The sequence below is a fragment of the Paenibacillus nitricinens genome (assembly GCF_052056485.1).
GTDB lineage: Bacteria > Bacillota > Bacilli > Paenibacillales > Paenibacillaceae > Paenibacillus_AQ > Paenibacillus_AQ nitricinens.
On the sequence record NZ_CP183948.1, the window covers coordinates 5,536,468 to 5,594,138 of the forward strand.

General features: G+C 42.7%; 55 protein-coding genes and 1 pseudogene (2 of these 56 only partly in view). 14 read left to right on the forward strand and 42 right to left on the reverse strand.

What is annotated here, in order from left to right:
- A protein-coding gene (locus tag ACN6KS_RS24680; RefSeq protein ID WP_341135604.1) for an amidohydrolase/deacetylase family metallohydrolase crosses the window boundary here: on the reverse strand, window positions 1–122 show its 5' portion. The gene continues 991 nt to the left of window position 1, outside the view; only the first 122 of its 1,113 coding nucleotides appear in the window; the start codon lies at window positions 120–122; its stop codon lies off the left edge, out of view.
- A gap of 375 nt (window positions 123–497) precedes the next feature.
- Here ACN6KS_RS24680 and ACN6KS_RS24685 point away from each other — a divergent pair, with 375 nt between their 5' ends.
- Both ACN6KS_RS24685 and ACN6KS_RS24690 read left to right on the forward strand, forming a co-directional pair.
- Window positions 498–815 (forward strand): transposase, encoded by a 318-nt coding sequence (locus ACN6KS_RS24685; RefSeq protein WP_440960679.1) that lies wholly within the window; start codon window positions 498–500, stop codon window positions 813–815.
- 11 nt (window positions 816–826) lie between these two features.
- Complete coding sequence (locus ACN6KS_RS24690) at window positions 827–1,690, forward strand: IS3 family transposase (protein ID WP_440962363.1); 864 nt, start codon at window positions 827–829, stop codon at window positions 1,688–1,690.
- Between the two features lie 301 nt (window positions 1,691–1,991).
- Here the strand turns inward: ACN6KS_RS24690 and ACN6KS_RS24695 are convergent, their stop codons facing one another.
- From ACN6KS_RS24695 to ACN6KS_RS24735, 9 genes are all read right to left on the reverse strand, one after another.
- Window positions 1,992–2,465, reverse strand: coding sequence for a YhcH/YjgK/YiaL family protein (locus tag ACN6KS_RS24695; RefSeq protein WP_440960703.1), 474 nt, complete (start codon window positions 2,463–2,465; stop codon window positions 1,992–1,994).
- A gap of 215 nt (window positions 2,466–2,680) precedes the next feature.
- Window positions 2,681–3,535 (reverse strand): MurR/RpiR family transcriptional regulator, encoded by an 855-nt coding sequence (locus ACN6KS_RS24700; protein ID WP_094872738.1) that lies wholly within the window; start codon window positions 3,533–3,535, stop codon window positions 2,681–2,683.
- 23 nt (window positions 3,536–3,558) lie between these two features.
- A complete protein-coding gene (locus tag ACN6KS_RS24705; protein WP_094872741.1) occupies window positions 3,559–4,431 on the reverse strand; it encodes an ROK family protein in 873 nt (290 codons plus the stop codon).
- A 23-nt stretch (window positions 4,432–4,454) separates the two neighbouring features.
- The gene (locus ACN6KS_RS24710) at window positions 4,455–5,144 is read right to left on the reverse strand and encodes an N-acetylmannosamine-6-phosphate 2-epimerase (protein WP_094878533.1); all 690 of its coding nucleotides are present in this window, start codon (window positions 5,142–5,144) and stop codon (window positions 4,455–4,457) included.
- 24 nt (window positions 5,145–5,168) lie between these two features.
- Window positions 5,169–6,011, reverse strand: coding sequence for a carbohydrate ABC transporter permease (locus ACN6KS_RS24715; protein WP_081390001.1), 843 nt, complete (start codon window positions 6,009–6,011; stop codon window positions 5,169–5,171).
- Window positions 6,012–6,024: 13 nt separating this feature from the next.
- The gene (locus tag ACN6KS_RS24720; RefSeq protein WP_094872745.1) at window positions 6,025–6,900 is read right to left on the reverse strand and encodes a carbohydrate ABC transporter permease; all 876 of its coding nucleotides are present in this window, start codon (window positions 6,898–6,900) and stop codon (window positions 6,025–6,027) included.
- An 85-nt stretch (window positions 6,901–6,985) separates the two neighbouring features.
- Entirely contained in the window at window positions 6,986–8,392 is a 1,407-nt protein-coding gene (locus ACN6KS_RS24725) for an ABC transporter substrate-binding protein (protein ID WP_440960704.1), read from the reverse strand.
- A gap of 13 nt (window positions 8,393–8,405) precedes the next feature.
- Entirely contained in the window at window positions 8,406–9,047 is a 642-nt protein-coding gene (locus ACN6KS_RS24730; RefSeq protein WP_440960705.1) for an SGNH/GDSL hydrolase family protein, read from the reverse strand.
- Between the two features lie 4 nt (window positions 9,048–9,051).
- Window positions 9,052–9,963: a dihydrodipicolinate synthase family protein gene (locus tag ACN6KS_RS24735; RefSeq protein WP_440960706.1), complete on the reverse strand. Its 912-nt coding sequence runs from the start codon at window positions 9,961–9,963 to the stop codon at window positions 9,052–9,054.
- Between the two features lie 524 nt (window positions 9,964–10,487).
- Between ACN6KS_RS24735 and ACN6KS_RS24740 the strand changes: the two genes are divergently transcribed.
- Window positions 10,488–10,673: a hypothetical protein gene (locus ACN6KS_RS24740; RefSeq protein WP_042130754.1), complete on the forward strand. Its 186-nt coding sequence runs from the start codon at window positions 10,488–10,490 to the stop codon at window positions 10,671–10,673.
- Window positions 10,674–10,871: 198 nt separating this feature from the next.
- Here ACN6KS_RS24740 and ACN6KS_RS24745 read toward each other — a convergent pair whose 3' ends face one another.
- The 16 genes from ACN6KS_RS24745 to ACN6KS_RS24820 all read right to left on the reverse strand — a co-directional run bounded on the left by ACN6KS_RS24745 (window position 10,872) and on the right by ACN6KS_RS24820 (window position 31,663).
- Window positions 10,872–12,149, reverse strand: a complete 1,278-nt coding sequence (locus tag ACN6KS_RS24745; protein ID WP_280787822.1) for a Gfo/Idh/MocA family protein — start codon at window positions 12,147–12,149, stop codon at window positions 10,872–10,874.
- Between the two features lie 92 nt (window positions 12,150–12,241).
- On the reverse strand, window positions 12,242–13,924 hold the full coding sequence (locus tag ACN6KS_RS24750; RefSeq protein ID WP_341135609.1) for a response regulator: 1,683 nt from the start codon (window positions 13,922–13,924) through the stop codon (window positions 12,242–12,244).
- Between the two features lie 13 nt (window positions 13,925–13,937).
- Window positions 13,938–15,671, reverse strand: coding sequence for a sensor histidine kinase (locus tag ACN6KS_RS24755; RefSeq protein ID WP_440960707.1), 1,734 nt, complete (start codon window positions 15,669–15,671; stop codon window positions 13,938–13,940).
- A gap of 45 nt (window positions 15,672–15,716) precedes the next feature.
- Window positions 15,717–16,601, reverse strand: a complete 885-nt coding sequence (locus tag ACN6KS_RS24760; RefSeq protein WP_094872759.1) for a carbohydrate ABC transporter permease — start codon at window positions 16,599–16,601, stop codon at window positions 15,717–15,719.
- 34 nt (window positions 16,602–16,635) lie between these two features.
- Complete coding sequence (locus tag ACN6KS_RS24765) at window positions 16,636–17,541, reverse strand: ABC transporter permease (protein WP_440960708.1); 906 nt, start codon at window positions 17,539–17,541, stop codon at window positions 16,636–16,638.
- Between the two features lie 90 nt (window positions 17,542–17,631).
- Complete coding sequence (locus ACN6KS_RS24770; protein WP_440960709.1) at window positions 17,632–19,293, reverse strand: extracellular solute-binding protein; 1,662 nt, start codon at window positions 19,291–19,293, stop codon at window positions 17,632–17,634.
- A gap of 266 nt (window positions 19,294–19,559) precedes the next feature.
- Window positions 19,560–20,489 carry a phosphotransferase family protein gene (locus ACN6KS_RS24775; RefSeq protein ID WP_440962443.1) on the reverse strand — a complete coding sequence of 310 codons (930 nt, stop codon included), beginning with the start codon at window positions 20,487–20,489 and terminating at the stop codon, window positions 19,560–19,562.
- 807 nt (window positions 20,490–21,296) lie between these two features.
- Complete coding sequence (locus ACN6KS_RS24780) at window positions 21,297–22,178, reverse strand: AraC family transcriptional regulator (protein ID WP_440960710.1); 882 nt, start codon at window positions 22,176–22,178, stop codon at window positions 21,297–21,299.
- A gap of 194 nt (window positions 22,179–22,372) precedes the next feature.
- Window positions 22,373–25,039: an S-layer homology domain-containing protein gene (locus ACN6KS_RS24785; RefSeq protein WP_440960711.1), complete on the reverse strand. Its 2,667-nt coding sequence runs from the start codon at window positions 25,037–25,039 to the stop codon at window positions 22,373–22,375.
- Between the two features lie 135 nt (window positions 25,040–25,174).
- Window positions 25,175–25,723, reverse strand: coding sequence for a cupin domain-containing protein (locus ACN6KS_RS24790; RefSeq protein WP_440960712.1), 549 nt, complete (start codon window positions 25,721–25,723; stop codon window positions 25,175–25,177).
- Between the two features lie 242 nt (window positions 25,724–25,965).
- On the reverse strand, window positions 25,966–26,145 hold the full coding sequence (locus ACN6KS_RS24795; RefSeq protein WP_440960713.1) for an S-layer homology domain-containing protein: 180 nt from the start codon (window positions 26,143–26,145) through the stop codon (window positions 25,966–25,968).
- Window positions 26,123–26,644, reverse strand: a complete 522-nt coding sequence (locus tag ACN6KS_RS24800) for an S-layer homology domain-containing protein (protein WP_440960714.1) — start codon at window positions 26,642–26,644, stop codon at window positions 26,123–26,125. Before ACN6KS_RS24800 ends, ACN6KS_RS24795 begins: the two co-directional genes overlap by 23 nt.
- Window positions 26,645–26,871: 227 nt before the next feature.
- The gene (locus tag ACN6KS_RS24805) at window positions 26,872–27,309 is read right to left on the reverse strand and encodes a GNAT family N-acetyltransferase (protein ID WP_280787833.1); all 438 of its coding nucleotides are present in this window, start codon (window positions 27,307–27,309) and stop codon (window positions 26,872–26,874) included.
- Window positions 27,310–27,429: 120 nt separating this feature from the next.
- A complete protein-coding gene (locus ACN6KS_RS24810) occupies window positions 27,430–28,638 on the reverse strand; it encodes a hypothetical protein (protein ID WP_440960715.1) in 1,209 nt (402 codons plus the stop codon).
- 34 nt (window positions 28,639–28,672) lie between these two features.
- On the reverse strand, window positions 28,673–30,079 hold the full coding sequence (locus ACN6KS_RS24815; RefSeq protein WP_440960716.1) for a hypothetical protein: 1,407 nt from the start codon (window positions 30,077–30,079) through the stop codon (window positions 28,673–28,675).
- Between the two features lie 189 nt (window positions 30,080–30,268).
- Window positions 30,269–31,663 (reverse strand): SMI1/KNR4 family protein, encoded by a 1,395-nt coding sequence (locus ACN6KS_RS24820; protein WP_440960717.1) that lies wholly within the window; start codon window positions 31,661–31,663, stop codon window positions 30,269–30,271.
- A gap of 270 nt (window positions 31,664–31,933) precedes the next feature.
- Between ACN6KS_RS24820 and ACN6KS_RS24825 the strand changes: the two genes are divergently transcribed.
- The 3 genes from ACN6KS_RS24825 (at window position 31,934) to ACN6KS_RS24835 (ending at window position 34,913) form a co-directional block, all read left to right on the forward strand.
- Entirely contained in the window at window positions 31,934–32,596 is a 663-nt protein-coding gene (locus tag ACN6KS_RS24825; protein WP_440960718.1) for a phosphotransferase, read from the forward strand.
- A gap of 357 nt (window positions 32,597–32,953) precedes the next feature.
- A complete protein-coding gene (locus tag ACN6KS_RS24830) occupies window positions 32,954–33,283 on the forward strand; it encodes an ArsR/SmtB family transcription factor (RefSeq protein WP_094872771.1) in 330 nt (109 codons plus the stop codon).
- Window positions 33,284–33,350: 67 nt separating this feature from the next.
- On the forward strand, window positions 33,351–34,913 hold the full coding sequence (locus ACN6KS_RS24835) for an MFS transporter (RefSeq protein ID WP_440960719.1): 1,563 nt from the start codon (window positions 33,351–33,353) through the stop codon (window positions 34,911–34,913).
- Window positions 34,914–35,074: 161 nt separating this feature from the next.
- Here the strand turns inward: ACN6KS_RS24835 and ACN6KS_RS24840 are convergent, their stop codons facing one another.
- Entirely contained in the window at window positions 35,075–35,818 is a 744-nt protein-coding gene (locus ACN6KS_RS24840) for a glycoside hydrolase family 16 protein (protein WP_440960720.1), read from the reverse strand.
- 148 nt (window positions 35,819–35,966) lie between these two features.
- On the opposite strand from ACN6KS_RS24840, the gene ACN6KS_RS24845 reads away from it, so the two are divergent.
- The 6 genes from ACN6KS_RS24845 to ACN6KS_RS24870 all read left to right on the forward strand — a co-directional run bounded on the left by ACN6KS_RS24845 (window position 35,967) and on the right by ACN6KS_RS24870 (window position 45,863).
- Window positions 35,967–36,887 carry an ABC transporter permease gene (locus tag ACN6KS_RS24845; RefSeq protein WP_094878730.1) on the forward strand — a complete coding sequence of 307 codons (921 nt, stop codon included), beginning with the start codon at window positions 35,967–35,969 and terminating at the stop codon, window positions 36,885–36,887.
- A 17-nt stretch (window positions 36,888–36,904) separates the two neighbouring features.
- Window positions 36,905–37,789 carry a carbohydrate ABC transporter permease gene (locus ACN6KS_RS24850; RefSeq protein ID WP_341135627.1) on the forward strand — a complete coding sequence of 295 codons (885 nt, stop codon included), beginning with the start codon at window positions 36,905–36,907 and terminating at the stop codon, window positions 37,787–37,789.
- Window positions 37,790–37,854: 65 nt separating this feature from the next.
- Window positions 37,855–39,516, forward strand: a complete 1,662-nt coding sequence (locus tag ACN6KS_RS24855) for an extracellular solute-binding protein (RefSeq protein ID WP_094872782.1) — start codon at window positions 37,855–37,857, stop codon at window positions 39,514–39,516.
- A 146-nt stretch (window positions 39,517–39,662) separates the two neighbouring features.
- On the forward strand, window positions 39,663–41,501 hold the full coding sequence (locus tag ACN6KS_RS24860) for a sensor histidine kinase (protein WP_094872784.1): 1,839 nt from the start codon (window positions 39,663–39,665) through the stop codon (window positions 41,499–41,501).
- A 3-nt stretch (window positions 41,502–41,504) separates the two neighbouring features.
- On the forward strand, window positions 41,505–43,076 hold the full coding sequence (locus ACN6KS_RS24865; protein WP_094872786.1) for a response regulator: 1,572 nt from the start codon (window positions 41,505–41,507) through the stop codon (window positions 43,074–43,076).
- A gap of 165 nt (window positions 43,077–43,241) precedes the next feature.
- A complete protein-coding gene (locus ACN6KS_RS24870; RefSeq protein WP_440960721.1) occupies window positions 43,242–45,863 on the forward strand; it encodes a family 16 glycosylhydrolase in 2,622 nt (873 codons plus the stop codon).
- Between the two features lie 179 nt (window positions 45,864–46,042).
- Here ACN6KS_RS24870 and ACN6KS_RS24875 read toward each other — a convergent pair whose 3' ends face one another.
- The 15 genes and pseudogenes from ACN6KS_RS24875 to ACN6KS_RS24945 form a co-directional block, all read right to left on the reverse strand.
- Window positions 46,043–46,390 carry a hypothetical protein gene (locus tag ACN6KS_RS24875; protein ID WP_179281693.1) on the reverse strand — a complete coding sequence of 116 codons (348 nt, stop codon included), beginning with the start codon at window positions 46,388–46,390 and terminating at the stop codon, window positions 46,043–46,045.
- Between the two features lie 55 nt (window positions 46,391–46,445).
- Window positions 46,446–46,532 (reverse strand): annotated as a pseudogene (locus ACN6KS_RS24880) (AraC family transcriptional regulator); the annotation flags it as partial.
- Window positions 46,533–46,585: 53 nt separating this feature from the next.
- Window positions 46,586–47,029 carry a hypothetical protein gene (locus ACN6KS_RS24885; protein WP_094872791.1) on the reverse strand — a complete coding sequence of 148 codons (444 nt, stop codon included), beginning with the start codon at window positions 47,027–47,029 and terminating at the stop codon, window positions 46,586–46,588.
- 139 nt (window positions 47,030–47,168) lie between these two features.
- The gene (locus tag ACN6KS_RS24890; RefSeq protein ID WP_094872792.1) at window positions 47,169–47,879 is read right to left on the reverse strand and encodes an ABC transporter permease; all 711 of its coding nucleotides are present in this window, start codon (window positions 47,877–47,879) and stop codon (window positions 47,169–47,171) included.
- The gene (locus ACN6KS_RS24895; RefSeq protein ID WP_094872793.1) at window positions 47,876–48,721 is read right to left on the reverse strand and encodes an ABC transporter ATP-binding protein; all 846 of its coding nucleotides are present in this window, start codon (window positions 48,719–48,721) and stop codon (window positions 47,876–47,878) included. Before ACN6KS_RS24895 ends, ACN6KS_RS24890 begins: the two co-directional genes overlap by 4 nt.
- Before the next feature lie 104 nt (window positions 48,722–48,825).
- Window positions 48,826–49,761: a LytTR family transcriptional regulator DNA-binding domain-containing protein gene (locus ACN6KS_RS24900; RefSeq protein WP_094872795.1), complete on the reverse strand. Its 936-nt coding sequence runs from the start codon at window positions 49,759–49,761 to the stop codon at window positions 48,826–48,828.
- A 215-nt stretch (window positions 49,762–49,976) separates the two neighbouring features.
- Window positions 49,977–50,930, reverse strand: a complete 954-nt coding sequence (locus ACN6KS_RS24905) for a hypothetical protein (protein WP_094872796.1) — start codon at window positions 50,928–50,930, stop codon at window positions 49,977–49,979.
- Complete coding sequence (locus ACN6KS_RS24910; RefSeq protein ID WP_094872798.1) at window positions 50,927–51,484, reverse strand: RNA polymerase sigma factor; 558 nt, start codon at window positions 51,482–51,484, stop codon at window positions 50,927–50,929. The genes ACN6KS_RS24905 and ACN6KS_RS24910 overlap by 4 nt, the downstream gene beginning before the upstream one ends.
- A gap of 138 nt (window positions 51,485–51,622) precedes the next feature.
- The gene (locus ACN6KS_RS24915) at window positions 51,623–52,267 is read right to left on the reverse strand and encodes a hypothetical protein (protein WP_440960722.1); all 645 of its coding nucleotides are present in this window, start codon (window positions 52,265–52,267) and stop codon (window positions 51,623–51,625) included.
- Window positions 52,268–52,418: 151 nt separating this feature from the next.
- Window positions 52,419–52,913: an NUDIX domain-containing protein gene (locus ACN6KS_RS24920; RefSeq protein WP_348536925.1), complete on the reverse strand. Its 495-nt coding sequence runs from the start codon at window positions 52,911–52,913 to the stop codon at window positions 52,419–52,421.
- 76 nt (window positions 52,914–52,989) lie between these two features.
- Complete coding sequence (locus ACN6KS_RS24925) at window positions 52,990–53,247, reverse strand: NUDIX domain-containing protein (protein ID WP_440960723.1); 258 nt, start codon at window positions 53,245–53,247, stop codon at window positions 52,990–52,992.
- 3 nt (window positions 53,248–53,250) lie between these two features.
- A complete protein-coding gene (locus ACN6KS_RS24930) occupies window positions 53,251–53,403 on the reverse strand; it encodes an NUDIX hydrolase (protein WP_440960724.1) in 153 nt (50 codons plus the stop codon).
- A gap of 135 nt (window positions 53,404–53,538) precedes the next feature.
- Complete coding sequence (locus tag ACN6KS_RS24935) at window positions 53,539–54,537, reverse strand: NADP-dependent oxidoreductase (protein WP_440960725.1); 999 nt, start codon at window positions 54,535–54,537, stop codon at window positions 53,539–53,541.
- 19 nt (window positions 54,538–54,556) lie between these two features.
- Window positions 54,557–54,844 carry an ArsR/SmtB family transcription factor gene (locus ACN6KS_RS24940; protein WP_440962444.1) on the reverse strand — a complete coding sequence of 96 codons (288 nt, stop codon included), beginning with the start codon at window positions 54,842–54,844 and terminating at the stop codon, window positions 54,557–54,559.
- Window positions 54,845–55,327: 483 nt separating this feature from the next.
- Window positions 55,328–56,248 (reverse strand): alpha/beta hydrolase, encoded by a 921-nt coding sequence (locus tag ACN6KS_RS24945; RefSeq protein ID WP_094872804.1) that lies wholly within the window; start codon window positions 56,246–56,248, stop codon window positions 55,328–55,330.
- 165 nt (window positions 56,249–56,413) lie between these two features.
- On the opposite strand from ACN6KS_RS24945, the gene ACN6KS_RS24950 reads away from it, so the two are divergent.
- Window positions 56,414–56,968, forward strand: coding sequence for a TetR/AcrR family transcriptional regulator C-terminal domain-containing protein (locus ACN6KS_RS24950; RefSeq protein WP_280787855.1), 555 nt, complete (start codon window positions 56,414–56,416; stop codon window positions 56,966–56,968).
- Window positions 56,969–57,389: 421 nt separating this feature from the next.
- On the forward strand, window positions 57,390–57,671 hold the 5' portion of the coding sequence (locus ACN6KS_RS24955) for an RNA polymerase sigma factor (protein WP_440960726.1). 252 nt of this gene lie beyond the right edge of the window; only the first 282 of its 534 coding nucleotides appear in the window; the start codon lies at window positions 57,390–57,392; its stop codon lies beyond the right edge, outside the window.

Sequence of the window (57,671 nt, forward strand, 5' to 3'; positions counted from 1 at the left end):
TCCTGCCCCCCACGCCCCTCACCTGCCGGGGTAATCTCCGCGATCTTGCCATTCTCGATTACAATGTCGATCTCTTCTCCGCTTACTCGTTTCACATGACGGAGTACGTATCTTTCATCCATTGTTCTCACCTTTTTCCATATAACATTATAATGTTTAAAATACCACGAAAAACGCATTAAGTAAATATAACGTTATAATGTTTATATACAAAAACTAATTCACCTTGTCGGGTTAATAGGCATTTGTTAGTTTGAATTTATAGCTTGCGGAGCACTTATTGCACTCTCCGCAGGAATTTCCAGTGGTTTGGCGAGTAAGAACTCTAGTATTGGTGAAGGATTTTGCTTAGGTAGAACGTGTTATAGGGAAAACCTCCCTATAAATTAGGTCACAGCTGTTGTATGAACAAGTTATACGGAATTTTGAAACTAGAATTAAAAGTGGACACCTCGTTAAGAGATTAAGATAATGAAGATATCTAAGGAGGTGTTCACATGGGTGAACAGCGGCAACGGTATGATGAAGAATTTAAGAGAAACACTGTTAAATATTTGCAAGAGCAGACAAAGTCGGTGGAGGATATCTCGTTAGAGTTGAACATTCCAGCAAAGACTTTGCATGGGTGGAAGGCTAAATATCGCGAGTTCAAAAATGAACCTATTGTTACCTTGGAACGATTCCGAGAGATGGAACAGCTGCTTAGAGAAAAAGAACATGAGATTCAGATGAAAGATAAAAGGATTGCAGATGTTGAGGAAGAACTCACAATTGTAAAAAAAGCAGTGCACATCTTCAGCAAACCAAGGAACTAAGATTCCAGTTTATTGAGGATCATCGCTCCGAGTTCATCTTGGAGAAGATGTGCAAGGTTATGGAAGTTTCTCGGAGCGGATACTATAAGTGGAAAACCTCTATGCCGAGCAAGCAAGAGTTGCGAAAGCGTGAGTTAATGGGGCGAATTACGTATCACTATCACGATAACTATCGACGCTATGGTGCCCCTAAGATTACAAAAAAATTGCGGCATGAGGGCTACAAGGTTACCGAGAGAACCGTTGGCTTGTATATGAAAGAGCTCAGTCTGCGTTCCTGTGTTTGTAAGAAATTCAAAATCCAAACGACCGATTCTAACCATAACTTTCCAATCGCACCCAATCTTTTGAATCAGCAGTTTAAAGTAAAAAAGCCTAACCAGGTTTGGGTTACCGACATTACCTACATTCCGTGCAGAGAGGGACGTCTTTATCTCGCAAGTGTGCTTGACCTGTGTACGCGTGAGATTGTAGGCTGGCGCCTTCAGGACCGCATGACAACCGACTTAGTACTAGGAGCCCTACAAGATGCTTATGTAGCCAAGAAACCCAAGAAGGGGTTATTGCACCATTCTGACCGTGGAAGTCAATATGCATCTGAGGATTACCAAGAGCAACTTAAAACATGCAAGATGAAAAGTAGCATGAGTCGCAAAGGAAATTGCTACGACAATGCATGCATAGAATCCTTTCACAGCATTCTGAAAAAGGAGCTTATTTACTGTAGCCCACGCTTTAAAACGAAACAACAAGCATACGACGAGATTTATAGTTATCTTGAGTTTTTTTACAATCGGAAACGAATCCACAGCTCGTTAGGCTATCTTTCGCCGGTACGGTTTGCTGCGCAATTTAATAAGAGAAAGGCAGTTTAATGATGTCTACTTTCTTGACAGAGGTCCATTTCTCCCTGTATACTTGCCAATTTCAATTAAAAACAGCCAGTTCAGCTGAATTAAGAGGAACAATTCCCTCTATTCTATCGACATGACCTTATATTATAGAATTACAGGGAGTAATTCCCTATAGTTCTAGCGTTTTGACCCTGAAGTAGAGAAATAACTTTAATCCCCCTTAGTTTTTCCATCGAAGTTATCTATAATTTTTTCATTGTATAATTTCCCATGCAATAAAAAAGATGACTCCTTATGATTTTAGAAGTCATCTGCTCAGATCCTATGAATTTAATAACCCTACATGTATCTTAATAACAGCCTTCTTAATCTGCTTACCCGGTTGACCCATCCCAGGTCTGTGTACATCATGCGGGAAAAAGACAGCGAACATCCCCGGCTTCAAAGTTAACACAATTTCATCGGATGACGGAGGATAAAGTGCATAGTCTGCTTCGGCATCGTAAGGCTTAATAGCCTCGGTCCCTTCTTGCAAGGGTGACCAGCCGATCGTTTCTTCCCCTTCGATCAAATAATGCACATCAATATAGGTCTCATGCTTCTCAGCAACCTGTTCCTCTAGCGACTTCGCCTCAAGCGCCATAATCGAAACGTATATCTCGTTACCGCGGATCTCGATTCGCCCGAGATCCGGTTCGTGTTGTAAGATGACTTTCAATTCCTCAATAGCCTCTACAATGACTGAATTCTCGTATCTGCTATGCTCTTCCCAAGATGATAATGAACCTAAGATCATATTGTCTCATTCTCCTCGCCACTCAATTCGCTTACAGAGGTTGTTCAAAAAGTCCGCTTTTGATCACGAAGTAGCCCAAGAAGCTTACTCGACATCGAATATTGAATTCAGGCGAAACTTCCGGTGCTCACGTAGCTTCCACTACGCTCCGCTCCTCAGTTTCTACCTTCATCCAATCTTCTCGGTGCTGAAAACCATACTTTTTGAACCCGCACTTACAGTAGCTTCTCACTAACTGCCGCAGCTGTTGTTTCTTTATTGATAATGGACTGCTCACTTGTTCTTTTGAAATATTCTACATATAGAATATCCAGCAGATAGAGCTGTGAGATCTTTGCAGATAATGAACCGCCCTGCAGAGGACCCTCATTAGCACCACAAAGTAAGGTAAGATCCGAATACGACGTTAAAGGTGACTTCTCAAATCTCGTAATGGATACCACCTTAGCGCCTCGTTCCTTTGCTTTTCTTGCAACCTCGATACTATCTTTAGTTGAACCGGAGTAAGAAATGATTACAGCTACATCTCGGTTAGACATTAGCGCCGCAGACATCATCTGCAGATGTGAATCCATCAAACACTCCGTTTTGTTTGTGATGCGCATAAATTTAATTTTAGCTTCCATCGCCGTGATTAATGAAGAGCCTACACCGAAAAAAGATACTCGTTCCGCATTTATCATATAATCAATAGCTTCATTGATCTTCTGTATATCAATTAAATTATAGGTCTCGTTCAGTGCACTTACATTTGTGGTCAGCACTTTAGAAGCCACGGCTTCCGTAGTGTCATCCATTAGAATTTGATCCGTAAGCTGCGGGATCTCATTCTCCACAGTGATACTATGAGCAAGTGCAATCTTGAACTCTTGATACCCTTTATAACTTAAAGATTTGCAAAATCGAAAAATACTTGATTCACCTACATCGCACGCGTCTGCAAGATCAGTAATCGACATATAGACAACACTTCTCGTGTTCTCCAGGACGTAGTCCGCTACCTTCTTCTCCGTATTCGTCAAATTATTGTACTTGGAATGAATCGAAGAAAAAATACTGATTGTTCGCAAATAAGCCCCTCCTTTATAATGATTTAATGTGCGAATAAAGAGGAAGCGCCTAGCAAGCCTGCCTTATTCCCAAGTGAGGCCTTAACAATTCTTACACCCGCGAAACTCTCCATAATTAAAGATTTCGTCCGTTCCTCAACCCTTTGAACTAAATCTTCTTGCTCCATAACGCCGCCTCCAATAATTATAGCGGATGGATTGAAAATATGAATAATTGAAGCTAAGCCCACGGACACCTCAGTTACCCATGAATCCAAAATCTGTTTTAGAGCTTCGTCCCCTTTGTTGATTTTATCAAAAAGGACTTTTCCGTCTATACATTCAGGATCTGCCTGCTGAGCCGCCTTTACCAAGGCAGTGGTTGAAGCATACTTCTCATAAAAAGGCAGTCCCTCCACCGCATCTGACAATGGATGTGTCAGGATATGACCAAATTCGGCCGCCACCCCATCTGCTCCTTTATAGATTTGGCGGTTCATTACTATGGCACCACCAATGCCCGTGCCAAACGTCAAACATAAGAAATTGTTAAAGTTGTGGGCAGCACCATAATGAGCCTCGCCTAATGCTGCTGAATTCACATCGTTCTCTACCATAACAGGTTTATGAAAATGATTAGTTACAATTTCCTTAATCTTCATCCCTGTATATCTAGGTATATTTTCGTTAGCATAGACTATAATTCCTTCTTCAGCATTGACTTGACCGGCCGTACTTATAGCAATGGCATCAAAATCATCATTTTCTGCAATTTTATCAAGTAATCTTGAGATTACATGCGGCCCTCCCAAGAGGCTCTCTGTTGCATACTCCTTAAAGTTATGAACATTCCCAAGTTGATCACATATACACATCTTGGTATTGGTACCGCCAATATCTACAGCGAGAATTCTCATCCTTATCTACCCTCTCCGGCAATCTACTGAATAGCGTCTACAAACCTTTTGGTAATCTCCATTGGTCTTGTAATCGCTGAGCCGACTACTGCTGAATAAACACCCAGATCGAACATTGTCTTCAGTTCTTCAGGAGTGGAAACACCGCCTTCAGCTATCACAGGCACAGAGAAGTTGGTCACGATTTGTTTGACTAGCTCAAAATCCGGGAGTGAACGGTCTTTCGTATACTCTGTGTATCCACTTAAGGTGGTTCCTATAAGATCAAATCCCAGCTCAACAGCTTTAGCAGCTTCTTCAAATGTAGAGCAATCTGCCATAAACAGTTGATCTTTATAGGTCTCTCTTATGTGAGGAAATAGTTCTGAGATGGTTGATCCATCCGGCCGAGTCCGGTCTGTCGCGTCCATAGCAATGATATCTACCCCTTCGCGGTAAAGCTCATCTACTTCCTTCAGGGTTGGTGTAATAAACACTTCAGAACCTTCATATACCCTTTTGATGATTCCAATGATAGGTAGATCCACTGTTTTCTTAATTTCTTGAATATCTGCTACACTATTTGCCCGAATGCCTGAAGCACCGCCCAAGTATGCTGCATAAGCCATTCTTCCCATTATAAACGGACTATGCAGCGGTTCTTCGGGTAAGGCTTGACTGGAGACGACTAGTTTATGTTTTATCTTTTTAAGTACATTATTTTCAGTATTCATCAGTAACCCACTCCACATTTTTATTTATTCTTTCACTGCTCCTGCTGTAATTCCATTGGTGAAGAACCGCTGAAATAACATGAACACTAGCAACATCGGAATTGCAGCAATGGTGGCTCCGGCCATTTTATATGCGAAATTAGGATTCAGATCCTGCATTAAGGTTGCAGTACCAACCATTAATGTTTTCATTTTGTTCTCTTGGCCTATAACCAGCTGCCACAAATAATCATTCCAGACTTGCACAAAATTCAGAATAAATAAGGCTCCGATACCAGGTTTAATAATAGGCACCATGATGCGAGTGAAGATCCTCCATTCATTTGCACCATCTATTCTCCCGGCTTCTCTTAAGGCATTAGGGGTTAAATCGAAGAATCCTTTTAATAAGAACACTCCAAATGCACCCGCAACGTTCGGCCAAATCATACCGTTATACGAATTCACCATTCCAAATTGCTGTGTAATCCGGAATAAAGGCACGATCATAATTTCTTTAGGAATCATCAAGCTAGATATGAAAATAATGAAGATGATATCTTTACCTTTAAAATTGATCTTTGAGAACGCATAGGCAGCCATAGCGCCTACAATAATAACGATAATCGTAGATACGCCTGAAACATAAATACTATTAAACGTCCATCTCAAAGCCGGTTGGTTCTGAAACACATCCACATAGTTGGAGAAAGTAATCGATTTAGGCCACCAGTCTGGAGGCATCTTCACAACATCTGAACTGTTCTTGAGAGAACTTGTGAATAACCAATATAATGGAAAAAGATTAAGGAGCGCGAAGAGGACAATGATCACATTCGATATCACATCAAACTTCTCTCTCTTCTTCTTATTTCTTATTTTCGACATGTTGTATTCCCCCTCACTTTACCTTAATCATGCTTCGTAGCTGAGGCACAGATAATAACAATGTAATCACGAACATGATAACGCCTACCGCAGAAGCTACGCCGAGTTGGTTGTACTTAAAGGCATTATTATAGAGGTAGTACATCAAGGTTACCGATGAATTGTTCGGGCCGCCGCCAGTTAATAACTGGATGACTACAAATATTTTTAGAACAGCAATAATATTGATAATCGTAATATAGGTCGTTGTTGGTCCTACAGAAGGAATGAGGATCTTCGTAATCACTTGCCATCTGCTTGCACCGTCGATTTCTGCTGCTTCAAAAAGCTCTTTAGATACACCAATCATCGAAGCAATATACAGAATAATGGCTTGGCCCACGTTAGTCGCGAAGGTCACAAAGATCACCACTGGCAAAACTGTCTTTGGATTTCCTAGAAGATTAATCGTCCCAAGTCCCATATCTTTATATATAAAAGAAATAAGTCCGTTAGCAGGATTCAGCAGGAAACTCCATACCATACTCATAACAACCATGGATACCATGACCGGGATATAATAGCTCCCTCTTATAAAGGAAACGTACTTAGCGTTCTTATCAAATACAGCCGAGGCTACAAATAAGGCAAAGCCCACTGTAAGCAGGACGATAAAGACTACGAATATAATCGTATTGAAGATCGCCTTGAAGAATACCGGATCATTAAACAATGTGGTGTAATTAGCCAAACCCACAAACTTCTCACTATCATAATTAATTTGGTATAAGCTCAGGCGCATCCCTTCTAAGATCGGATAGACAAGAAAGGCTAAGAATACGATCATCTGAGGTAAAATAAACAGATAACCTGTAATATTCTCTTTTAGGTAATTACTACGTAGTTTCATATCGTTTACCTTTCTAATTAACAGCCCTTGGAGCCTCTTCAGACTCTAAAGGCTGTGAATCGTTTATTGTTTACCTGTTCTTAGATTATTGGAAAATGACAGAGCTAGCTTTATTCGTATCAATCACTTTATTACCATTGGTCTGATAATCTTGCACAAACTGTTCTGGTGTCTTTGCTCCCATGTAAAGCGCCTGTAGATCAGGGTACAAAACTTCTCTTAATTGGCTATATCCTGGAACGTTGCCCGTGAAGTTAAACAAATATTTTGAGTTAGCATCATAAGCAGCAAAGAGAGGATTCTCCGACTTAAGTTCTTCAGCCACCGAGCTTCTCACAGGAATACCATTCTTAGAGGATTTAACTAGTTCAGGATCACTTGAAAAGAACTTCACGAAATCTTTAGCCACTTCAGTCTTCTTCGCATCTTTGGACTTAAATACACTAGCACCAACTACATAAGTAAAGGATAGAGGATCTCCGCTTTCGGACGGAATATTAGCAAGACGCATATCAAACTTAGCAGACGTGCCGGATTCCATATTTGCTTTTGTTCCATTGAACAAGATTGGATTGGTGAAACTGATCGCCAGCTGCTGATTCTGGAACATGGCATTGGCATCATTGGAGGATACAGATTCAGCGCCTGGATTTGTATATCCGCCGTCATATAATTTTTTCAGCCATGTTGCAGCTTTAACTCCATTCGCATCATTCAGAACAATGTTCCCTTGATCATCGAAGAACTTGTTGCCGAACATTCTTAAGTATGCAAGGTTCCATGTATCTCCTTGGTTATTCACAGCGTACAGTGCCATTGGATAGGCATTAGAATATTTGTCTTTCGGAAGATTATTTTTCAGACCGTCCAAGATTTGTTGATACTCATCCAAGTTCCAAGTCTTAATTTCGGACTCTCCACCTACGAACTTGTCTAAACCAGCCGCTTTAAACATGTCTGCGTTGTAGACCAAAGTGCCTGGATTGTGTTGGAATGGGTAGAAGTACACATCTTTTCCGAACGTTACTGCATCCCAGTAATTTTGTGCGATATCACTTTTCGCGCCCTCATCGATGATGTCAGTCAAAGGCTCCAAAGCTCCACGATGAACATAATCGCCCATTGGGAATACGCTTTCAAAGAAGACATTTGGTGGAGTTCCTCCGCTCAAGTTAACGTTGAGGAGTTGGTCGCGCTGATCTCCGGCAATAACTTCAACCTGAATGTCAGCATCATATTTATCATATTGTGCCTTGAATTTCTCAGCTGCAGCCTTAAGGAAGCTATCATAGTCAGCTCCTTGTTCCGTTGCATCCACAACACCTTTCCACTGAGGGGTCAGCCATACTTTAATCGCGACTTTTTCCTTGCCAGATTTAGCAGTATTATCGGATGTATTAGAACTTGCTGCATTGTTACCAGAGCATCCTGAAATCAATGAAATAATTACCATTAATGCAACCGTTGTTGAGAGTACACGTTTCTTCTTCATTTTAAATCCTCCCCTATTCTAATATCCGTTTGACATGATATTTCACTAAATCAGCCATTTTCCGATGCCCTTGTCGATCAAGATGCATGTAGTCTATTTCATTCATCGATACATCTTCGCTGGCATCCATAAAGTGGATGTCTGTCCCTCTAAGAAAATTCCCGAGATGCTGAGAGATCTCTATGGATTTCTCGCTACAATTACTCCCCATTGGCTTACCAATGGGAGTATGAATATACGCTGCCCCAATGGGGGGCGGTGCGATCACAAGTACTTCCGGTGCTTTTCCCGCTGGTCCTGCCCCGCTCCCTCTAGCTTTATGAGCGAGTCTAACAATACCTTGTGCGATGTTATAAGAAGTTAATGCAAATCTTTCTTTCGTATCATTCGTCCCAAGCATGATTACTACCAAATGAAGTGGTGCATGTGACATGAGGCATGGATAGAGATAAGATATTCCGGCCAACCCTTCAAATAACGGATCCTCACTAACACTGGTTCTACCGGGAAGCCCTTCTTCTATGACACGATAAGTGTTGTACAATTCTGATTGAAGAAGTCCGGTCCAACGTATTTCATCATTAAACCTTTGGTCCGTCTCTGCGTCGTAGCCCCAAGTATTGGAATCACCAAAGCATACGATCGTTCTCTTCATTTCATTAACCACAATATTTTTCGATTGCTTGATCAATCAATTTCATAATGTCTGCGATTGGACCCGCATCTTCAGCGGCTACCCCTTCAAGCGGTGCTCTTACACTACCAATGTTTACACCTCTCAATATCAGAACCTCTTTAATTTCCGCATACATAGAACCCTTGAGGGAACAAAGCGCAATGATGATATCGTTAATATCACTTTGAAGTTGTCCTGCTTCTTCAAACTTCCCAGCGAGTACAAATTTATTAGCCTGCAAGAACAACTCCGGCATCACCGCATAAGTACCACCAATGCCTGCATCGGCTCCCATGATTCTTCCCGCTACATACTGTTCATCCGGTCCATTAAAGACCACTACATCTTTTCCACCCACTCTTTTAAATCTTTCAATATCCATAGTTGGCATAGAAGAATTCTTAACACCGATAACCTTATCATTAGCAAGAAGCTTCTGGAATAAAGCCGGGGTCAGTGTATACCCTGTAGTCTGAGGAATGTTGTAGATAATGAACGGTAGCGGAGTTGCGTCCATAATATCGCTCCAATATTTAGAGACTGCGCTATCAGGTAATTTGAAATAGATAGGTGGGATTGCGGATAGTGCATCATATCCTAAGCTCGCCGCATGTTTTGCTAATTCGATACTATCTCTAGTGGAAGGGGCTCCAACATGAGCAATCAGTGTCATTTTACCTTTCAGGTTACTAGCTACATAGCTAAGTACCGCTTTGCGTTCGTCCAGACTCTGGTAGATACATTCTCCAGAACTTCCTCCCACATAAACACCTTGAACTCCTTTTTCAAATAAGTAATCACATAAGGTATGCGTCCGGGATTCCGAAATATTTCCTTGATCATCGTAGCAAGCATAGAAGGCAGGTATAATTCCGTGAAACTTTTCCAAAATCATTGTTAATCCCCCTTAAGATGTGAACGGTTTCTTTTCTACATATTCAAGATATCACTTAAATTTGATTCTGTAAATTATTTTCTCTATTTTTTATAAAATAAAATTTATTTCCACCAGAAGAACAATCATTACTAGAAAAATAATTTCATTTAAGTGAATGCCCATAAAAGAAGACCTTATTTCCCATTTAAAAATAGAATATCGTACGCTATAAGCTGCTGTTCTTATTATCAGAGTAACACTATCTACGAGCTTAAAATCATTCGCCGGAATAGTAATTACTAGAAATTGTTCGCAACGCTTAGGGGCAATTGATTATCCTTTTAAATCTAATGAAAATGTCTCCTACCAGGAGACGATTTTCTCCATAGGAAGCACAAACCCTAATCAACACACAATGTTCACTTAAAAACTGTGTTTTTCACGTGGACACAGCTTTAAAAAACTAATTTCCATGATATAATGAAAGCGTAACCAGAACAATATAAAATACATTGTTTCTTCGCCAAAGGAGGCTGGAGGAAATGCTAGCAGGTCTTAAGGAACTTAAAAATTGGGTAACGGAAAATTGGAATCCAACGATGAATTCAGGTAATGAAGATTATCAAAAAATGGAATATTCTGTGCAACGCCACTTGCACACTCCAAGATCCCCAAAACCACTCACCTATGAAGAAGAAGCTCGTATCAAGACTGTTAAATTCCATTAATCTCACCACCTTTAGATACAGATTGACCCTATAATAGAATCTTGTCCTAAGGCCGCACATCCGGAAGTTATTCCAGTAGAGCGGTCTTTTATTATGCCTTGAGATTATGTAAAGAAAAACCTTCCCCACCCTAAGGGTGAGGAAGCTAAGGGGTTATTTCTTCATTTTCCGATAAATCTAAGGCTTATCTTCCTAGTATCATTTTATCTTATATTCTTCTTTCTTCTGCAAGTCCGAAAGCTTGACAGCCTGACCTGCATTCAATCTCGAATGTTCCGACGCGAATGCGATCAAATGACTCTGCAGGGATGCCGTCGCCGAGGTCAAGCCTTGCGATGGATTGCTGTCAAATTGACGCACATTCCGCAGGAATGAGCTTACCATACGGTCATCGCCGCCTCCATGACCATCACCTTCCACATTGCAGCCAATCTCAACCTTCTCGCCCGATACATAGCGGTATAGCGTGAAGGATCCTTTGTCCATATCCCCAATGATCTCGCCTTGCGTTCCCATAATTTGAACCCGACGCGTGCCGCTCTGTGTCAGCCCTGACATGATAAACGATGCGTTCGCTCCGTTCTCGAACTCCATGTTGACCACCTGGTGATCCACAACATTATTATCGCAGTGATACACGCAGCGACCCCACGGTCCTTCCTTCAGCGCCTTCAAGATCCCCTCTTGCGACAAATCATTCGTCATATAGCGTGCCCAAGGATGTCCCGGGGGCTGAATATATATTTTCATCGCCGAGAAGGCGCATTCCTTCTCAACCTCACAGCCGTTGATACAGCGATCCGTGGAGCCTTCCGGAGCGTTCTCCGCCCTGAAATGCAGTAATGATCCGTACGAGCTCACGCTTGTACACGGTTGATTCATAAGCCAGGAGATGAGATCCAGATCATGGCATGATTTGGCCAGGATCATGGGACTCGTCTCCTCCGAATTGCGCCAATTCCCGCGGACATAGCTGTGTGTCATATGCAGGTAGCCCACATTTTCGGTTAATTGAATCGTACCTATCGTTCCAAGTTCACCGTCTTCAATGCATTTTTTGATCCCAGACCAGAACGGGGAATATCGCAGGACATGGGTTACGACGAGCAATCGCTTATACCGAAGCGAAGCTTGCTCCAATTCGATGCATTCTTCCATGGAAGGAGACATCGGCTTCTCTAGCATGACATGATAGCCTAGCTCCATCGCTTTCATCGCTGGTATATAATGCATCCGATCGAGCGTAGCAATTATCATCACGTCCGCAATTTGACCCTGATCGAATACTTTCTCCCAAGAATCGTAAACATGCTCTGGGGCAATTCTATGAATCTCTGCAAATCGATTTCTACGTTCATCATCCGGCTCAGCTACGGCAACAATCTTTAATTCATTCGGGAACTTCTCCGCGTAGGGCCCATAAATATATCTTCCTCGACTGCCAGCGCCAAGTAATACAGCTGTTAATGTTCTCAAGACTACTCCTCCTCTTGCGCACCTAGTGTACTTCCATTGTAAGGCGGTAGGAACGGAGGCAAAAGAGATCGTTACTGACATTTCATATACATTTATTGACCTTGATTCTGTATATGGATCCTTGCCATACGGAAATCTTGCGGCGTCGTTTCGTTCTGCTTCTTGAAGAAGCGAATAAACGCAAGCGCGGAGTTGTACCCCAGGGCAGCAGCAATTTCATTCACTTTCATCGATGTGTTGAGCAGCATATCTTTGGCGATCAGGTTACGATAGTCGTTCACATATTTAGATAACCCCATTCCAGTGATTTGCTTATAAAGCCGGGATAAATACGATGGATTCAAGCTAACGTAATCGGCCAGCGCATTTAAGGAGATATCCGTGGAAATATGTTCTTCAATATATCGATGTACTTTATTCACGACCTCTGTCGGCAATTGCGTACCCCGCAGCGCATTCCATTCGAAGAAGCAATCCGCCATTTGCGAGAAGTATTGAATCAGCTCCGACCATGATGCGGAATCTCCATAGCGATATAACTTATCCAGATCCATCAGCGTATTGATATAATCCCGAATTTCCCGATTCTTATGGATATAGAACAGAAAAATAGCTGAAAGTGAATGATACAGTTCGATCTTCCGCTCATTCGGCGACTCCTCATCATTCCAAATGGACGTTAGTTCGGCATACAGCTTGTTGAATTGTTCCCGATGATTATTCTCGAGACAAGACATCAGCAATTGAACACGGGCGTGATAGAAGGCATCGCGGTAGTTCCCGATCAGATCACCGTTCACTTCTCTTTGAATGTCTTTATCGGTCAATATGACCTCATCAAATAATCCATGTCCTTGTACCAGACCGTATTTGATCGAGTGAAACCGATCAGATATGTTATCCCATGTCGTTGCTTCACTTCCAAGAAGGAAAGAAACCGACAAACTCAGCAATCTCTTGCAATTTCCCTGCACAGTCTCCAGAATACCGCTCGTATACCGATGAGCTCTGATCCAATCCTGATCCCCGTATTCGATAGACGATCTATCCGGGATTTTCGGTTGAATCATCCAGATGATTTTGGATAACTCGAATACAACGGAATAGCATCTGACCTGCGTGGACAAATACTCATCGCAAATGTTCTGTACGGCGTAAGTCAATAACGCTTTATCCGGCGTCGTGAACATTTCTTTCCATGCGTCTACCCTGCCTATGAGCAAGTAAACCGGCAATGTCGCATCAAGCGGGATATCGATTTCTTTGAACGCCTGCTTTAATTGGCTATCCGATACATGCTTGCCTTGAAAGAGCTCCCACACATACTCTTTTTGCAGAGAGGGCAATGCCAGTCTCATTTTGGATTGCGCTCTAGCAATCATCTGTTCTTGGTTATTTTCTTCTTCAATTTTCTCAATCGCCCGTTCTACGGACTGAATAATTTTCTCATCACTTTCGACCTTCAGAATATAATCGAACCCACCGTACGTAATTGCGCTCTTAGCATAATGAAAATCATTGTATCCTGTTAAGAAAATAACTTTGCAGGCCGGCCACTGGGATTTGATTTCCCGAAGCAGCTCAATCCCTTCCAGTCCAGGCATCTTAATGTCGGAAATCACGATATCAATACGATGATGAGACAGTACCTCCAGTGCTTCTTCACCTGAATATGCCTTCATAACCTCGAGTTGTAAATGATCGGTCTCATTGAATAGCTCCAGAAGACCATCGACAATAATGGGAAGGTCATCGACGATTAGCAGTCGGTACATGCTGATTCCTCCTCTAGTTCGCGCTCAGATTGATTCTTACTTGAAGTCCACCAAGAGCAGAACGTGACACTGTAATGCCATATTCCTCACCGTACCGCAGCTGTATTCTGCGATGTACATTTATGATTCCGGTTGTTTCCTCCATCCGAGTGGTGGATTGACGCAGCCGCTTCTGAAGCTGTTCGATCTCCGCATCGGAGTTGCTTCGGCCGTTATCTTCGACATAGATGGAGAATACATCACCCACCCGCTCACAGTGAACCCATAGCTCACCCTGCTGAATCATATTGCCCAAGGCATGCTTATAAGCATTTTCGATGATCGGCTGCAGAATCAGCCTCGGCACGAAGAAATCGGGAACATCACCTTCGAACTTGACTTGAATACGGTCTCCGTAACATATGGTTTGCATGTCTACATACGTGCGAGAATGATTGACCTCCAGCTCCAGCGGAATATCATCCTCGTCATCGCGAGTAATGAACTGAAAATATTGTCCGATGTACAGGCAGAATTGATAAGCCTTTTCCTTCTGATTCTCGGATTTAATTAACCGGCACAATACAAAAAAACAATTATATAAAAAATGAGGATTAATTTGCGATTGCAATCGTTTCAGTTCGGAACGCTGGTTCCTGATTTGCTGCTCGTAATTTTCCTCGATTAGTGTTTTCAAGGATCGGATCGTATTATTAAAAGCGTGGTACAAATACCCGAACTCATCAGCTCCGCGATCGATCACGATCGGTTCCAGCCTATTCTGCTGAACGCGCCGAAAGGAATGCACAAGTTTCATTAATGGCCGATAGATAAATCGTAATAGAAAGTAGGAGAAGAAAACGACAATACCTACAGCTAGCACGCAAGCCCACCAGAACAATGCTCGATAGATCTCAAGGGAACCCAAGATCTTCTCCTCGGGAATGCACATAATCGAATAGGAATTCCAGAGACTGGAGTATTTATATACCGTAAGAAACCGCTTACTATTATACATAATCGTTTCGTATCCTTCGTCTTTTTGCAATTCCCGCTTATCCGCAGCGAAGGATTTCATTTGTTCCAACAGTTCAGGATCCATGTCACTCTCGATCTCCCAACCACGTTCCAGATTGAGTAATACGCTCTGTCCACCACGCGAGCTGCCGATTTGAGATAACGTTTCTCTGATTTTGGTAGTCGATAATTCAACCGCTACGATATAAATCGGATTTTTAACGGTATTAATGGGGTATTGCATGGAAATAAATAATCGATCATTCCAGTAAATGAAAGGTTCTTCGTATAATCTCTTGTTTTGCTGCATAGAAGCATATTCCTGCATATTCGTCGAAGTTTCAAATTTATTGCTAAGTATCGTTCGGTCGATAAGAGGGATATACGCCCTTGCTTCTTGTATAAATGGACTTGAGTTCTTCATCAATTCAAGCCGTCTTTGGATATCTAATATTTTTTGCGCACGATCGTAATAACTCATGTAATTGCCTGTAGTTGCAATTTCCATCAAGTCTTTGTCCATCACATAGTTCGGCAAATAACGGCTGATCCGGTCTGCTTCCTTGTCGAGTGAATCCAGATAGAAGCGAGTCGTATTTAGAATAGACTCGGAAATCTCACTCCGAATATTGTCCGAACCCTTCTCATTAATCAACCAGGTAATCGCCATGAGCGGAAACAAGGCTGCCAGAAAGGCAGCCATTATTTTCTGGAATATAGAGGAATCTTTAATCAAGAATCGGATTTTCATCGTTTGTTCTCCTGCAATGCAATGTCTTAGTTTGAGTGCCCTATTTTATTCTTTGACACTCCCCATCACAATTCCTTTAATGAAGAACCGCTGCAAGAACGGATACACGATTAGAATCGGAAATGCTGCTACGAAAATTTGAGCGGCTCTGCTCGTACGATCGGACAATTTGAGCATTAATTCTGCCCTCTCAGGTTTAATAAAGCGGAAATCCATTTTGATAATGATCGTCTGCAGGAAGGTCTGCAGCGGATAATTCTCGGGATGATTCATATAAATCATACCGTCAAACCAGCTATTCCAATGCCCCACCATGGTGAAAAGACCTGTCGTTGCCAATGCCGGCAACGATAGCGGCACATATATTTTCCATAAGGTAGTAAATTGACCCGCCCCATCGAGCAGCGAAGATTCCTCAAGTTCTTTGGGCAGACTGCGATAGAAATTCAGCAGCAGAATAACGTTGAACACCATAATCGCTCCTGGCAGCACCAAAGCCCAAATTGTATCGAGCATCCCAAGGTTCTTCACGGTTAAATAGTTTGGAATAAGCCCGCCACTGAATAAAATCGTGAATACGAAGAACCATGAATAGAAGGTCCGCAGCCGAAATTGGCGAGAATCTTTGGATAATGGATAGGCCGTGATAATCGTCAGGAACATGCTGATTGTCGTTCCCATAAGGACCCGCTGAATCGATACCCAGAATGCGCGTAAATATTCAGGTTTTCCAAATACGTTAGCATAAGCAGCCGTTGTGAATTCAACTGGCCACAGGATGACTTTACCGGCGGATGCTGCCTGCCCGGAGCTGAACGAGAGCGCCAAAATATGAATAATAGGCATGAGGCATAAGAAAGATACGGATCCCAGAAAAATGAAATTACATATCAAAAACAATTTCCTTCCGAATGATCTGTTAGTACGCACGATGTGTCTCCCTTCTGAATTACCGACGATTGCATTAGAAAATGCGGTAATTCGCTACACGATAGGCTAAGATATAGGACATAGATACGAATACGAAAGAGATGACTGATTTCAGTAGTCCTACGGCCGTAGCGAAACCGAACTGTGCTTGCTCAATCCCCATACGATATACGAAGGTATCGATAATATCCGCGCTCTCATAGACCGGAGGACTGTATAGATTGAAGATTTGATCAAATCCGGCATTCAGTACATTCCCGATACTAAGCGTGAACATGAGGACGATAATAGGAAGCATCCCCGGCAGCGTCACATGTAACGTCTGCTTAAAGCGTCCTGCGCCGTCGATCTCCGCTGCCTCGTATAGTGACGGATTAATACTGGTAAGCGCAGCCAGATAGACAATCGTACCAAATCCGAACTCTTTCCATACATCCGATATGACCATGACATAAGGGAACCATTTATTGTCTCCCAGGAAAAAAACAGGGTCGATACCAAACAAGCCAAGCACTTGATTGAGAATACCGGAAGATGGAGACAATACATCGATTAGAATACCGCTTAACAAGACCCATGATAGAAAATGCGGCAAGTACACGAGCGTCTGGAAGGTCCGTTTGACCCATTCTTTCCGCATCTCATTCAGCAGTATCGCTATGGTGACCGGAACGACCATGCCTGCTACAATTTTCATCACCGCAATGTATACTGTATTGAAGAATATCCGGCCGATATCGGGGTAATCCATCAGTAACTGAAAGTTTTTAAGACCAATAAATGGGGAGCCGAACAACCCTTTATTCGGTACGTATTTCTGAAAGGCCATCATAATGCCGGCCATCGGGATATAACTGAAGATGAGGACCAATACGATCCCAGGAACCAACATCAAGTGAAGCGGCCACTCCCTTTTCCACATACGCGTTAATACATTCATGCCATCCACCTCGCTATAGGACTAAAAAATTAAAAACTAGGTTAAAGAAAAGAGAGGTCGTTTGTGTCCAACCCCTCGATTCTCCTGCTATCATTGTTTGTTAGTCGCGTACCATTCATTGACTTCTTTGGTCATTTCGTCGCCGCCAAGCTTTTTCCACTCTTCCACGAATTTATCGAATTCATCCACGGATACTTGATTCATCATAATCTTGAAGTATACTTCATCCCGCTTCTTCTTCAGGATTTCTTGTCGATCTGCCATGGTTGGAGTCGGTGCGCCGTAGAATTTGTTCTGTAGGTACTGTTTATTGTTCTGAATTTCAGGAACAAGTGAATATGCGCCTTTTGGACCTGAAATCAGATATTCCCACCACATGTTGATATCCGTACCGTCAACATACTTCATGGCACGCTCGTAACGAGTTTTTTGATCTTTCGTCTCCAAAATGCTCTCGTCTTTGTTCTCGATCGCTTTTGGCAATATTTCACCATTATTATCCTTTTGTTTACCAACACGAAGCGGGCTTAGAAGCCAGTAGTTGTTGCCTTTCTCCTTCAGGTCTTTACCATACTCATACACTTTCTGTTCTGGCGTCGGATGATTATCCACGACAATCCAATGGTTCAGCAATTTAATAACGCCTTCCGGATGCTTCGCTTGCTTGGAGATAACATAATATTCGTCAACACCCAAACCGATCTGTGATAGTGCAGGTTCGCTATCCACCGATGGAATCGGGAATACGCCCCACTCTTGTACGACTTTACCATCCTTTACTGCGCCTTTAGCGAGCTGAGCCGGCACCCAAGACTGGCCGTATACGATACCTGCGTTGTTGTTGTAGAGGAGCTCTGCCGCTTTCTCCACATCTTTAACAGAGAACTCAGGATCAATCAATCCTTTCTTAAACATTTCCTGCATCGCCTTAAGTGCGTCTTTCACTTGAGGCTGAATGTCACTGTTGACCAAATTGCCATTTCCGTCTTCCATCCAAAGATTTTCATAAGCATGGTAACTATTCAAGAATGCTATTAGTCCTGTAACACCTGTGGAATGGTTAAATGGATCTTTGCTAATTACAATTCCATACGGTTTCCCAGTGCCGCCTGGATCTTTTGTTTTGAACGCTTCGGCGATCGTCAAGAGATCTGCCATCGTCTTCGGTTCCGGCAGGTTCAATTTCTTCAGCCAGTCCGTGCGTACATAGAGGAACTGATACTGGTACGGATTATAAGAACTTGGAATCCCCATGAGTTTACCGTCGAAAGTGGCGGTCTTCAGTTGCATTCCGCCATCCATCGACAAGAATTTCTTCGTCTCATCCGTCGCATTCTTGTCATATACGTCCGTGATATCCATAATCATATCCGCTTCGGTCAGCTCTTTCAGCTGTGTAGCATTAACCTTCATGAAGTCCGGAAGATCATTGGAGGCGATGGACATCTTCACTTTTTCCTTGAATTGAACGTCATCGGCGGACACCCATTTATTCGTGAGCTTCACACCGATATCTTTCTCATACGCATCATAGACCGAGTTCTTCTCGAAGCTTTCGCCCTCATCGAATTTGAGATACTGATCGCTTGCCGAAACTGTTGAAACTTCAATCACTTCATTTTTTTGTTCCACAGGTGTCTCAGGCTGCTTCTCAGGCTGCTTCTCCCCTTCATTTGTGGTTTTGCCGCATGCCGTGATAGTTAAACTTAGGATCAATGCGACGATCAGAAGTATTCTACTTTTTTTCTTCATATTACCCCTCCACATGGTCTCAAAATAGGTCGTGCATCTGCTTCATGCAGCTTCTCTTCCTAGTTCTAGTATAGGAAAGGGAAGGACCCCCATCTATATACTAGTCTTTACTTTCGTATACAACTCTTGACTACCGTCAGGCTTGTCCGTAGAACGCACAAGAGAGGGAGTCTCCCCTAGGTTAGGTTGACTCCCCCTTCGCTTCGTTGAAACGTTATCGTGTAATAACTCGAATATTCAGCTCCCAAAGGCTAATGGTTATTCCCTCAGCTTTCAATAAACCTAAGCGCGCGTTCAGATTGATAATCAGCTAAACCTTTTGCGAATTGTTGATCAGGGAATCCTCTATGCAGTAGCTTTAAACCCGCTGAGGTTAATGATATATGGTGGTGAAGTTGATAAAATAGCAGTCTGTCAGGGTCAAGCCTATCGTTCTTAAGGTACCGGTAGAAATCCCCAAATCGCATCTCCAAAAAACTATGCTCATGCTCAATATCAAAAAACATGGCCCCTTCGATATCGATCAAAAAGGGTTCCAGCTTATCATTAACCAATACATGGTCAGGACCCATTTCCCCGTGAATAAATCCATACTGCTTTCTAGGCTTCATTCTTGCTTCTAACGCGTACAGCTTATCGAGTAGTTTACTTTGATTAGCCCTGATCTTCTCCATATGTTGAGAGGCATAAGCTAGCTGTACTTTCGCATTTTCCATTTTTAACAAATGACATGGTTCTGTGCTGATCTCGTTAGCATTGACTTTCCCAAAAATTCGCCTCTCGTTGGTATGCATAGTTGTAAGCATATCCCCTAGCCGCTGAAACACTTTATCTTGAACACGTAAATCAGCATGATGAAAATAGTCTTCTGCCTTACGTCCATCTATATATTCAACGAGCGCATAATCAAATGGGTAACGATCTTTTTCCTTATTTAGATCATAAAGTGCAGGGGTCTGAATTCCATGTTGTATTAAGAACTTGTTGTTTAATTCAAATAATTCACTTCCATAGGACTGTTCATTTATATCTTCATTCGCTTTTTCTTCTTCAAAATAATTCATAGAAAGATCCCACACATACAAAACGCAGGAAAATCCATTACTGCACTCCATCTTGTAGACCACCTTTTGTGCGCCACCATGCATTCGTGAAACACAATTAACTACATAACTGGTACCAAAAATCCGTCCAATATAATCCTGTAAGTCGGCCTGATCAAGATGATAGGTAACGTCCATTAACAACACTCCATTTATTAAGTTTTGCCGGCTTCACAATAGTAAATAAAATCCAGCCCAAAGTATAGACTTTTTCTTTCTGATCAATTATGATGTTGAATAAGGTCTTGAAAAAAATAAGCATACAAAAAGCCTTTGGATTTTATTCCAAAAGGCTTTTTTTTTGATGAAAAAATCACCTATTCAACCATTGATTTTGCTAATAAAACCATCTGCTTCCTAGACAATCGAAAGCTATCCACCTCAATATAAGTACCCTCTTGCACCCAACGCAAACATCCTCCTTGTGTTCCATAATCATACCTTGCTTCAATTCCGTTCAAATGAACAACCTCACCTCTCTTGTCGAATTTAAAGTCCTCTTCTATCACTGTGGTCGTGCTTGTTTTCCTAAGAATATCAATTATTGTTTCAGATCGCTTACTTCGGTACCCTACCGCTTTATGCTGTTCAATCCCAAACAGATACGTACTTCCTGATTTATCAAAGTAATGGAGTCTAACCTTTTAATTGATCTAATCCAATATGCGCGAAAGCTATATTAGGAATTAACAACGATATTATTGTTAAGAACAAAATTAAAATCCGTTTTTTCATAACCACCATCAGCACCTCCCATGCGTTTATCCGTGTAGGATTCCCATTAATGAGGGCTTTATCAACGTAAAGAAGCTACCCAGTGTGCAGGTAGCTTTCTTGTCTAGAACTCTTATTGAGCTATCGTTTCCCTTAATAGCTTTATGATACAGTTCACCAGACGATCTAAATCTTTCTTCTAACAGGAATCCAAACCTCACATATCGATTCTTCCAGTGTATCATCCATCCAGAAGTATTTTTCCATACATGGACCTTCTACTTGTTCAAATCCTACCGAGGGGAACCATTCTGAGTAAATTCGTCTCCAAACATTTTGGATTTCTAGTCCAATTTCCGAGTCATCTGGAATTGATTCACGGCTATCAAATACCGCATAGGTTTGACCAGGGACATAAAGAGTAACAAGCCCCTCCGTTACTTCTTTACCTTCTGGCAGATCAATCCCCATTAAATAACGTCGGGTTCCATCTTCCCTAAAGTCGAAATAATAGCCATACAGTAGTGAGCCTGAGGGATTCCCAACCAAATCATTAATCCGATCATGTGTCCCATCTTTCCAAATCCCCTCTACAAAAATAGGTATTTCTGTATAGGCATCCTTTTGGATGATAACGTCCTTTCCGATAACCGTTGAAGCCTGTTCTTCCACAATTCGATAGTTCATTTCAGTTTCTCCTTTAATCTGAATTTGAAAGGAGATTCGAGGAAAAGATTTAAGCTTCACGTTCTTTTTCTTCGCCATGTGCGGCGTCACCCCATGCATTCGTTGAAATGCTTTAGCGAATGCTTCTGGGGTCTCATAACCATAATTTAGCGCAATATCGATGACCTTATTATCTGTTCCTGCTAACTCCTCGGCTGCTAGCGTAAGACGCCTGTTTCGTACATATTCAGTAACCGTAAATCCGGTTAAAGCATGAAACATACGTTGAAAATGAAATTTCGATGTCATTGCAGCCGTAGCAATGTCTTCGATCTCAATGGCGGATTTCAGATTGTGTTCCACGTAATCTATCGCTTGTTGTAGCAGCCTAATCGTCTCCAAGGCCTCATCTCCTTTCCATTTCATTGTAGAGAAACCAATAAATCTATTCCTGACCCGGAATGCTTTGATTTGTCCAAAAAATTCCTGTTATCTATAATAAGGTTCACTTTATCATCTAAAGAGCAAAACAAAAAGCACCCGTTTGGGTGCCTTTTGTTTATGGGAGTGATTTTTTCCTACAGTATAAATACTCGTTACTCTATGTCTAAGGAAAAATCAAGACTGCTGTTTAGCATGCGCAAGATCATGAGTAATGCCTCAGATCTCGTAGCATTAGCATTTGGTTTAAACAAACCGTCAACAGTTCCCTTTACAATCCCCATATCAGATAACATATTTATCTCAGCCTCTGCCCAATTACCGAGAATATCCTTAAACTTAGTCTCTTTTGCTAAATTGGGGTTAATGACTGCAGCAAGCATAGCCGCTATTTCTGCTCTGCTAATAGAATTATTCGGTTTAAATGTTCCATCCGAGTAACCGTTGGTAATGCCACTAGCCTTTAATCCCGATATTGCATCTGATGCCCAGTGATCCTTAATATCTTTGAAATTGGATGGGTCTTTAGCACCTAAACCAAGCGCTTTTAATAGCATGGTCGCAAATTCTGCTCTTGTTACCGCAGCATCCGCATGGAATGAGCCGTCGCTGTACCCCGTAATAATTCCAAGTCTAGTTGCTACTTCGATTGCTTTAGCGTTTGGTGAGTCCTTAGATACATCCTTGAATGCTAGCGCAGGTGTAGATTTCACCTTTTCTACAATAGCCTTAACAACATCAATATTAACCTTTTCGTTGAAAAATGGCGCTGGGGTCGGTGTTGTTGTTGGCGCTGCTGTTGGCGCTGTCGTTGGTGCTGTTGTTTGCGCTGTCGTTGGTGCTGTTGTTGGTACTGTTGTTGGTGGTTCTGCTGTTGGCGCTGTCGTTGGTGCTGTTGTTGGTTCTGTTGTTGGCGCTGTCGTTGGTGCTGTTGTTGGTGCTGTTGTTGTTGGCGCTGTCGTTGGTGCTGTTGTTGGTGCTGTTGTTGTTGGTGCTGTTGTTGGTGGTTCTGTTGTTGGCGCTGTTGTTGGTGCTGTTGTTGGTGTTGGTGTTGGTGTCGGTATTGGTGTCGACGTTGGTGTCAGTGTTGGCGTCGCTGTCGGTGTCGACGTTGGTGTCGGTGTTGGCGTCGCTGTCGGTGTCGACGTTGGTGTCGGTGTTGGTGTCGGTGTTGGCGTCGACGTTGGTGTCGGTGTTGGCGTCGCTGTCGGTGTCGACGTTGGTGTCGGTGTTGGTGTCGGTGTTGGCGTCGCTGTCGGTGTCGACGTTGGTGTCGGTGTTGGCGTCGCTGCCGGTGTTGGTGTTGGTGTTGGCGTCGCTGTTGGCGTTGGCGTCACTGTTGGCGTTGGCGTCGCTGTTGGCGTTGGTATTATCGGTTGATTGAACACTTTAATTTCTTGAAGATCAGGACCCGTGCTTCCATCTTCCCCTACTACATAGATCACAATCTGAATGTAGCGCTTAGAGATTTCTTCAGGAAAAAAGACCGAATCTGTCGTAAAACCATTATATTGTCCATCCGTATGAACGAGGCTAGCGTAAGTCGTGCCTGTGACTGTTTCAAACGGACCGGTCACGCTGTCGCTGACCTTCACTTCGTAGGATTGCAGATAGACGGTATCGACAACACGGATTTCATTATAAGCCGCGCCTGCACTCATATCGAGTGTGATTGTCCAAGGCGCATCGGATTGACTGCCAATCCAGCCAGTCTCCAATAAATCGTCAGTCAAATGGCCAGTCTGACCGCTGGCGGTTCCTTTGTCGACTGTAACCGGTACGCCATATGCCAAGTTAGTGCTGTCTTCATTAACGATGATGGTTCTCTTTACCGTGACAGCTTCGTTGCCTGCGGTATCAGTGGCATCATATCGAATGGTATACCGGCCCGCAACAGTCGTATCGATAGCCGGAAGCTCGACATTGTTCAAGCTGTAAGTTACTTTGGCTATCAAATCGATATCGACATTATCAGATACCGATACACCAGGATCAGAGAAGGACGTTCCGTTCCTAACCAGCAGTGTTGAAGCACCGTTAAGCGTAATAACTGGTTTTTCCGTATCATTTTCGCCAAGTTCAGGACTTTGGAAAACTTGTGACCCGTAGGATATGTACGCTTTGCCATTCGGCAAATAAGCGATACCATTGGGAATGGTTCGCATATTCAACAATAGCTCGAATTCGGACTCAGCTACAGTACTGTTCAATAAATGATCGCTGTTAATGCGATAGATATTATTATTGTAGTCTTCAATAGCGTATAGATGACCAGCGGAACTTATCGTTATTCCTTGCACGGCTGTTGGGAGTCCTTTAATGACCGACGTTGCAGATGTTGCTCCCGGCGCGAGCTTGTAAATGCCTTTACTTGTGTAGTCCGTGAAATAAAGGTTATCAGTGGCATCGAAGGCCATACCGTATACGAAATTAAAACCCGTATTGTAATATGCGGTGCCACTATTCGACGGGAGGGGAAAATTGACGAGTGCGCTTTTGTTGATTTTATAAATATTTCTATCATAGTTATCAGTCGTGAAGAACAGATCTCCGGCTTGGTTCAAGGCGACGGTCATAACATACTCTCTGTCCAGCACTTTCGTGACCTCTCCCGTCTCGACCGAAATGCGATAGATGCCGCCCGGATCTCGCTGAGCTGCATAAATATAGCCTTCATGGTAAGCGAGTGCTCTTGCACCTGGAACCGAAGCGTTGATAAATTCGCTTGGAGACAGGGAATAGGGAACCTCCGAAGCCTTGGCTGCGGGAAGGCTTACAAATAGAATGATCAATGCCATTAATAAAGATAAAGAACGTTTCATATAGGGGAATCCCACCTCTTTCAAATTGTAAAATAGATTATTCTACTCCAGCAAAGTGCTGATCTGCCCATGTGACATCAAATCGGCTTGCCGAAAATCATAATCACCATAATTTTTGGTGACAGATCATAGAGATTATACGGTCTCCCCTGTATACTTTTCTAACGCTTCATATAACCCCCTTTTATGTGCGCGTTTAACGATTAGACCAAAAATACTACGCTGTATCCAGAGTGGAATGCCAGCGATGAGTGTATTTTGTAGTGATAACACTAAAGCGGTGTGTGCGAGCAATTTAGGATTGCCTTTTGAATCAGTTAAACCATCCTCCATTAGCCCGTAATGAATACGAACAGACTGCTCGAACTGACTTGGTGGTGTTAATCGTACACGGAATACAACCGGATCATCGTCATTATTGGTAAAAGTATGTGGTGTCTTCATCGGGGCAACACGACGTTCTCCCGCTACCAGGATGTAGTTTATTTTACCTAATGTTACCGTGAGCTTGCCAGAAATCACTTCAAATTCTTCTTCAAAACGGTCATGAATATGTAGTGGGGGACCTTTGCCATGTGGGGGGAGTGCAACTTCAATTAATAAGTATTCACCCTTCGTATCCTTTGCCGTTTCTATAAACGTAATTTGTTCACCCGTAACTCGATTAGTTACCGTTTGTTCCACACACGCTCACTCCTTGGGTTAATCATTTATAAAGTGAACTAAAGGGGCAAGCTGCCACTTTAAGCCTCAATTCTTTCAATCATAGAGAATAAATAAATTGTCGAATAGTGAGTGCTGTCATCACTTTGTCATATGACAATATGGATTTTTATGTAATAAGAAAGGATAACCACTCAAAGTAAGCGACATAGCGTGCGCTTCCCACAGAACCGTGGGCATACAGCAATGAATTTGTGGATGTATTACTCTAAAGCGCACAATTTACAAGGACGTTGAATTTCTGCGTCTGGATGGAAACTGCCGTCCGAATAGCCTTTAACAATACCTAATTGTACAGATTGCTCTACCGCTTGCTGCGCCCATATGCCAATCTTCACCGAATCGGTAAACATCAACTTCTCAGCATCTATTTGCGACTTCAACGCCTTCATTAACATAACCATTCACGATTTCACTCTGTGCAGCTTCAATAATCTCAGACGCGGCCCAGTGACCCGTTATATCGCTAAATGTCGGTTGATCCGATCCGGACTGTTCCTTCTCTTTGCTTACAGCCATCACAGCAAACTTTGTAAAGTAGTCGACTCCGACAGTGATCTTATTGCCATCAACCTCGCCGCCGTCAGTTTGCAACCACTCTTTCTTCATTTCGTCATAGTAGAATTCAACCGGTCGCTGCGCCTTCTTTAATCCTGCCTCATCGAAAACAAAGGTCAGTGTTACTGATTTGGTAAAATTATTCGTAGCATTTTTCAATACTTCGGAAACTGGACTGATTAGAACTTGTCGATCAGATAGGAGATCTTTCGTATCGGTCAATACTAATATGCCATTCGTTGAGGTCACTTTTCCGCCATCATTACCTGTATTACTTGAACTGCCACCTTCACTAATTACTGTCGCCTCCCCCAACTTATCCATGCTTAATCATGCCGTTATCCTATCTCGATGTTATCTTGTACTATTGTTACATCCTATAAGGTGATCAGTCTGTAACCCGGACTACATTTTACAAACGAATGGAGTCGAGTATTTTTTCTAGCGAAATTTCCATAATGGGTTCTTACCTCCACGCAAATAAAAACTGGAACCCGTTATCCGGGTCCCAGTTTTTTGGTAGAGAATGCTTATTAGAGGACGTTCTAGTATCAAATATTAATTGACATAAAATTCTTTCCTTCAACAAAACCTAGACTTTCATACATCGGTTTAGCCATATCAGACGAATGTAGCAGAATTTTTCTAATTCCTTGTACCTTCAAATCGTCTATTGCTTCACTAACAAGTTTGGATACAATACCCTGACGATGATAATTAGGGATTGTGAAAACATTAGTCATATATGCAACCCATCCAGAAGGATTGTCAAACCGTGGTGCAAATCGACATAAGCAAAAACATACAGTTGATACAACTACTCCGTCATCATCAGCAACCCATACAACGAGTGACTTATCCGATAATGAGGAATCAAAGTAGTTTCTAAAAGTTTCATCCATGCTACTATTGTCCTCATGAGATAGCAGTATCTTGCGAAATTCAATTAACTGCGGTATATCCGTTGTAATAGCTTTTCGAAACAGCACAATTGGCTTCCTTCCTATCAAAAAAAAGATTTTAAATATTGTGCTGCAACGTAGTGTATGATGTTGCCCTTGCAATAGCGAACAGCTCGCAAGCTCTGTTGGACTGAACTTTTATTTCATTCAGTACTCGCGCGCTGCATCGAACCACTGTTGAGCCATCTCCTCTGCTATTGGCTGACCAATCAGGTGATCAGACTGACTGAGTTGCCACACCGCTTCACCAAGGTCTTCACGTTCGGTGGTTTCAATGCCTTTGAGGTTGTTGAAGCGCACCGTGAAAGCTGTAATAGCTGCCTCGGCTTCGGCAAAACTACGAGCCTTGGACAAAGTTGCCTGTGCAACGTTGTAAGCTTCATTAGCCAGCTTGGCCAGACGTTTAGGCCAGGACGAAAACGGGCGGCTGAACTCAGTCGTCCACCACTCAGCCTTTCGTAATTGGCTCACTGAAGCATGGTCGGTCCAAGGGCGGGTTACAGCGCGAGTTTTCATTTGCTGTTTTAGACGCTTGCCAGCAATCTCTTCCACATTATAGGCGATAAATCTATTAAGCAACGGCCACACGTTCAAGGTCGGCAAGCCACCCAGATCAGGCATGAAGCGCAGCTCCAAATTCGTTAACTGGGTATGATAAGCCATTAAGTCCAGGTCGCAAAAGTTTCCCCACAAACTCAGTGAGGTTAGGTTTGGGAACCGGTTCAGACACTCCAGCGAAATCGGCTGACCTAACGGCGTATTCTGTAGCGTCAGGCTCGTTACCTTGTGCAGCTCACCCATGTCAGGCAGCAAGAAAGGAGTATCATTCCTGCGTCGGCCGGTGCGCGGCGCTAGTGTCAGAGAAGATGGCATATCTCCTGTGGCCGAGAAGCGTGATAGATCGCCGGATACACTCAGGCGGAAATGCCGCTTCGGAAGCCTCAAGCTCAGAGACCTCCCGGACTGATCCAACTCGATATGCAAGCCATACAAATTGGACTGAGTGGCATCCGCCACCGTGTCTGCAGACAGAATCGGAGTCCACGTCATCTCTTCAATGGGACGTTTCTGTGCCCAGTCAAAGAAGCTTTGGTCACTGCCTGTATAATGCAGAAATCGCGGCCAAGGAGAGCCCGCCGGGGTGGCAAAGACATCAAATACGGTCCAATCAATATGCGTATCAGGTGAGACATGAAGGTCTGCCTTCTTCCCCAATTGCGACGGTCCAATGGATAGACTGCCCACACCGGGCTTAATGACAAGAGTGTGACTGAGAGGACCTGTCAGGTCGATAGGATAACCACCAACTTCTCTAACTGAACCAGCTGAAGGACTAGCTTGGCTATCATTTGGCATTTCTATCATCCTTTCCTCTGAAGCATATCCAGATCTAACTATTCACGCCTGACTCTATCTTCTGAGCAATAAATTGTTTGAATCTTGTAAAATACCGCTCTGATGCTTCCCAGCGCCTAAGATCCAAATAGGGCATGTCCTGCTTGCCATATTGATCGGGCGGCTGATAATACCGGGAAACATAAGTTCCATTATCCAGTGTATAAAAATAATATGCTCCCTCCGGTGTCTTGATTTCAATCCGACCATGCAGGAGGTCTCCGTCCTCGTCCGTATGCGCTTGACGGAAGCTGTAACATTTGGAGCCGTCCCAGAACCCGTCATCCACCTCTTCTTCCTCTTCCGAAACTAATTTCTGAATTACGGGGTGTTGCAAAATGTCTTCCACATACTGTACCTCAATGTTTCGTAAATAAAGCTCAGCCATATTCGCGCAGGTCAGCAACATCGTCCAGCAATCGCTAATCTCTGCTAGTTGTTCCTGAGACTCTTCTGAAATGTCCTCCCACTCAGATCCTTCATCTATGGTTCTCCTCAACAAACCTACAGAATGATCTTGCTCCAGCCAAATATAATAGTGATGCCGGTTATCATTCATATAAATGCTAAGATCCCGCTCTTCTCCGTCAGCATCTATATGCTCCAGTTGAACTTTGAAAAAAACGTCTTGCTCCCAAAATCTAAAAGACGGCTTGTCACTCGGCATTAAAATACACTGCGTCAACTTCAATATATTTTCCTCATTGATCGTGTTGTGGGTGAAATATAAATGAACAGCTTTCTTGTTAGTCGGGGATTCATTTATTTTTTTCAGTACGGAACGCCCTTCTTTAATTATGTTCACTAGTGTGCCAAAGGAAAAGTCGGCTTCCTCTTCCCCCTCTTCCACATCCAGAAAAACTTCATCGATTAACACCTCATGAATATCCACCGGAAGCTCCTGAAATACGCCGTCCCCTTCCCACACATTTACTAAGCAGGGAATCGATTTCTGTCCGTCAACTTTGATGCTGTACTCATCATCCTGAACTAAAACTGCAGCGCTGAGATCACCTTCCACAATCGTTTCCCCATGATTGTATGAGCCGCACAATATTTCCTCAATCATCAGATTGCCCGAAATATAAATTTCCTGACCGCCTACAGCTATATTTTTCGCACTCATATTACCGGTCACCATAAGTCCTATAGCACCGTCTGTTTCTTTGTTATAGAGATTGTCTATAGTAAAATTCCCGTCTATAAAAATGATAATTACCTCTTTTTGTTGCGGAAAAGCCTGCTCCCAATCCAGATTAAGAGAAGGCAGTGTTAAATCCCCTTCATAATAAGCAGCAAGCTGCTCGTCACTGAAATCCTGGTAAAACTTCGCCCACCAAGAGCCTTCCGGAAATTTATCTGCTAGTTGACTAATAGGAATGAATCGGAAAAGATTGCTCATAACATTATTTTCCCTTCATCTTTAAAATTTCCATTATTTTCTCATATGTAAAAATTAGGGTCAATCTTAACTTTAGGCTTGATTCATCAAAAAGAGCAACCCTACATGAAGTATGGGTTGCTCTTACTTTTATGAAAAGAGATATCTTACCTAAATGTGCTACGGTCCAGCTTGTGATTATTTTTGTGATCAATCAAGCTTCGCGTCTGCGCATTCCGCCTCGAGCCTTGCAATGACCTCAGATCGGGCTTGATCCGAGAAGCGAAGCATCCCGTTCTCCTGAACGATCAGCCCTTCCCGAATCCGCCCATCCAGCCAGTCGCTGATCCAGCCGGGCGCATACCCGCCTTGACCGAACTCGCCGCCAAAAGCGATTATCTTCTCATACACATCCAGATATTGTTGACGGCTCGTATTCGGATAAGAGCTTGTGTACAGCCAAAACTGCACATCATACATCAGAGTAGAAAGCTCATCCGCATGAAAGGAAAAGTGTCCCTTCTCTTCTACGATCCGGGTACAGATTCTACGGATCTTTTGGTCAAGCTGTTCCACCTCAGGCACACGACTGCACAGCTGCGCCAGCAAAGGTGAGAATTTGCCTACGGCTACTTTTCGCAGATCCTCTTCTTTATCTTCTTGAGAGGTATCATACTCCTCCTCACTGATCAGTCCACGAATAAACGTCTCGAAGTCTTGGGCCAGGAATGTAATCTCATAATTATCTTCCTGATCCACATGAATCACCTCGGGTTCCCCGTCCCTCCCGCAGTTCCGGTAATCCAGCATTACGACATCATGACCTGCCGAAGGGCAGTCACAAATTACAACGCCGATGTCAGGATATCCCCACTCCTCAATCATAAACGTGCTGCCAAGATCACCGCAGAGTGAATAACTTTTCTCGCGTCCAATGCCCATGATGCCTGTAATCGCAATATGGTCCTCAGCCCATGAGGTCGCGTCCTCCGTCGGGTAACAAGTATTGTAAGGAACTCCCCCATTATGCTGCTTCATCAGACGGATATAGGAAGTAGGAAGCTTGTAACCGAGTTCTTCTTCTACAGAAGCAATCAGCTCGTCCGTAGGCGGGTCAGAGACATATTCTCTTAGCGCATAATCGCTATCGTCCCAGAAGTCGGAGAAATCCATCCCTTCAAAGGGAGTTGCCGCCGACCTCGAATCATTATGCGAATCTTTAATTGCCCGTCTGGATGCGGCGTGTTGTTCTTTGCGCAGCTTGCGCTGGCTGAAGTTCAGTAACATGGCCGTTTTCTCATCGTCAGGATCGAGGGCATGAGCGATACCTAGCACTCTTACTGCTTCCTCATATCGATTCAGATAATAGTAGGAATATCCCACACGAAAATGCCACAACGGGTCATCCTGCCCCCGTTCCGCAATCATCGCAAACTGTTCAAGCGCTTCTTCATAACGTCCCAGATTGTTATACGCTCTTGCCAGACTGCTGACCCCCTCGTAATCTCTGTCCTCTGGAGTAATCTCCATCAGGGTATCAACTATCTTCTGGTGTTCATCATCTTCATGCCACTGTGCCAGCTGTGCGATTAGCTCTTTATCCATGTCTACCTCCCCAAGCCTATTATCAAATTAATAGAATATAAAAAAGAATATAAAAATATATTTTCACCTATTCTACCAGATGGGATGTAAGGATTAAAAATTGGCGTCTCTTATGATAAAGCTCACCGCGCGGATGCAAGCAGCAATTTTATGTATCACTTCCTCAACCAGGAAACTTTTTTTAAATACAACAATTATCATCAAGTTGGATGATGACTATGCCATAATTTAAACATTAGTGTGCGGATGCCGAAAAGGAGAATGTATTATATGGATTATGGTAACCTTATCATCCAAATCAACCGTTCATATCCTATAAATATTAAGCATATCGAACTTCATCGGGAGATGATCGGTAAGGTATATTTTTTACAGAGTCAGGATAGAAGGTATACGCTTAAAATATATCGCAGCTTCAAAACAGATGACGCGTTGCAGACGATTTGTATTCTTGATTATTTGAAAGAAAATTCATATCCGGCGGTTTCTATTATTCGAACTGAGCAAAATGAAAGCCATATTATTCTCAGTAGTCAGGATGGTTGCTGTGTAGGAATATTATACGATTATGTTGAGGGAGCCATGCCCGATGGTAAGATCGAGGCGGAAAGCATCGGAATACAGATCGGGCAACTCCATAATTTGATGGATAAATATCCCGATAAGCTTAAAAACAGACCAAAAACCGAGTATGTGGACGACTATATCTCTATTATGCGAGAATTAGATTTTCATTCAGAAAAAACCCTTGAACTCGAACAGTATGGAAATCTATTATGGGGGCGCATAACGAAACTCCAAAAAAAATTTTGTCACGGTGACTTTCACACGGGAAATATGATCAGGCCGAAGTTCATTACAGCCGAAACACCACTTTCAAGGCTCCTGCGAGGCTCGCCCCTACTTATGACAGGTTCACCGCACTGTGTGTAACAGGAAGTTTTAGGGCCATCCCTTGTGGGATGGTCCATTAACCAACTCATACTTTATCGACATATATAAATTTGTTTCCGTAGTATTTCATAAACCTTTTATATCGCTCGCGTGGCTTCATGCGTAGCTTCAAGAAGATAAATGGGCTAACCCCGTCAGAGTACTCCCTTATTAGGGCACCTTTGGGGCTCCTTTTAGGAATCAAAACATTCAATCTATGAGGGCTTGATTGGATCATTGACTTTTATTATTATCCTAAAATAGTGCATAATCATATTTATCGGTATTTCAAACTTCATCTCAAAAAACATTGACATGTGCACATGTATGCATATAATAACTTTAGGGGGCAGAGCTATGGGATTAAATCTTGATTCAAATAAATGTAAAAAGCTGATAGAAGACAATATTGACATTGAGTTTTTCCGAGCAGTATTTGATCCCGTGCGGAGTGAGTTATTGGTTTTCCTTTCTGTAAATGGTGAAATGACAATCGGTGGTATTGCAGAATATTTTCCACAGAATCGTTCAGTTATTTCTCGGCATCTTGACTTCATGAGTCGTTTCGGAATAGTTCAAAGGAGAAAAGAAGGGCGAGAAGTTTATTACAAAACTAATAATAATTTCATTGTAGATAAATTTGAACAAACAGCCAACAATATGAAAGCACTCCTGAATTTGAAATAATGTAGTGCTTTTTATTTTAATATTTATATGCATTTGTGCGCACATATACATCAAAGGAGGTTTTATTTTGATACAATCAAAAAGGAAATGGTTAGTTTTAGCCACGGTTAGTTTAGCCGTATTTATGGCAATGTTAGATATTACAATTGTTAATGTTGCATTACCAGAAATACAACAAGCTTTTTCATCGGACTTTTCAAATCTGCAATGGGTGTTGAATGCCTATACTTTAGTTTATGCTGCAATGTTGCTGCCAGTTTCAAAATTAGGAGACATTATCGGACGTAAAAAAGTCTTTTTATTAGGATTGGGTGTTTTTGTGATTGGCTCTTTAGCCAGTGGATTAGCAAACAGTGATATTTGGTTAGATATCTTTCGAGGATTTCAAGGAATTGGTGGAGCAGCTATGATGTCATTATCATTAACGATAGTTACTTCTTCATTTCCCGAAAAACAAAGAGGACTTGCACTAGGTATTTGGAGTAGTGCCGTAGGACTTGCTATTGCCGGTGGTCCTTTGATCGGTGGGGCATTGGTTGATAGTTTTGGTTGGCGATCTATTTTTCTAGTCAACATTCCTGTTGGGATTGCAGCCATTTTATTAGGAATGTTTGTTATTAAAGAAAGTGAAACCAACAAGAATGAAAGAATCGATATCCTTGGACTGATTTTCAGCACAGCTATGATTTTCACGATGATTTTGGCCTTAATTCAAAAGTCGGTGCATGGAGATTACGCATGGACTGATTGGCACATTTTAAGTCTACTTGGATTTTCACTCATTTTGCTTATAGCTTTTATCGTTACCGAAAGAAAAGTGAAACAACCAATGATTGAATTATCCATTTTTAGAAATTGGTCATTTAATGGTGCTAATATCGCGGCTTTTGTATTAGGTGCTGGACTATACGGAGGTTTTACTTACTTAACCATTCTTATGCAAAACTACATGGGTTATTCAGCTTTTGATACAGGTGTAAAAATGCTGCTCATTACTGGTTTTACGATCGTTCTTGGTCCAATTGCGGGAATTATCTCAGGAAAAATTGGTAATCGTTGGTTAGTCAGTGGAGCACTATTTATCGGTGCAATCGGAATATTTGTTATGCGTTATATGATCAAAGCTCCGTTTGAATGGAGCTATCTAATGCCTGGTTTTATTCTTTTAGGTATAAGCAATGCTCTAGTCAATCCACCTATTACAAATGCTGCTATGAGTTCAGTTGATAAAGAGTATGTAGGTATGGCTTCTGGTATCTTAAATGTCTTTAGACAAGTGGGTATCTCCTTTGGTGTTGTAATGCTAGGAATTAAGTTAACAGAAGGTTATAACGATTCGTTGAATAATAACATCATGAATTTAGCCAATATTCCTAGCGAGTTTAGAAATCAAATGCTGGCTATTTTCCATAAAGCTGGAGCTTTTGCAGGTTCACAAATTTTTGATAGCAAGCAAGCTGAAGCATTTAAAGTTATGCCGGCTTTTGATGAAATGAAGAAGATCGTTTTTAATGCTTTTAATTCTGGTATGCAAAATGTAACACTATTAATTGGTATCTTCTTATTAATGGGTACATTGGTGAGTGTAATTTTGATTAAAGACAACAAGAATACACAGAACGGGAATTAATCTTTTTTCACCAGTTATTACATTCAGATCAACTTTCTGCGGTACCAGCATGCGCGATACGGTTCACCGCGCTGTCTGTAACAGCAAGCTCTAGGTCCATCCCTTGTGGGATGGACCTTTCTTTGGATCGTTATTGAGTCCCAAATAGCTATTTGTCTTCATTATTGATACAGCCATATCCCTGAAATCGTCATCACCGCTGGCAGTGCAGCCTCGTCCACCACCACATTGTCATACCAGCCGCCCACCGCAAGGTTAAGCACCAGATAAAAGGGTTCATCAAAGGGCATCACGCCCGGCTCTTGGCGACGTTCTGCAAAGCAATGTCCATCTACCAGCCATCGAATTGAACCTGCATCCCATTCCAGTGCATACTCATGAAATTCATTAATGGTTCCGCTCTCAAACTGGTGTGTGAACTCCTCCACGATTTGATGTTCCCAATCCTTCCCGTAGTGCAGCGTTCCGGATATTTGCTTAGGCAAGCGGCCTTTGGCTTCCATGATATCAATCTCACCGGAAGCTGGCCAAGGGCCGTAAGCTTGTTCCTGCGGAAGCAGCCAGATGGCAGGCCATATTCCCTGTCCTACCGGCAGCTTTGCACGCACAACTAACTTTCCATAGCAAAAGGAAAAATGGTCCTTTGTATCCAAACGGGCTGAGGTATATGCAAAATGCCGTCCATCCTTTTCGATGGATTCGCTGCGTGCACATAGATTTAAGCCAAACTCATCGGTATATAGATTGTTGGCCTGATCTGTATAATACTGCTGCTCACCGTTGCCCCAACCTGGGTCTATGGGCTTGCCATCATTATCTAACAAATCGTTGCCAAGGCGGAGATTCCATAGCTTCAAATCGGCATTTCTATCTAAGAAATTCTGTTCCCATACGAGCTTGTTCATTCTTCGCACACTCCCTTCATTTAATCACAGCATACTTAAATTTTACGCCTGGTCAAACAAATCTAAAAAAATGGGATAGGGTCGATAATCCTGGGCTTTTTTTCCTATGCGCTTTTTCATACGATGAAATAGAAAGGGGGTACGGTACATGTTCCAATACAGAACGGAACAAATGAAAGCGCTTGTTAAACAGTGGCAGTTGCAAAGTATGGTTATCCCGGGAATCCTCTGGATGTTTATCTTTTGTTATCTCCCCATGTTTTGGCTCATTATTGCATTTATGGACTACAGCATCGCCAAACCCTTACTAGAATCACCGTTTGCGGGGTTGAAGCATTTTCACGATTTTTTGACGGATGATCGATTTTGGCGTTCGATCCGCAATACCCTGGGGATGAGCAGCATCAAGCTGATCTTGGGTTTTCCCATTCCGATCTTGTTTGCTTTAATGCTCAATGAAATACGGGGTCTTCGATTTAAGCGAACGGTACAAACCATTTCGTACCTGCCGCACTTTATTGCCTGGACGATTTTTGGTGGCATTGCACTCAATTGGCTGGGTGAGGGCGGTGTGATCAATCAGTTGATGATGGCAATAGGATTCCAGGATCGTCAAATCCTGTTTAACAGCGACCCTAAGTACTTTTGGTGGATTACCTATTTCACCGACACGTTAAAAGAAACGGGTTGGAGCGCCATTATCTACATAGCAGCAATATCCGGGATTGATCCGGGACTGTACGAAGCGGCCGAGCTGGATGGCGCAAATCGACGGCAGCGTATGTGGCATATCACCATTCAGAGCATACGCCCCACCATCGCTATTTTGTTCATCCTCGCGGTCAGCGGGATACTCGGCAGTAACTTTGAGCAGATTTTTATGTTGAAGAACAACATGAACATGAAGATGGCGGAAAGCCTGGACTTGTATATCTATAATATGGGGTTGGTCTCCGGGCGCCATTCTTTCTCAACAGCCGTCCTGTTCGCCCGCTCTATTGTAGCGCTAGGTTTGTTATTTTTGGCTAATCATTCATCCAAAAAACTAACCGGCGACAGCATTTTTTAAAGGGGGAGAACAGAGGTATGGAAAGACGCAAAAGGTTTCGGCAAATTGGAGTATTTGAAGTCTGCAATACCCTGCTGATGCTGGCGGTTTGTTTTTTAACGCTCTACCCGATGTGGTTTGTATTCATTAACTCACTTAATGCGCCGCAGCAGGCATCACTGGGCACCGTCAACTGGTTTCCCAAAGAATTATCACTGGCCAGCTATAGTGTTGTATTCAATGATAAGACGATGATGAACGGTTTTTACATCACCACGCTGCGCACGGTACTCGGAACAGCGATGCATGTATTCTTTACCGCTGTTATAGCTTACGGAATGAGCAAGTCTAATCTAATCGGCCGCAAAGTGTATCTCAAAATCGCACTGGTTACAATGCTGTTCTCAGGTGGTCTGATCCCTACGTTTATTCTGATGACAAAGCTGGGTTTATATGATAATTTTTGGGTATTTATAATTCCTTCCATGTACACTTTTTTTAATATGGTCATTTTTATGAGCTTCTTCCGCACCATTCCCGATAGCCTGGAGGAATCTGCGAAGGTAGACGGTGCTTCAGACTATGGCGTTCTGTTCAGAATTGTATTGCCCAACAGCATGGCGGTTATTGCGACCATATCGCTTTTTTCAGCGGTCTATCATTGGAATGATTATTACCAGGGCGTCATCTATATTCGCTCGCAAGAGTTACTTCCACTGCAGACCATGTTGTACAAAATTATTGCAGAGAATTCCATGTCTTTCATGCAGCAGCAAGCGATGGCACAATTCGGCGCTAGGCTGCCCGGCAACTCTATCAAATTTGCATCCATGATGGTAGCCACATTACCAATTCTCGTAGTCTACCCCTTTATCCAACGCTATCTGGTCAAAGGGGTGATGATTGGCGCCATTAAGGGATAAGTGCATAGGTCTCGAAACGGATATTTTAAAAAATTCAGAAGCAGCAGAGAAAGGATGATTATGTGATGAAACGCAATCTGATCAAGCCAGGCTTGACCCTCGTTCTGGCCGTAATTCTGACACTAGGCACGGCCGCTTGTAGCAACAATTCAGCCAATAACAAACCATCACCACAACCCACGGACAGTACATCCCCGCCGCCAAGCGAAGCAACGCTCAATCCCGATGAACCGGCATGGAAGCTCGACACCAGCCCTGTAGATCTAACTTGGTTTGTAGGCGCTAACTGGTACGCCCACACTTGGGGAGACAGCTTGGTCTCCAAGTATGTAACGGAAAAAACAGGTGTCAACATCAAGTTAGAAGTACCCTCCGGCGAAGCGAACGAGCATATTACCCTGATGATGACCTCCGGCAAGCTGCCAGACTTGATCTCGATGGGTTCATGGGAAACGGCTGTCAAAAAGCTATGGGAAGGCGATCATGTCTATGCCTTGAATGAATTGGCTGACAAGTATGATCCTTACTTCTTCAAGGTCGCCGGCGATGGCACACTGAAATGGTATCGTCAGGAAAATGGAAATACCTATGGTGTTCCGAATGATTCCTACAGCCCCAACCTGATGCATGAAACCGGAATGACAGCCGCCAACCAGACTTTCCTGGTGCGGAAGGATCTGTATGAAGAGATGGGCAGCCCGGATCTTAGCACGCCAGAGGGCTTTCTAGGTGCATTGCAATTAGTGAAGGATAAGTATTCACAGTATAAAGGCCAACCTATCAGCCCCTTCTTTGCGCAAGGGAATGTCCCTTACGGGATGACCGAATATCTGCAGAATTTACTGGCCGTCCCGCAGGAGAAAGACGGAAAAGTATACGACCGCATGACTGATCCCGATTATATTACCTGGTTAAAAACCTTCCGCACGGCATACGAGCGCGGGCTGATTAATGTAGACTTTCTGGTAGATTCCGACACTCAGGTCGAGGAAAAAACGAACAATGCACGTTATTTCATGATGGTTCGCGAGTGGACTGGGATGGCGGCTGTCAATCCTATGCTGGCTGCAAGTGGAAATCCGGATTCTTACTATATCGCAGTTGATGGCCCAAAGAACAGCAAAGGGGATGACCCTAAGCTATTCCCTGGTAACATGGACGGCTGGATGGTAACGATGATTAGCAAATCCACCGAAAACCCTGAACGGGCCATCCGCTTTTTGACCTATCTGGCCAGCGAAGAAGGCCAGCGCGATGTATTCCTTGGCAAGGAAGGCGAAACATGGGAAACGGTAGACGGCAAACCACAGCTGAAGCCTGAAATGGTACAATTACTCGAAAATGATATTGAGAAAATGGAGAAAGAATATGGCATCATGGATACCTATTGGATGATGCGAAACCCTGTAATCATCAACCAGTGGAGACCCGAGAAAGCCCCTGTTCTTAAGCAAATGGAGGACTTCGCCAACCAACGGGCTGATATTGACAGTGGTATCTACAAGGGCTTAGATCCACAAGGCGATTCTGATGTATCGGTAGCCTGGTCGCGTATTTCTCAAAACTGGGAGGAAGTGCTGCCTGAGCTGATTACAGCTAAAAATGAGGCAGAATTCGATAAAATCTTCGAGAATTTCCTTGACCGCCGCGAGAGTTATAGCTTTGACAAGGTGATGGAATTCCGCCAAGCTGAACTGGATGTGCGAAAGTCCAAAATGGCAGAGTAATAATGCCCATATTAAGATTACTGCCGGCCACCGAAAGGGTGGTCGGTATTCCCTTTTTAGCGGATTCTCCCCATTGGCGAGTCAGCCTGGTTCCCTACCAGACGATTTGTAATATATGGTATATTACAAGGGTAGGAGGCTATTAAATGAAATATTTGCTGACTAAAATGAAAAAGCTTTACCGCAATTCCCGCATATCCAAAAAATTATTTTTGGCCTTCAGTATGATGATTGCCATTCCTGCGATTGTGGTATCCTTTTTATTTATCCGCACGCAGGAAAGCCAGCTATACAAGGACGCTATGGCCACCGGCAGCAGTCATGTTTCACGACTTAATGAACAGCTACGCAGCAGAATGGGTATTATTGAGAACGCTTCCTCTACTGCGCTGAATCAAAAGGCATTTGTAGATTTTATTCACTCCAATATGCGTGGGGATGGCCTGCGTCTTGTGAAATTTAGACAAAATCAATTTGAGCAAATGCATAATATCATTCAAAGCCACGAGATGATCAGTGAGCTCAGTTTCTATGTCGATAATCCAAACCTTTTTGAGATTTGGCCTGAAATCTACCATTATGACAAGTTTCAGCCGCAGGACTACTGGGTGACCCTTCGGGAGGAAGGCGGTGCGGCATACCGCTTATTTGCTTTCAAGGATGGCGACCATACATTATCCTATTACCGGCTGGTACGCCTTCAGGGACAGCAGCAGAAACGCCCTACCATTATGGAAATTCGCGCCCAGCATAACGTCTTTTTCAGTGACCTGCTTGAGGATAGCGGGGGAGATTTCTTTTCTGTAGTGATGGACGGAACCACCCCTTCCCGATCTGTATACAATCCTGAGCATGTCTTTGCTCAAACTGCCGGTGAGGAGTTGGATAAAATTCTGGGCAGTATTCATCAGCGGCTGGATGTCATTCAGCAGAGTAGCCCTATTAAGGTCGAGGTCGGCGACCAGACTTACTACGCTTTGTATCGCTACATTGCCCCTTTGAACGCTTATGTCGTGGATATTGCCTCTCATCAGGCACTGATGAAAGGCCCGCGGAGCTGGTATCTATTTGTTGTAGCGATCACATTATGTGTTCTGCTACTGATGTTACTGCTCGTATCACATACTACCCGGCGGATATTTAGGCGGCTGGACAGGGTTCTGATTTCTATGCGCAAGGTGCGGCAAGGCCAACTGGATGCAAAAATCGATACCGGTCTCGGGGCGAACGAAACCGGTGACGAAATTGACGAAGTGGCCGTCAGCTACAATAACATGTTAGACGAGATCAAACATCTGATGACCCAGGTGGTAGATAAGCAACTGGTTGCCAAAAATGCACAACTGCACTCCCTGCATTCACAGATCAATTCACATTTTTTATATAACGCGCTGGAATCTATTCGTATGCTCGCAGAGGTTCAACGACAGCCGGCAATCGCCGATGCGTTAGTGTCTCTCGGTTCACAACTGCGTTACAGCATGCAGTGGCGCAGCGATACGGTTTCCCTTAGCGATGAACTTGCCAACATCCACAGCTATATCCGCTTCATAAACTTTATGGAGGGCGGCAATATTGTATTGATGGCGGATCTCCCCCTAGAGGTGCTGCGTTATACAATTCCGAAAATGTGCATGCAGCCCATCGTCGAAAATGCCGTTCATCACGCAGCCCCTTCGGGAGGCAGTGTAAACATCGAAATTACCGTATCTGTAGAGAATGACCGCCTTTTGCTAATAAAGATACGAGATGATGGTGCAGGTGTTGACCCGGAAATGCTGTACAGTTTGCAAGCTGTGCTGCTGGGCGACACGGATTCACCGATTGTTACCAGCAAAAACGGACTGGGCCTGGAGAACGTGCATAAACGCATACAGCTTCATTATGGCAAGGGCTGCGGTCTTTGGATTGACAGTGTGCAAGGTGCCTACACCTGTGTAACCATACGTTTGCCTTGGGAAAATGTGAATCTTGGAGGATGGTAGTGTATGATCAATATTCTGATTGTTGATGATCAAAAGCATATTCGTGATGGGCTCCAGGCCATGCTGCGCCAATTCCCCCTGCAGCTGGACAACATTTACTGTGCCGTAAACGGCATCGAGGCCTTGGGAGTATTGCGTCAGCATAGCATTCAACTAGTGATTACAGATATCAGGATGCCTGATATGGATGGATTAATGCTGATGGCGCAGAGCAAAGAGGAACGCTTCGAGGTGGAATACCTGATTATTAGCGGCTTCAGTGATTTTGCGTATGCTCAAAAAGCCATCGAGCTTGGGGCAAAGGGCTACCTGCTTAAACCTGTGAAACGTGAAGATCTGCAAACCGCGGTAGAACATGTAGCGCATGAAATCAAAACACGGCAGGCGCTCTCGCGCAATATGGAGCATATCTCCCGTCGTGCTCAAGAGACAGACCGCAAGGAACTGAGTATGTATATGCAGGGGGCGGTGAGCGATGAGGCATGGCTCCTCCAAACCCAGCAGCAGAATCCAAAGTTGTGGAGTAATTACCGTCTGTGCCTGCTACGGGAGGAACTATGGATTAACCAACCGGGAGCCCATAGCAGTCACAGCATGGAATCTATTGCCTATCGGATATATGGCAAACAAGGATGCATATGCTTGCAGCACCGCCCATATCTCGTCCTCGCTGTGGATGCTTCCGTAGATACGGGCGCCTTTCCGGCCGCTCTCAAAGCAAGGCAGATCGATTCCATCACCGCTATGACCAGCCCGCAGCAAGGGTTGAAGGAACTGCCCCGCAGCTATATACAAGCGCTGGAGCTGTATCGCCACAGTTACCTTTTTCCAGAGAAGAGCTATATTCTACCCACGCATATTCAGCGGCTGGAGCAGCAGTGGGAGCTTCCCTATGAGGAGCTGTATGCCCTGTTCCAGTTAGTTGGCAGTAAGAACAGCGGCACCATCACCCAAGGCATTTCTAAGATATTTCACAAAGATACGCTGCAACGCTATCACATCCAATACACCCAGCAGCTATGCCGCGCCATCGTGCAGATGCTGGAGGAATACGTGCGTGTGATCCGCCCATATATGGGGGAAGAAGCGCTGGACATCGAATGTTTGCGTAATCTGTTCGACTATCCGGGTATTCGTGATTATATTCAGGCGCTGCAACAACAGCTGCTTCGGTTGAACCAATTCTATTATGAATATAAATGCAGCTATCGTAACTCGCAGGATTTGAATGAGGCCATTCGTTTTATACACGAAAGTTATCATAAACCACTGGATCTGGCGATGGTATCCAACCATGTGTCACTTAATTATGCTTATTTTTCTAACCTGTTCAAGAAGAATATCGGCAAAGGTTTTGCAGAATACCTGCGCGATGTGCGTTTGGATAAAGCTCGTCGGCTACTGGCTGAGACCGATCATAAAATCGTCGAGGTAGCCACTATGGTAGGGTATGAAAGCTACAAAAGTTTCACACGGGCCTTCCGGGATGTCATGGACATGCAACCTACAGAGTACCGCCAAATGATTCGCCGGAAGCATGACAGAGAAGAGAAGTATCAGGACACCGCGCTATAAATCAGGGGGCCACTGCTTAAATACACGAATATTATCAAAAGCCAAAAAATTGGGTTATAACAAAAATAATTGTACCTTTTAGCGGATTATTATATTCGATAGAATAAAGGTGTTCCTACATGTAAGCGGTTTCTATAACTAATACTTTATTACAGGAGGGCAAGTATGAAGCGACTTTATAAAACGAAGAGTGGTTTTAAGCAGAGGGCACTGAGTTTATTCTTAGCAATAGTACTATTGGCTGGTATGGGCCTGTTGCCAACATCGAAGGTTCTGGCAGCAGGGAAGACCGTTACTTCTATGGCTTATTTTTCAGCAGCAGACGGGCCTGTCATCTCAAAATCCGGGGTTGGGCAAGCCAGCTACGGATTTGTCATGCCTACATTCAATGCAGGCTCCGCCACCTGGAATGAAGTTTCCGATGATGTGGGTGTAAAAGTAAAAGTAGCTGGCAACTGGGTTGATATTGACAGTGCTGGCGGCTATACCTATAACCAAAACTGGGGACACTGGAGCGACGGCGGCTTGAATGGCTACTGGTTCACGCTCTCCGCAACCACTGAGATTCAGCTGTACTCCAAAGCTAATGGGGTAACGCTAGACTACACCCTAGTATTTCAGAACATAAACAAAACAACCATCACGGCTATGGCACCTACACAAGGACCGCAGATTACGGCAGGTTTTACCGGCAGTGCAGGCTTTACTTATCCTGCCTTCAACAACGATTCCTCTGTAACGTATGAAGCAGTGGCTGACGATTTGAAGGTATATGTAAAACCTGTAAACAGCAGTACCTGGATTGATATTGACAATAACGCAGCCAGCGGCTGGATCTATGATAACAACTTCGGACAATTCACCGAAGGAGGCGGTGGCTATTGGTTCACCATAACGGAGTCGATCAATGTAAAGTTACAATCCAAAACCTCTTCGGCTAACGTCGTCTATACCCTCACCTTTAATCAACCTGTAAGAAATTCTTATGTTCTTACTCCCTATGATGGAACGACCTTTACTGCAGATGCGAAAGGTGTCATAGGTGTACCGCTGCCCAAGATTGATGGAGGCGCGCCAATCGGTACCGAGCTTGGAAAATACGTATACCAGATCAATATTAACGGACAATGGGTGGCTATGAGTGATTCCAGTCAGAGTGGATTTGTATATGCTGGTAACGGCTATAACAACATGTCCGATGCTAACCAGTGGGGATACTGGGCTGACTATATTTATGGCCTTTGGTTCCAGCCCGTCCAAGAGGATATACAAATCCGTATAGGCTATCCATTAAATGGACAGCCGGGCGGTAATGTGGGCAACAATTACGTCAACTACACCTTTATTGGCAATCCAGATGCCCCGCGTCCGGATGTCTCTGATCATGATGACATTGCCATTGGAACGCCAACCGACCCGACCATTGAGGGTATGAATCTCATTTGGCAGGACGAATTTAACGGAACCACGCTCGATACGAGCAAATGGAGCTATGAGCAAGGGTATTATATCACTGATGATCCCAACAGCTGGGGCTGGGGTAACGCCGAACTTCAACACTATACAGACAGTGCACAAAATATATTTGTGCAGGACGGAAAGCTGAATATCAGGGCGCTACACGATTCCAAATCCTTTCCGCAGGACCCAAACCGGTATGCACAATATTCCTCTGGTAAGATTAACACCAAGGATCATTTGTCCTTCCAGTACGGCAGAGTAGACATCCGTGCCAAGCTGCCTACAGGCAATGGTGTCTGGCCAGCACTATGGATGCTTCCGAAAGATTCAGCCTATGGTGCATGGGCCGCATCCGGCGAAATTGATATTATGGAAGCCAAAGGACGCTTGCCTGGCACGACCAGCGGCGCCATACATTTTGGCGGACAATGGCCGGTGAATAGATATATTGCGGGTGAATATCACTTCTCTGAAGGCCAGACCTTCGCCAATGATTATCATGTGTACTCCATGGTCTTGGAAGAAGATAATATGAAATGGTATGTGGACGGCAATTTCTTCTTTAAAGTGAGCAGAGATCAATGGTATTCTGTAGCTGCACCGAACAATCCCAATGCTCCTTTCGATCAGCCCTTCTATCTCATTATGAATCTGGCGATCGGCGGATTTTTTGACAGCGGCCATACCCCGGACCCATCCGATATCCCTGCAACAATGCAGGTGGATTATGTGCGTGTCTATAAAGAAGGCAACGGCCAGAATCCGGGTAATAACGTCACGGTTACCGGAGTAACGCTGAATCAGAACACTGCACAGGTCGAAGTCGGAAAAAGTGTACAACTGAACGCAAGTGTAGCTCCGTCAAATGCAACGAATAAGCAGGTCACTTGGAGCATTTCAGGGAACAGCGTAGCTTCTGTGAGTCCAAATGGTCTCGTGACAGGAATTTCTCCGGGCACGGCAACTGTTACAGCTACAACAGCCGACGGCAATAAGACAGCCGTCTCCACCATCACGGTTGTGCCAGCACCATCCGGTACTATCATCATCGGCGATGAGGTCCGGGGTCTGAAGAAAACAGGCAATGATCTGCTGTTCTATGTGAACGGCGCAACCTTTGCCGACTTACACTATAAGCTCAATAACGGCGGTCAGCTGAACGTAGCCATGACTCCGGCAGGGAACGGCAACTATACCTACCCTGTAAATAATCTGCAAAATGGCGATACCATCGAGTACTTTTTCACCTATAATCCAGGGCAAGGGGCCGTCGATTCCCCGACGTTCACGTATATCCATGGGGTAACCCAAGGAACACCAGAATAAGTAGTTGAACCCTAAGCAAAATGCATGAACACGAATAGGCGAGGAGGAAGTGTTAAAGCCTCCCTCTCGCCTATTTTGTTGTTTCTGCCATGTGCTGGTCTCCTCGGTGGAAGATCAGTTGCCATGCGTGATGCTCGACCTCCTTGACGACAAAGCTCACCTCTTAGAACGTCATCAAACTAACTATTGACACCAGCCTCTATCTTCTGATCAATAAATGGTTTGAATCGTGTAAAATACCGCTCTGATGCCTCCCAACGCCTAAGGTTCAAAAAAGATAGGTCCTGCTTACCATATTGATCCGGCGGCTGATAATACCGGGAAACATAAGTTTCATTGCCCAGTGTATAAAAATAATACACTCCATCCGGAGTCTTAATTTCAATCTGACCAGGTAGAAGGTCTCCGACCTCATCCGTATGCGCTTGACGGAAGCTGTAACATTTGGATCCGTCCCAGAGCCCGTCATTCTCCTCCTCTTCCAAATATAATTTCTGAATTACAGCGTGTTGCAGAATGTCTTGCACATACTGGACCTCAATGTTTCGTAAATATAGCTCAGCCATATTAATACAGGTCAACAGGTCCAACGGCTTCGAATACAGCCCATGTTGCTGCAGGAACATCTAGTTTCGTTAAATTTCCGGGGTATTCCTTGGTTGTAGCCACGTGCGAAAAAGCCGGTTCATCACCGGACACTTTTCGCACCTTCGCTGGCTTGCCTAAATTAACACGTCGAAATGGCCCTCCGAGTTCACCGTCGCTGTCCGGGGATCGGTCAGACCGATGCCCTTGAGGCCTCCCTTCCACTCATTCCGCCAGAGGGGGAGGTGATCTTGAAGCGGAGAAGCCGGTACAAAATTTACGGAGGTGCTACTCCCGCTTTTCTGTACGAGTTGGGACTCCAGCAGCCGGATTTGCCGCTGCAGCTGCTCCCGGCGATAAGGAGTCTGCATCTCACTTCCTTGTACTGCATTCACTTTATCCAGTTCCATCATCAGCCGGTTCCGCTGTTTCTCCAGGGAACTGACATCACTCTGTGTACCGCCGTAGGCCGCAATGGCCTGTAACGGACTGATGCCTGCTACTGTCAGTGCCGCCATGATCTTCCCCTCCGTTTCCTTGGCTCCCATTCCAAATTCAGCCAATTTCGAAGATCTAATCATCTTTATTACCCACCAGACCTCATCATGACAACATCACAGCCTCAATTGGAAAATAACCGTCGTATAGTCACAGTCGGCCATTGGTTTCGACCCTACCAAAGACCCACCGAAGGCTGGCTAAAGTCCCTACACAGCTCCCTTACTCGTCCTTCAACCGCCGTTGATACAAAATGACAGATACTACTGTTAATACAACCGTCCATGCCAAAGTAATAAGCAGGGGTTTTAATAAATCTCCAGTCGTATAGCCTGTATTGCTTATCCCTAGCAAATGCACAAGCTGACTGCTTGGCATGTAATCCAGCACTTTGAGGATCGGATAATCATTCTCTAGAAATGCCCCCCATGGTGCCCCAGTGAATATGAACGCTACAGGAAGTATGGATAAAGAAGCATCAAGCAGCGTCTTGGAGAATAAACCACATATCGTCCCGGCTGCTGTATATAGAATAATCGAAAGAAAGATTGTTGCCACAAATGCCCATATGCTGGCTGGCTTATAGCCAAATATAAACGTAGCTATAGCCAGAACAACTACAGACATAACAAAGACTAAAGAGCTTTTACCGATTAGAACATCAAGGGTCGTGGCCGGAGTCATCATTAATGACCGTAAGGTGTTACGCTCCTTTTCTTCCGCAATCAAGCAGGCTTGTGCGAAACATGTTAGTAATACAAACGAGGTATTATAAAGGAAACCGCTGGCTCCAGGCAAAGACGCGCCTGCGCTTCGAAAAAGAACGGCAAACATAATAGGCAAAATTAACATAATGGAGATCCCATAATTGCGTGAAAACTCTTTGTAATCCTTCACAAAAATCGCCTGGGCACGTTTTAATGAGATACTCATAATAGCTCACTTCCTGTCATTTTAATAAAAATATCACCCAGACTTGGCTCTTTCGTTTCTAACCGGTCAATTAGCCCCCGTCTCATCCAATCCGTTATTTGATCAGCCGTTCCCTCATCGATCGGGAGCTCGTACGTTTCCCCATTGATTAAGTCAACAGAAATTATGTTTTCTCGATGCTGTCGTTTAAGCTCCTTCGGTGAGCCGATCGTTTGGATTTGCCCTTGATACAGAATCGCTACGCGGTTGCACATCAATTCTGCTTCAGCCATATCATGCGTAGTCAGAAAAATCGTTGTCCCCTTCTTATTTAAGTAGCGTAAGCCTTTATAAATATGCGCTGAGTTTACCGGGTCTAAAGCCGAAGTAGGTTCATCTAAGAATAATAATTCTGGCTCATGGATAATTGCGCAGGCCAGCAGAACGCGCTGTCGCATCCCTTTCGATAGGAGTTTAACCTTCTTTTTGCGCTCTCCGCTTAAGTTCACAAACTGCAGCACCTTATCGACCGCAGATCTGGGAAGATCATACAACTGACAATACAGCTCTAGATTTTCCTCAATGGATAATCTCTCATATAGACCACTGTTATCCGTCAGAATTCCAAAGCGCATCTTCTTTGCAGACTGCTGCATCCTCTCCGCTGGCTGGTTAAATATATTTGCCTGTCCACTTGTCGGATTTAATTGCGCCGTTAAAATTTTAATTAAGGTCGTTTTTCCTGAACCACTCGGACCGAGGAAACCAAAAATCTCCCCTTTCGGAATGGAAAATGACACATCTGCTAACGCATCCTTATTTCCAAATCTCTTTCGAATATGTTCTACCTGGATAACATTCACAAATACCACTTCCTTAGCATTGATGACCTAAATATATAGAGATTACATACTTGCAGCCATCAAAACCCGCCGAAATGTAGCTATTACCGCTTGAATGGTACCCTTTAAATGTTAAGAAGTGCTTTTAGCTCCTGTAATTTTGAACGAGATAACGGCACCACGGCATCTTTACCTGTATTCAAACGCAAGCTGTAACTATTCTTCGTCCATGTAATAATCTCTCTAACTTTTTGCAGATTAACGATGTAGGATCGATGACACCTGAAAAAACCGAAATTTAACAATCTCCGCTCCAGCTCGGTTAGAGTCAAAGCACAGTCGTAATTTTCCCCACCCACATGAACAAGGATCGATCCCTCTATACTTTCTATAAAATCAATTTCAGGCGGATTAAATAAAATCACTTTGTCATTTCTTTTGGTAGATATCTTCTGCAAGGTTATATTGGCTTCATCTTGTTTCTGTACTTCCTGCTTATCCTCTTCTGAGTCCCGAATATCCAATGGATGACATCCAAGTTCGTTCAATCGATAAATGGCGTCACACGAAATAATGGCATCCTCTAAATTCGAAGTTAAAATTAAAATCTCCTTTTCTTTCGAAAGGTCATCTAGTATCCGTTTAAATTGACGACGATCTTGCTCCTCTAAGTAAAAATAGGGTTCCTCCAGTACAAGTGTAGGCTGATGCGCAAAAAAGACACGCAGCAATGTCACATATGTCCTTTTCGAAGAGCTTAGGTCCTTGATCCTTACCTTCCGTTCTTCTTTTAAAGCAAAATAATCTAGTAACAGAGCGACACGCTCATTCCTCTCCGTTACTTTGATTAGAAAATGAATCAGCTCTTCCACCGTTAAATGCATATACTCGTTTTGCCCGGCTTGAAATAAATAATAGTGGGAATGATTCAATAATTGATTCATTAATAGCTGCTTTCGCTTCAAATCTGTTATAATGCCAATCGATTGGTTCTCTGTCATGTTTAATTCGATCTTCGGTAGAAGTAATTCCCCATCAAAATATATTGGTTGAAATTGCATGCCGTCCCCCTGGTCAGAGCTACTATAGGATATTTATAACAATTATAATGTTCGGATACTTTTTTGTCAGTTTCTACTGAAAATACTTACTGTTAACAACACAAGTATAAAGAACGACGAAAAAAAACACTTCTCAATGAGAAGTGTCAGAAATCATATTTAGATCATCTGCCAATGATGTTGCATGTCAATTCTTTTATTGCCGGAGCATGTTCTCATCTAGCCTTATTAAGTTCTTTTACTTCTATTATCTTTTTACTAAACTGATACTTTACAGTAACATTTTCAATAATCTCAGTATTCTGGTAGGCAAGAGAACCCTCGAATTCTAGAGTATCATTATCTTTCCACACTAGGTTATCTGCATTGCTATAATTCTCGTGATCTGTGCGAATCCATGTATCTATTTCTTTTTGTGCACCATATTTGACTCTTGCAGATTCTATTAATTCGGGACTTATCATTCCCTCTTCAATATTGCTAATTTGAATGAAATCACTTTTATTAGAGCATGTTACGATCGCAACTAACTTATGATTGGGTGAAGGAATCATTTTTTTTATATACATAGAGGGTGTTGAAAAACTAAAATACGCATTAAGCTTATTATCTTTTATTCTCCAAATGACATTTTGACTTCCATAGTCCGAATAGTTATTAAACAACGTAAATATCATACTTCCGTCTGCTAACTTAACAATATAAGGGCTTTTATAACTTTTCGATAAAATATCTACAGCAAAAGCAGCTGCATCGGCGATTTTTTGATTCTCATTTTTTAAAAATGGCTGAAGTTCTTTCAACGCTTTTACTCTCAACGTGGAATTATTAAAGGTTTCTACCAGCCTATTAATAGCAATATATACATATTCATTATTATCACTTTTTAAAGCATGTAGAAATTTTTCCGCATCATATTTAGTAGCAGGCTGTAACTCCATATCTTCAGCTTTTAAATAACGTATATAAGGCTCTGAATTTTGATTTTTATAATATTCTGTCGCTAATAAAGCTGACGCAGTTGAACTATATAGGACAAGACAGGCAACCAAAACAACCCACTTTTTTGAAATTCCTTTTTTCCTTTTCTCTGTTCCATTGTGCCCAGCCGCTTCAATTAAGTTCTCATCAATGAGTCCGATCTCCTTAAATAAATCTTCTTTTTTCATAGGTTAACCCCCTCTTTGTCGAGATGAACTCGAAGTTTATTTCTTGTCCTAAATAATATAGATTTCACTTTACTACTACCCATATTAAATCTTATAGAAAGCTCATCTATTGAATAGGAATACCAGTACCTTCCAATAAATATGTTTCTTGCTTGCTCATCTATGCCATATAAAAATTGATTTATTAAGTTTGCGATCTCACCTTCTTCATACTCTGTTTCTACAGTATCAGGCGAAGCTAGACATTCTTCTAGTTCCGTTAGAATGACTTCAAACTCACGACTACGCTTTTTCGCTGTATTATAACCATACTTATCAAGCGCAATATTACGGGTGATCCTCCCTAAAAATACCGAAAAATTCCTAGGCAGATTAGGCGGTATCGCATTCCATGCTGCTAAGTATGTATCGTTCTCACATTCTTCAATATCCGAGAAATTTGAAATAATGTTTCTTGCAATCACCCTGCAGTAAGCCCCATATTTATTTTTAGTCTCTAAAATAGCTTGCTGTGAACGCTGTATGTATAGGTGGATTATTCCTTGGTCTTCCATCCGTTATTCTCCTTTTAAACACTCTTATCTATATAGTAGAAAATTCCTAGAATACGTTGCACTTATATTAAAAATTTACACCATTATATAAAGACAACCCCCTCCTAAACAAGGAAGGGGTCTGCCTTTGGGTCATCTCTACAATCCAAAATGTTCTCTAACTAACCTAAATTGTTCTTCCACGCTCATACTTGGTATTCTTTCAACGGTTTTGATCCCCATTTTATTACAAGCAGTCTTAATCTCATTGGAGAACTTAACCATAGATTTGTTCCCGTGTTTAATCGTTTCTTCTGGATTTATCGTGTAGGCGTTAATACAATCTAAAATCATCTTATGATCTTCTCTGAAGTAATATAATTTCTCTATCTCATCGTCGGACGTATAAAAACAAATCATTCTCTCTTCGGGGATAAACGGTAGTATACGCTCAGGCATTATTCCCAGATCAATTATTATTGGTTTGTCATTAGACATTGTTAACAAATCAATGATAAAGAAGTCCATCATCTCTTCGACAATTTGAAATAACCACTGGCAGTGCTCATCTACCGGTTTATTGAACCACTTATTCCAATCCAAATCAGGATTAGGAAATTGAAGGGCAGGGTATTCAACAGGACTAGTGAATGGTCTGTATTTTAAGACATCATCCCCCAATGTTTGAAAGCCAAGTACCTCTACAAATTTCTTGGTCATGGTCGTCTTCCCAGCACAAGGCCCCCCATTAAGCCAGTAAACATGTTTTAATCGTTCCTTCAAATAATTATTATTTATCTTCATCCGGTACACCCCATTTGATTTATAAATAACTTTACTCTAGCACGTTGGTTTCGGGGAGATGGCGGATTCTTATCTTCCTATAACAGTGAAAACACATAGAAATTCTCCTTTCTTGACACAAGTAGTTATATTCTACGAGTGGGGAGTTCTGTTAACGTAACGACTTACTCTGTTGAATTTCATGTTCCTCAACATAATTTCTATACTTATTACCATTGTAGTAATTAAGAATGTCCTGATTAATCTCCGGATACAGTTGAATAGAGTGTAGCTCCGAAATAGGAACCCACGTTACACCAGTTTGCTTAGAATCTGGTGATTCGGGAAGTCTTGGATTTGATCCCGCTTTCAATTTACAACTAAATGTAACTCCTACTGAATGAGTATCCCCGTATATGTAATTACTTTTTGTAGGTTGATATTCGTAAACAAATGCAACGGGACCGACCTCTATCTCAACACAAGCCTCTTCTTTCGCTTCCCGTTTTACAGCTTCAATCAGTGTTTCTCCTGGCTCAAGGCCACCTGCTGGAAGATTGTAGTGCACGCCATCAAGATTGTCATTCTCAAACTCCACTAGTAAAATGGAACCCTTCTCAATTATTAATGCACCAGCGCGCAGTCTTATCTTTTCCAGAATAATCACATCCCATAGTCATTAATTTCTATATGGGATATTGTACCATTTAATGCTTCTAAGGGAAGAGTCTTTAATGGATCCTTTACAAGGATTGCATAACTTCTATAGCACTTTTAAGAGCGTTTCTGTCCCTTAATCGTCCTTTTTCTGGTACTGTCAGATTTATTAACTTAAATGCCTCTTCCTTGCTTACCCATCGAATTTCTTGTGTTTCATGATCAAAACTATGTACTTCTCCTATAGGTCTTAATAAAAAATACTTAGTTATACATGTCTCTGATTCAAATGCCCCTGGGATCGGTGCGACAACTTCACAAACATACCCAGTCTCTTCTCTCACTTCTCACAATGCTGTATTTTCAGGAGATTGATCTTGAGGTTCGCTTCCACCTTTAGCAAAAGTCCAAGCGTAGCCTCCCCAAAATCCGCTAGGGCTTCTCATCAATACCTCACCAGCATTATTGATAACAATTCCTCCATAAGCGAGTTCACTCATCTTTTATCCATCCCAACAAAAAAATAAATTCTGATTTAATCACACTATTCCATTAAAAATTCATATTCCCCTGATTCCTAGTTACTACCATCACATTCTGAGCTTAAAAAGCTCTGATTATCAATCTTTCTACTATCACTTTATCTTTAATACGATCTTTCCTTTTGCCCGGCCCGATTCGGAATACTCCATCGCCTTTTGAGCTTCTTCAAATGAAAATATTTGATCAATTACAGGCTTTATTTTCCCTGCTTCTATAAGCTCCGAAATGATCTCCAGTTGTCTGCCGCTAGGTTTCATGAACAAAAATCTGTATTTTACATTATATTGCTTTTCTAATTTTGTTAGCTTACGGGTAACCAATCGAAAAAGACTCGTTTTTATAAATCCAGACCCATATTCAATTCCGAAGCGTGCATTGGGCAGCCCAGAAACCGATACAATTTGTCCGCCTGGTTTGACTATTTTAAAAGCCTTTTCTAAGGTCTCGCCGCCAATCGTATCGAATACTCCATCATAATTTTGTAAGACTTTATCAAATTGTTCTGTTTTATAATTAATTATTTGATCTGCCCCAAGAGATTTGACCAGATTAGCTCCAGCATTGCTAGTAGTTGTAGCCACATAAACTCCCATCGCTTTGGCAAGCTGGATAGCAAAGGTCCCAACGCCGCCCGAACCAGCTTGAATCAATACCTTTTGCCCTGCCGATAGCTGTAATATATCATGTAATGCTTGATAGGATGTAAGCCCGACTAATGGGATTGACGCCGCCTCCTCAAAGGAAAGGTTTTGAGGCTTTAAGGCTATATCGTCCTCATATATGGAAATATATTCTGCGAAGGTTCCAATTCTATTTTTTCTTGGCCGTCCGTATATTGCATCGCCTATTTTGAAGTTAGTTACTTTGTTTCCTACTTTGGTGACTATACCTGAAAAATCATTTCCTAACACAAGCGGCATATCGTATTTCAATAGCATACGAGTTTTGCCATCCCGCACCTTGAAATCGATAGGATTAATACTCGCCGCATGGATTTCTGCCAATACATCATAATCACCCACTGATGGTATTGGAATGTCTGCCATCAGAAGAGGACTTTTCCCGTATTTTTCAATGATCATCGCTTTCATCAAGAAACCTCCATTTCTATTAATATTGTTCCATAAATTCATCGAGATGGTTTATAAGATTTTTTAACACGCCTAATTTTGTTCTAACGTCCATAAAATAATAATTTTTAGAGCCTTCTTTCCTCACCATTATAATTCCGGCTTCTCTTAAGATTCTTAGATGATGGGAGACCGCTGGCCGTGAAAGATGTGTTTTTTCAGTAATCTCACCTACGCGTAATCCGTTCGTACAGGTAGTCTCCATAAGTACTGTAATAATGGATTGTCTTGTCTCATTACCAATAGCTAAAAAGACCTTCTGGCACATCTTGAAATCATCTTTGATGACTTCGACTTGTTGCTGCTTATTAATGATTCTCACCGCTTTCGTCTTGTTCAATCGTTTAACTTAGTGAACCATTTGCTGACGAGTATGTCATAACAAGATATGCTCTGCAACCTTGGGAAAGAAAATCGAGATCACAAGTAAATTTTTTACATTTTCTTATTCCCAGCCCTCAAAGCAGAATTGTCGAAACATCTAAAATCGTATCAAGAACAATTGACGTTGAGTGAGCTGCCTGCACTTGAAGTACTGGTAAATAAGCTTATCGCATGGATTGATTGGCTTATAAAAAATCGCCGTCCGACTCCCAATAGGGAACATGAACGGCGATAATTTTTGAGTTATTCTATAAACGGCAGTTCAAAGTAAAGCCGATCTGCTCCACAAATCGATTAGGGAAGTTCCTCCAGTGTAATCTTGACGCTATATCAATTCGTACTTCAATTTTCGGATGTAGCTGTATTTTTAAAGGTTTTCTTTATAAAAGGCATTCAGTTTTTCAACAGCTAGTCTAACTGGTTCTGGTTGATCGTATAAGTCATAATGACTTACATTTTCAAGAATGAACAAGTCCTTTTTCGTTGACGCGGCTCTATTGTACAGTTCATGACCATCTTTGTATGAACCAAATGCACCTTGTTTATCACCTACAATAATTTGCAAAGGTTGTGTTAGCAACTCTTCAACGAAATGGAAAGCATCAAAACCTAGGACTGAAGCTAAACTGGTATATTTCAATTTATTTGGAGAGTTAGAGCTTTGCCCTCTAGGCGTTGTATAATAATCGACAGCTTCCACAATATCTATATCTGTTATACCTGCCTTCTCTCTTTCCGCTTGATTGCTAGGGATCCAATTCACTATCATTGGCTCAGCTCCACGAGCTTCCGCAGTACGTTGTTGACTAATGGCCTCCAAAGCTTTAATTGGATCGCCGCTTTCACGTTGTACACGCCCGATATTAGCTCCAACGACAGTGCCAACTGCTTGTATACGACGCTCTGTCATTGCAGCATTTACAGCATAACCCCCTCCGGCACAAACACCTAATACACCAATACGGTTCTCATCAACAAAATCAAGTGTAGTCAGGTAATCTACGGCACAACGAATATCTTCAACACGCGCAGCCGGAACTTCAATATATCGAGGGTCACCTTCGCTTTCACCTTGATATGATGCATCAAATACAATCGTCACATATCCAAGTTCAGCAAGCTTCTCCGCATAGATACCTGCAGTTTGGTCTTTACAGCTACTTCCTGGATGAACACAAACGATTGCGGGGTTATGTTTCTTATTTTCAGCATTTTCTGGCACATTTAGAATACCTGCAACTTTTAATCCATGCGCCATAAATTTAACTTTCTTTTTAATAACTAACATATGTGGCCTCCTAATGGATGATTTAATATAATACACTTGAGTGTTTTATTACACCCGTGTATATTTAAAATACATTAGGACTATAATGCTTTCAATGACCACATCTTTGTTTTCATGTAGTAATACACATTCTTTCAAATGTGTATATTAAAAAGGAGTTTTCTTATGAATAATCCAATAGATCGAAGAATCATAAAATCGCAAAAAGTAATTCAATCGACTTTTTTAACCATGCTGCTTGAGGATGGATTTGATAAAATTACAGTTAAAGCGATCACTGAAAAAGCCGACATTAGCAGAAAGACGTTTTATCTGCATTATGTCGATAAATATGATTTGCTGGATACTATCGTGAATAAACAATTAGAGGAATTAGGAGTCATTTGTGAGCAAAAAAAAGAGAAGGGTTTTATCGAGGGTACCGTGATTTGGTTCAATTATTTTGAGGAACATAAAGCTTTCTTTGCAGCTTTGTTTGCAAGTGAAAGTACCGTCTCATTTCGAAAACAGCTTCTGCAATTCATCATGCATCAACTCAATCTAAAAATAATTAAAATCAACCCTGAAAAAGAGGCAGAAATCCTTTTAAAGTTTTTAAGCATGGCTGTTCTAGGCATCGTAGAATCCTTTGTTCTGAATCAATTAAAAGCCAGCACAGAAGATACAGCAAAACAAGTGGGCGAATTACTGGAGCAGAATATCGCGATGGCCTCACGTTAGTAGGCTGATGAAACTTAATTTTAATTTATTCCAATTCATATCTATCAAAAAATCCCCAAATTGCTTTAGGACTCCATATTCATATCGAACTAATAGCTATTGCTAAATCTATTCTGGTCATTTATATCAAAAATATGAAGGCCTGAAAAATACCAAATAACATGGACGACTGGCCCTTTCCGCTAAAACGGCGGAGGGGGCTTTTGCTTTCAGTAAGCAAAACCGTCCCACCAGATACTACATTATTTGGTGAACCCAGAATGCTTGGAGAATCCCGTGTGGGCTGATTTGCCCAAGCGGTGCAGTCCCCCGATATCTTAGGTTTAATTTTCGTTGTAACCTTCTAGCTACCTACCCGATCTAATATTTAAGTAACGTTACGAACATCCTAAGACTTTTAGTCAAGAAAGCAGGTAAATCTTTGCATATTAATCCTATTGTCGTCAAAGCCAAAGCTGGGGACCCAGAAGCATTCGTGCAGTTGATGCAGGAGATAGAGTTACCTTTATATAGAACTGCAAGGTCCATCGTCAACAAAGAAGAAGATTGTGCAGATGCCCTGCAAGAGACGATGCTTAAAGCCTTTAGGTCCATCCATACACTCAGAGAGCCCGCTTTTTTCAAAACGTGGATCTTCCGGATTCTGATTAATGAATGCAACAAAATGATCAAAAACAACTCAAGAGCCCTCCCTTATGGAGAG

Bases quoted from the DNA above. Each gene is read 5' to 3' on its own strand.
- ACN6KS_RS24685 (WP_440960679.1), top strand. From the start codon at position 498: ATGGGTGAACAGCGGCAACGGTATGATGAAGAATTTAAGAGAAACACT.
- ACN6KS_RS24695 (WP_440960703.1), bottom strand. From the start codon at position 2,465: ATGATCTTAGGTTCATTATCATCTTGGGAAGAGCATAGCAGATACGAG.
- ACN6KS_RS24705 (WP_094872741.1), bottom strand. From the start codon at position 4,431: ATGAGAATTCTCGCTGTAGATATTGGCGGTACCAATACCAAGATGTGT.
- ACN6KS_RS24710 (WP_094878533.1), bottom strand. From the start codon at position 5,144: ATGAATACTGAAAATAATGTACTTAAAAAGATAAAACATAAACTAGTC.
- ACN6KS_RS24715 (WP_081390001.1), bottom strand. From the start codon at position 6,011: ATGTCGAAAATAAGAAATAAGAAGAAGAGAGAGAAGTTTGATGTGATA.
- ACN6KS_RS24720 (WP_094872745.1), bottom strand. From the start codon at position 6,900: ATGAAACTACGTAGTAATTACCTAAAAGAGAATATTACAGGTTATCTG.
- ACN6KS_RS24725 (WP_440960704.1), bottom strand. From the start codon at position 8,392: ATGAAGAAGAAACGTGTACTCTCAACAACGGTTGCATTAATGGTAATT.
- ACN6KS_RS24730 (WP_440960705.1), bottom strand. From the start codon at position 9,047: ATGAAGAGAACGATCGTATGCTTTGGTGATTCCAATACTTGGGGCTAC.
- ACN6KS_RS24735 (WP_440960706.1), bottom strand. From the start codon at position 9,963: ATGATTTTGGAAAAGTTTCACGGAATTATACCTGCCTTCTATGCTTGC.
- ACN6KS_RS24740 (WP_042130754.1), top strand. From the start codon at position 10,488: ATGCTAGCAGGTCTTAAGGAACTTAAAAATTGGGTAACGGAAAATTGG.
- ACN6KS_RS24750 (WP_341135609.1), bottom strand. From the start codon at position 13,924: ATGTACCGACTGCTAATCGTCGATGACCTTCCCATTATTGTCGATGGT.
- ACN6KS_RS24755 (WP_440960707.1), bottom strand. From the start codon at position 15,671: ATGAAAATCCGATTCTTGATTAAAGATTCCTCTATATTCCAGAAAATA.
- ACN6KS_RS24765 (WP_440960708.1), bottom strand. From the start codon at position 17,541: ATGAATGTATTAACGCGTATGTGGAAAAGGGAGTGGCCGCTTCACTTG.
- ACN6KS_RS24770 (WP_440960709.1), bottom strand. From the start codon at position 19,293: ATGAAGAAAAAAAGTAGAATACTTCTGATCGTCGCATTGATCCTAAGT.
- ACN6KS_RS24785 (WP_440960711.1), bottom strand. From the start codon at position 25,039: ATGAAACGTTCTTTATCTTTATTAATGGCATTGATCATTCTATTTGTA.
- ACN6KS_RS24800 (WP_440960714.1), bottom strand. From the start codon at position 26,644: ATGGATAAGTTGGGGGAGGCGACAGTAATTAGTGAAGGTGGCAGTTCA.
- ACN6KS_RS24810 (WP_440960715.1), bottom strand. From the start codon at position 28,638: ATGCCAAATGATAGCCAAGCTAGTCCTTCAGCTGGTTCAGTTAGAGAA.
- ACN6KS_RS24815 (WP_440960716.1), bottom strand. From the start codon at position 30,079: ATGAGCAATCTTTTCCGATTCATTCCTATTAGTCAACTAGCAGATAAA.
- ACN6KS_RS24820 (WP_440960717.1), bottom strand. From the start codon at position 31,663: ATGGATAAAGAGCTAATCGCACAGCTGGCACAGTGGCATGAAGATGAT.
- ACN6KS_RS24825 (WP_440960718.1), top strand. From the start codon at position 31,934: ATGGATTATGGTAACCTTATCATCCAAATCAACCGTTCATATCCTATA.
- ACN6KS_RS24830 (WP_094872771.1), top strand. From the start codon at position 32,954: ATGGGATTAAATCTTGATTCAAATAAATGTAAAAAGCTGATAGAAGAC.
- ACN6KS_RS24840 (WP_440960720.1), bottom strand. From the start codon at position 35,818: ATGAACAAGCTCGTATGGGAACAGAATTTCTTAGATAGAAATGCCGAT.
- ACN6KS_RS24845 (WP_094878730.1), top strand. From the start codon at position 35,967: ATGTTCCAATACAGAACGGAACAAATGAAAGCGCTTGTTAAACAGTGG.
- ACN6KS_RS24850 (WP_341135627.1), top strand. From the start codon at position 36,905: ATGGAAAGACGCAAAAGGTTTCGGCAAATTGGAGTATTTGAAGTCTGC.
- ACN6KS_RS24855 (WP_094872782.1), top strand. From the start codon at position 37,855: ATGAAACGCAATCTGATCAAGCCAGGCTTGACCCTCGTTCTGGCCGTA.
- ACN6KS_RS24860 (WP_094872784.1), top strand. From the start codon at position 39,663: ATGAAATATTTGCTGACTAAAATGAAAAAGCTTTACCGCAATTCCCGC.
- ACN6KS_RS24865 (WP_094872786.1), top strand. From the start codon at position 41,505: ATGATCAATATTCTGATTGTTGATGATCAAAAGCATATTCGTGATGGG.
- ACN6KS_RS24870 (WP_440960721.1), top strand. From the start codon at position 43,242: ATGAAGCGACTTTATAAAACGAAGAGTGGTTTTAAGCAGAGGGCACTG.
- ACN6KS_RS24885 (WP_094872791.1), bottom strand. From the start codon at position 47,029: ATGATTAGATCTTCGAAATTGGCTGAATTTGGAATGGGAGCCAAGGAA.
- ACN6KS_RS24890 (WP_094872792.1), bottom strand. From the start codon at position 47,879: ATGAGTATCTCATTAAAACGTGCCCAGGCGATTTTTGTGAAGGATTAC.
- ACN6KS_RS24900 (WP_094872795.1), bottom strand. From the start codon at position 49,761: ATGCAATTTCAACCAATATATTTTGATGGGGAATTACTTCTACCGAAG.
- ACN6KS_RS24905 (WP_094872796.1), bottom strand. From the start codon at position 50,930: ATGAAAAAAGAAGATTTATTTAAGGAGATCGGACTCATTGATGAGAAC.
- ACN6KS_RS24910 (WP_094872798.1), bottom strand. From the start codon at position 51,484: ATGGAAGACCAAGGAATAATCCACCTATACATACAGCGTTCACAGCAA.
- ACN6KS_RS24915 (WP_440960722.1), bottom strand. From the start codon at position 52,267: ATGAAGATAAATAATAATTATTTGAAGGAACGATTAAAACATGTTTAC.
- ACN6KS_RS24930 (WP_440960724.1), bottom strand. From the start codon at position 53,403: ATGAGTGAACTCGCTTATGGAGGAATTGTTATCAATAATGCTGGTGAG.
- ACN6KS_RS24935 (WP_440960725.1), bottom strand. From the start codon at position 54,537: ATGAAAGCGATGATCATTGAAAAATACGGGAAAAGTCCTCTTCTGATG.
- ACN6KS_RS24940 (WP_440962444.1), bottom strand. From the start codon at position 54,844: ATGTGCCAGAAGGTCTTTTTAGCTATTGGTAATGAGACAAGACAATCC.
- ACN6KS_RS24945 (WP_094872804.1), bottom strand. From the start codon at position 56,248: ATGTTAGTTATTAAAAAGAAAGTTAAATTTATGGCGCATGGATTAAAA.
- ACN6KS_RS24950 (WP_280787855.1), top strand. From the start codon at position 56,414: ATGAATAATCCAATAGATCGAAGAATCATAAAATCGCAAAAAGTAATT.